Consider the following 57,161-nt stretch of genomic DNA (forward strand, 5'->3'; position numbering starts at 1 on the left):
CGGCGCCGCATCCGTCCCGGAGCCGGCGGGCTGCGCGGACCCTGCCGCCGCCTTTTCGGCCGGAACCAGCACCATCCCCAGCCGTGGGTTGTCCCGGGTGGGCATGGGCTCACCCTGGGGCCACAGCGCCACGGTGCTGCCGGCAGTGCCTTCGCGCAGGATGGTGCTGCCCTGCGGAAGGACAGTGGCCGCGGCGTCGGCGAGGGTGCCGCGTTCGTACGGCTGCACGGGCCGGTACGTCCCGCCGTCGGGCCACCATGCCCAGGCCAGCCCGGCAAGCAGCGCCACGATGGCACCCATGGCTGCCGTCCGGTGCAGCGCCCGGCCGGCCGTTTTGCGCCACAGGCCGGTGACCAGCTGCCGGAGCAGCCGCAGGAAGATGTACAGCATGCCCAGGACGGGGAGGACGACGGCGGCGATCGCCAGGGCGCGCACCGCGACGCCAGCCGGGTCCCCGGCGGCGAGGCTGGCGGCGAGCAGGCCCTGCTGCGTGGCGGCGCTGGCCCAGGCGGTGCCAAGCAGCCGCGGCAGGGAAAGCACCATCATGGCCACGCTGAACAGGAGCAGCGGAACCGTAATGAGCACCCAGAGCGTCACCACGGCGCGTGCCCACGGCTTGAGCGCGCGGCTTTCGGGTTTCCCCCAATGCCACGGCAGCAGGCCCAGCAGCGTGGGCTTGATGCGCTGGAACAGGTCGGGGACGCCGGTGGCGTCCGCCAGGATGTGGTACCCGTCGTACCGCACCAGCGGCAGCAGTTGCCGGACCATCTGCAGGAGCTGGGTGACCACCACCAGCAGCAGCGCATCGAAGCCCGTGGCCCACCACAGCCCTGTGATGAGGACGGCGATGATCGCGTTGAAGTAGAGCCCGCCCAGGTCAGTGCGGAGCCGGCCGCCCCGGCCCAGCCGGTAGGAATCGGTGACGTCGGTGAAGAAGGCGGGCCAGATCAGGTACAGCCCGGCCCCCATGGCACCGGGTGTTGCGCCACCCCTGCGGGCAGCGGCGGCGTGGCCGAATTCGTGGAAACCGGCCGAAAGGATGGTGACAGCAAAAACCAACAGCAGCAGGACCGGGTTCGCGAACGCCTCGTGCGTGGCGGAGCCCAGCCCCCGCACCATCAGCACCCACCAGCTGGCGGCCAGGAATGCCGCCGTCACGGCCACCACGATCAGCGGGTTGAACAGCACCGCAAACGGGGCGGTGATCCTGCGGGTGCGTTCCGGGTCCGTCACCGTAAAACGGAAACGCATGCCCAGGAGGGGGTCCGCTTTCCTGACCTCCGGCTCCGAGCCGTCCGCCAGCCGGAGCAGGCCCATGGGCAGCAGCTGCGATTGCATCAGGGTGCCCACGTTCGCCGCGCTGACCAGCCTGCCGAAGCCCTGGCTGGTGTGGTGGGCGATTTCGGCCTCGCTCCGGCTTCCGTCCGCCGCCGCCAGCACCAGGTAGAGCAGCCGGGTCAGCTGCAGGGTCTGGCCGTCAGCGCGGCGCACCAGATACGGCGCTTCGCGGTAGCCGGAGCCTTCGGACTGGCCAAGGAGCTGCACGCCGTCGGCGTGGGAAGGATTCCGCCGCTGTGTGGCGGGAGTTTCGGCAGGGGACAGTGGCGGGCCGGCCTCGGGGCGCGGCCCGCCGGTGGTCAGGCTCATCCGTTCTTACTGTTCGAGGTTGGACTGCTGGTCAGCGGAGGCGTTCGCTTCGCCTTCAATGTGCTGGGTGATCAGGGCGTCCTGGTCGGCCACGGCGAAGGCGTCGCTGTCGATCGAGCCGATGTTGGCAGCCACAGCAGCGTCTATCGGGGCTGCCACGTTGGCGTTGGCTGCGACGGCGCCGTTGATGGGGGCCGCAATGTCGGCGTCTGCGGCCAGATCCACGTTGACGTTCAGCAGGTCCCCGTCCAATGCGGCTGCGGGATCGGCGGGCACAGCGCCCACATCCGGCAGGGTGCCGTCCGGCAGGGAACCGTCGGGGAGGACGCTGCCACCTTCGGAAGCGCCGCCGGCGGTGTCTTCGGGAGTGCCGCCGTCGACCGTGTCATTGCCCTGGTTGATCACGCTGTCCTGCGTGGACCCGGCATCGGCGTCCGCCACGATGCCCTGGTCAATCATGACGCCCTGGTCCGCAAGCGCCTGGGATTCGGAGCCGAAGGAAAGGATGTTGGCGGAGGCGGCGGCGTCGATCGGGGCGGCGACGTTGGCGTTCGCCGCGACGGCCAGATCGATCGGGGCGGCGGCGTCGATGCCAAGGTCCAGATCGGCGTTCAGGTCCAGGACGGAGGCAACTTCCTTGTCCGGCAAGGCGGTGGCCTGCTCTGACAGGAGTTCGTCGTCGGTGAGGGGACGCAATTCTTGTTCCATGCTTGGGCAACCTCCGGTCCGCGCGGGTTGACCTGCCCCCAGCGGGCAGCCCGACGCCAGCCAATAGTAAGCATGATTAGCATTGTTTGGGTACCCGCACGCCCGGGCACGGACCGATGTTACCGGCGCCGGCTACGGAGCACCCGCCGTGACGTTGTCCAGCAGCACGGTGACGGGGGCGTTGGTGGCGCTGCTGGAGAGGTACGTCATCAGGCCGATGCCGCCGGGTGCCTGCAGCGCCGCCGTGGTGTCCGTCGCGGACCGTTGCCAGTTGACCGGTTCGGCTGTTCCCACTTCCCAGACTTTCGCCCGGACGGTGGTGGTGCCGGTCCCGGTGACCTGGAGGCGGACGGCCAGGCGGTCGCCCACGGCGTAGTTCAGGCCCACGATGGTGGTGCCTGTTTGGATCACGGTTTCGGTGCCGCCGGCGTTGGTCCTGACCAGGGACAGGTTCACGGCGCCCGTGGCGGTCAGGCCCGCCTTGGCACGGTATTCGCCGGCGCCGGCAATCCGGCGTCCCGCCACGGAGAGGTACAGCCCGGAGCCCGAAGCGGGTTTGTCGGTGGCGAGCTCCAGAGTCAGGTTGGTGGCGGACGAACTGACCGATCCCAGGGCCACGGTGTTGCCCGACCCGGCCGTGGGGATCCGCAGCCGTCCCGTGCCGTTGGCCACGGAGTAGTTGCCGGCGCTGCCCGCAACTGTCCAGGCCCCGCCGGTTTCCGCGCTGCCCAGCCCGTTGCTCACTGTCCTGGTGAACGTGTCCTGCGCGAACGGGCCGGTGCCGGCCGCCGTCGTAATGGCCTGGGTGGCCGTGCCGGTGGCGCCGCCGTTGTCCGTGACCGTCAGGGTGACGTTGTAGGTGCCGGCGGCCGCGTAGGCGTGCGACGGCGAGACACCGGTGCCGCTGCTGCCGTCACCGAAGTCCCAGGCGTAGTTGGTGATCGTCCCGTCCGGGTCGCTGGCCGCGGCGGCGTTGAACCCGCAGGTCAGGCCGGTGCACGACGGCGTGAAGGAAACCGTGGGCGGTGTGTTGGTGCCCGTGGCCCCGACGGTGAAAGCATCCGACAAAGCGCCGTCGGTGGCGACGAAGCCGGCGCTGAGGGTTGATTCCGTGAATTTCAGGTCCAGCAGCCCGTGGCTGGGGCTGGCGTTCAGGGCGGAATAGGCCGCGAAGTACGGCGCTTCCGGATCCGCGGTGTTGACGTCCCGGAGCGCCACGCCGCCGGTCCCCACCGTGGCGAAGATGGCGCCGGCGCCCTTGGCCAGGGAATTGTCAGTGTCCCGGACGCAGGCCGGGTTATAGGTGCCGGGCTGCAGCCCGGCACAGCCGGCGGCAACGGCGAGCTGCTTGCTGCGCTGGTAGTGGTGTTCGTGGCCGTTCAGGACCAGGTCCACTTTCCTGTTGAGCAGCAGGTTGGTGATGTCGGTGCCGGCAACGCAGCTGTACTGGCCGATGGACAGGCAGGGGGCGTGCATTGATGCCACCACCCACGGGATGGCAGCGGACCGGGCGCCGTCAATGGCCGCAGCTGTCCAGTTGTACCGGGCGCTGCCGGCCGCGTAATCCCAGGTGCCGTCCGGGAAGGGGATGCCGGGGGAGATGAACACAAAGCGCACCAACGGGTTCTGCTGCGGGACGTCCACGTAGTACTGGCGCGCGTAGGTCCCCACGGCGCCGGGCAGCTGGTTGGGCAGGCAGGCGGCGAAGTCGTTGATGTTGCCGTTCTGGCCGTTGCTCTCATGGTTGCCGGAGACCAGCTGGAACGGGAAGCCCGGCCCGGTGCGGGAGGTGACAAAATCGCACCAGGCCTGCTCCGCCCCGGTGGCGCCGTAGGAGAGGTCGCCCATGGCCAGGTGCAGGTCCGGTTTGAGCTGCCCCACCCGGGCCAGGACGTCCGCTGCCGCCGTGGAGCTTGAATAGTCGCCGGCCGCCGTGACGTGCAGTTCGCCGGCAACCGCGGGGATCGGTGCGGCTTCGGCGGCGTCGGTGCTGCCCGGCAGCAGTTCCGCCAGCACGGGATGCAGCGCCACGGTGCCCGCCATGACGACGGCGGCGCTCGCCAGGATGACGGTGGCGCGGTGCCAGAACCCGGCGGTCCGCGGCTTTGCTGGGTTTTTCGGTCCGTTCACGGCTGCTTCTCCATCCGGCGGAATGCAGCACACATATTTTGTGTGTTTTGTGAACCATAGGCCTGGCTCCGGCAGCATGCCAGAGCGCGCGGTACCTGGATTTCCGGCACGGACTACCCGGTTCCGCGCCTGCTGCGCGGAACCGGCCAGGGCTATTTCAGTCCGGCCCCCGGCAGCAGTTCCTTGGCGCCCACGGAGTCCGCGATGAAGGCGTAATCCCAGGCCCGCTCGCGCCACTGGACGTACCGGCCGGACGCGCCGCCGTGGCCGCCGTCCATTTCGATCTTCATCACCACCGGTTCGGATCCGGTGGTGTGGTTCCGCAGTTCCTGCACCCATTTGGCCGGCTCCACGTACAGGACCCGGGTGTCGTTGAAGGAGGTCACAGCAGCGATCCGCGGGTACGCCACATCACGCACGTTCTCGTATGGGGTGTAGGACTTCATGTACGCGTACACCTCGGGGTCGGTGATGGGATTGCCCCATTCCTCCCACTCCAGCGCGGACAGCGGCAGCTCCGGATCCAGGATGGTGGTCAGCGCGTCCACAAACGGCACCTGGGCCACCACTGCGGCGTACTTCTCCGGCGCCATGTTGGCGATGGCACCCATCAGCAGGCCGCCTGCAGAGCCGCCCAGGGCAACAATCCGGGCCGGGTCCACCCAGCCGGAGCCAGCCAGCCAGTCCGTGGCGTCAACAAAGTCAGTGAAGGTGTTCTTTTTGGTGAGCTTCTTGCCGTCCTCGTACCAGTGCCGGCCCAGCTCGCCGCCGCCGCGGATGTGCGCGATCACAAACACCACGCCGCGGTCCAGCAGGGAGAGCCGGGCAATCCCGAAACCGGGATCCATGCTCATCTCATAGGAGCCGTACCCGTAAACCAGGCCGGCCGCCGTCGAGTCCCGCGGAACGGTCCTGTGCCGCAGGACCGACAGCGGGATCCTGGTGCCGTCAGCGGCGTCAGCCCATTCCCGGGTTGCCACGTAGTCACTGCCGTCGTAGCCGCCCAGCACGGGGCTTTCCTTGCGGAGCAGCAGCTCACCGGCTGGCAGCTCAGGGGTGGGCAGCACAAAGTCGTAGACACGCGACGGCGTGAAGTAGGACGTGTAGCCCAGCCGGATCACGGGCGCCGCGTAGTCCGCGCCGCCCACGCCCGCAGTGTAGAGCTCCTCGTCAAAGGCCGGCTCCACGGGTGCCTGCTGGGCCGGCGTGCCCAGCCCGGCCAGCCCCAGCACCTGGACGCGCTCGATGGTGTCCTTCCGGATGGACACCACCAGGTGCGTGGCGGTGAGGCCCGCGCCGTTGACGCGGACGTGGTCGGACGGTTCGATGACGGTCTGCCAGGTCTGCTCCGCCAGCGGCTTGGCGAGCTCGGCCGGGTCCAGGATGGAGACCATCGAGTTGATGGCATCCCGGTTGTGGGTCAGGAGGATCCGTGCGGACTTTTCGCCGTCCGGTCCGTCAAGCACAAACGGCTCCGCTTCGTAGAGCACCCGCTCATCACGTGAAATGACGGTATGCAGCTGCTGGTCCGGATCATCGAAACGCAGCAGCCGGGTCTCGCTGTATTCCGAGCAGCCGATGCCCAGGACCAGGAAACGCCGGTCGGAGGAGAGCTCAAAGCCCAGCCACATGGCGGCGTCGTCCTCCTGGTAGACCACGGTGTCCTGCTCCACCGGGGTGCCCAGGACGTGCACGCGCACCTGGTACGGGCGCCACGAGTCATCCACCACGGTGTAGAAAATGCGGGTGCCGTCCGGGGAGAAGGAGACCCCGTAAAACACGTTCTCGATGACGTCCGGAAGCGGTTCACCGGTGCGCAGGTCCTTGATGCGGAGAGTGAAGCGTTCGTCGCCGGAGTTGTCCACGGCGTAGGCGTAGAGGTTGCCGTCCACCGTCACGGCAGAGCCGCCCACGGAGAAGAAAGGCTGGCCTTCGGCTTCCACGTTGCCATCCAGGAGGACTTCCTCGCCGGGAATGTCCGTCCCTGCCGCCACGGCGGGCGGGGTCCAGTCAGCCACCTTGTCCGCAGAGTCCGTGGCCTTGACGCGGCACTGGATGCCGTATTCCTTGCCCTCCACGGAGCGGCTGAAATACCACCAGCCGTCCTTGCGGTGCGGGACGGAGAGGTCGGTTTCCTGGGTGCGGCCCTTGATCTCCTGGAAGATCGCCTCGCGCAGCGGTTCCTGGTCCGCAGTGACGGCTTCCTGGTAGGCGTTCTCAGCCTTCAGGTGGGCCACCACCTCGGCGGATTCCTTGTCCCGGAGCCACTCGTAGTTGTCCACAAACGTGTCCCCATGATGGGTCCGCTCCGATGGGACCTTCCTGGCCACCGGCGGTGAAGCCTTGACGGGTGCAGGGGTGCTGGCGGAATCCTGGAGCGGCGTGGAGGTCATGGCTTCAATATATCCACCGGCCCCGACAAACCGGGGCCCGTTCGCTACCGGGTGATCCCCGCCCGCCCCACCCCCGGCCCCCACCCCCGTTGCCCTACCCCCGGCCCCCACCCCCGTTGCCCTATCACTTATGGCTCCCATTCCGCCTGTTTGACGACCATAGGTGATAGGGCAACGGGGGATGGAAGGGGTGCCGGGGCCGGGCGTATCCTGTTCGAGCCAAGGCATATCCGCCCCAGCGTGAGAAGGGAAGCTCCATGACCATCCCGCCAGTGCACGAACCCGAGCCGTTTCCGCCCGAGCCAGGGCCCACCACACCGGACCCGACGCAGCCCGGCTACCCCGGGCCGCCGTCGCCCGATCCCTTCCACGCCCCGGACCCGCCGGGACCCCTGCCGGTGCCCGACCCCGGCCCGGCACCCTTGCGTCCGGACCCCACCCGGAGCTGACACGCCCGGAGCCGGGCGCCTGTCAGGTGTTGAGTTCCAGCATCAGGGCGGGCAGCTCGCCCGCCAGCTCGCCCGCCAGGAATCCCAGCGGGCCCAGCCTGCTGGCCAGGCGGTCTGCGGCGGCCGCATGCAAATGTGTCCCCCAGCAGGCCGCCTGGGCGCCGGTGGTGCCGCGGGCGCGCAGGCCAGCGATCGAGCCCGCCAGCACGTCCCCGCTGCCGGAGGTGCCAAGGCCCCCGTACCCCGTGGTGATCTCCCACAGGCCGCCGTCGCTGGCGGCGACTACCCCCTGGCAGCTCACCACAGCGCCGAACCTGCGGGCAATCTCCGCGACATCAGCCGGCAGGTCAGCAACGTCCCGGCCCAACAGGATCGCCGCTTCCGTCGGGTTGGGAGTGAGGATCAGCCGCCCGCGCCACTGATCCGGTGCCGTCTCCAGCCGTGACAAAGCGCCCAGGGCAAAAGCATCGAGCACGACGGCGGGACCCCCTTCGGAGGGATCCCCACCAGCGGATCCCTCCCGGGCCAGCACCGCCCGCAGGAGCTCCCCGGCCAGATCGAGATCGTCCAGGCCCGGACCGATCAGCACTGCATCGGCCTGGTCCAGGTCCTCGCCGAGGAGCTCCACGCCGTCCGCCGTGACCGACCCGCCGGCTGACTCAGGAAGGGGCACCGTCCCGCATTCGGGCAGGGCCACCCCCACCTGGACCGCCGCGGAGGCAGCCACTGCCAACGTCAGCTTCCCCGCTCCCGACCGGAGCGCCGCCCTGCCGGCCAGCAGCGCGGCGCCCGGTGTTGCGCGCGCGCCGCCGATCACCAGTACCGACCCCCGCGAGTACTTGTCCGATCCCGGCGCAGGCAGCGGCCAATCCCGCAGCAAGGAGGGGGTCACCAGCGTGGGCCCGGAATCAGCGGGGGCGGACACTGGCGTCTCCTGCATGCTCGGTCACTGATACGCCCTGTTCGCTCAGGTGGCTTGCATCATTGAAGCTCTCCAGCGTCCACGGTCCATGTCCTTCCGGCCTGACAAACCGGGTGATGGACGCATTGAACACGGAGGTGCCGGCGGCAAGGTCCAGCAGTTCCTCCTCCGACATGCCCTCCAGGACATAGCGGAACAACAGGATGACGGCGTCGTGGCAGACCAGCACCACCCGGTGTCCGGTACCGGCCGTGTTCAGTTCGGCCAGGACGGAGCGCAGCCGCAGGGCCACATCCGCCCACGATTCCCCGCCAGGCGGCCGGTAGTAGAGCTTCCCCAGCCAGAGCCGACGTTCGGCTTCCGCCGGGAAGCGTTGCTCCACCCCGTACCGGGTCAGCATGTCCAGGATGCCCAGTTCCCGGTCCCGGAGCCGTTCATCGGTCCGCAGTTGCAGCGGCCACCCGGCTTCTTCCACGGCGATCCGGGCGGTTTGCCGGGCCCGGGCATACGGCGAGGACACCACAAGGTCCGGCACCCGGTCAGACGGAATGCTGGCCAGCGCCCGGCCCAACGCCGCCGCCTGGTCCCGGCCGGTGCCGGAGAGGCTGACGTCCGCGTCGCGGGCGGGCACGTCGATGACCTCCACCGCCGCCTGGTCCGCCGCGCTCGCGGCGACGTTGCCTTCGCTCTCGCCGTGCCGGATCAGCAGCAGTTCCACGGCCCCGGCCTGCCGGACCTCCGCGGTCAGCCCGTCGTCGTTGTTCATAAAGGTTCACCCCGTTCAAACAGCCCGTGCAGGATGCAGGGACACTATTGTGGCCGTACCCATCAGGCCGGACATCAAACGGGGGCTCCCGGGGGGAGCCTTACGGCGCCGTGAGTTCCGCGATCCGGCCGTCCCGCAGCGCAGCACCCACGGCCGCGACCCCGCCGTAATCGGGAAACAGCACCGACTGTCCCGCCACGAATCCGTCTCCGGCGGTGGGGAGGGTCATGGTCCCGATCGCATTGACGTCCAGGTTCCGCAGGCTGTAGGCCAGTACGGCCACCTGCAATGGGTCGAAGCCCTTATCCACGGTCAGGCAGCAGCCTGCAAACTCCACCAGGGACCTGACCGCCGTGACATCGTTCAGCGCTCCGCCGGCAGTGAGGCGGGCCAGGATGGCGCGGACCAGGACCTGCTGGTTGCGGACCCGCTGGAAGTCGCCGTCCACAAAGGCGTAGCGTTCGCGGGCAAACTCCAGGGCGGCCTGCCCGTCCAGGTGGTTGATCCCGGGAGTGAAGACGTGCCCGGTGTCGTGCGTGGACTGGAACGGCAGCGCCACGGGCACATCGATGCCGCCCAGCCCATCGGTCAGGCCCCGGAATCCGTGGAAGTCCAGCATTACGGTGTGCGCGATCGAGATGCCCAGCAGCGACTCCACGGTCCGTGCCGTCAGGTCGATCCCGCCCACCTCCAGGGCGGCATTGATCTTGGCCCCGCCGTAGTCAGGGATCTCCACCCAGAGGTCCCGGTTGATGGACACGAGGGACAGGGACCTCCGGTCGGCAGGGATGTGGGCCACCATGATGGTGTCCGCCCGGTGGTCGATGGACTCGCCGGTCGCCGCCGTGAACGCGGCCGCCTCCCGAGCGCTGGCGCGGCTGTCACTGCCGATCACCAAAACGTTCATGGCAGCGGCCGGCAGGTCCGGGATGGGCTCCGGCAGGGGCACCGCGGGGGAGGGGCCGACGTCGGCCGTTGCCGTGGGTGATTCGGTGACGGGCAGCGGCAGGTCCTGGGCCGTGACGGGCGGGTTTTCCGCGCCGGTCCGGGTGAGGTTGATGGCCGCGACGACGGCCACAACGGCCAGGGCGACCGCCAGGAGGGCCGCTATCCAACGCCGCCGGTGCAGGGCCAGGGCCAGGCCGCCGGCTGAGCTCATGTCGTCCCCCACTTCGCTGTGCAGTAGTGGGATCAGTGTCCGCCCGGCACGGCCCTTTTGGCTATGGAGTTGGCCAAACTGTCACCTCCGGAACCGGGAAGCAGCCCGCCAACCCCGTTGCGCTATCACCTATGGTCCTTAAACCGGGGTTTTAGCGACCCGGAGTGATAGGGCAAGTGGTCCTAGGCGGGGGCGTTCAGCCGGGCGTGCCGCAGGATGGAAATGATGGCCGGCGCCAGCTCGTCCTCCATCTGGTGGTACACCTCGGGAGCCCGGCGGTAGGGGTCGATGATGTCGTTTTCCGCACTGTCGCCGGGCAGCGACAGGTGCCGTACCCCGGCCGCGCGCGCTGGCAGGGACCGCCACAGGGCTGCGTTGCCGTCGGCAGCGGGTGCGGGGGCCGCCACCTTCGCCGCGGTCCGCTCGTCCAGCACGTTGAGCATGCGGGCGAACTCGCGGATGGTGAAGGTCCGTTTGAGCATCGAGGCGTCCAGCTGCAGGACCTCGCCGCGGTGCCCGGAGGTCATGGTGAGCACCAGGTCCACTCCGCGCAGGATCCCGGGGGTCAGTTGGCGGGCGGTGAAACCCTCCGGTTCGCCGCCGTACGTCCGCACCATGTCCGCCGACAACGGCTGCATCGGATCGCCCACCATGGCCCGGGTTCCGGCGCTGGTCACTTCGAAGCCGCCCGGCACCACCTGGTTCAGCCCGGTCTGCAGCAGCCGTTCGGCCACCGGCGACCGGCAGATGTTGCCGGTGCAGACGGTCAGGATTCGTACGGGGTCGGACGTGTCCAAGGAAATTTCTCGCTCCAGCCGGTGGGGTCTTTGTTTTTCAACTTAACACGCGGGGGCCCGGCGCCGGCCCACCCGGGCGGGTGCCGCCGTCGTGCCCTCCAGAACCAAGGGCCCCCGAAGCTACCCACGGGGGAGCAGGAGGACCATAATGAAGGTAACGCGATCGGACTCAGTCCCGCTTGCCGGGCTGAAGCCGACCCAGGAGGCGGCCCGGATGAAACAGGTAAGTCCTTATACGTATTCAAGTGCGCTGGGTGACACCGAATGTGTCGCCGGTAGCTTCCGGGTGGAATTGCCCGGTTGGACGTTCACTTGGTCTGACGGCATGTACCAGCTGCACGGCTACCAGCGCGGTGAGGTGGTGCCCAGCGTCGCGCTGCTGTTCGCCCACAAACATCCTGATGACCGCGCCAAGTGCCGGGACATCGTGACGCAGGTGGCGCAGGACGGCGGCTATTTCTGCATGTACCACCGGATCATTGATGCTCGGGGCCGGACCCGGCGGGTGCTATCGTCCGGCGACGCCATTTTGGACGCGTCCGGGAAGGTGGTGGCCATGGAGGGCATCATGGTGGATCTGACCACCACCCTGCAGCGGGAAACGGAGCAGAGCTCCAGGGACGCGGTGGCCGGGGCGCTGTCCACCCGCAGCGTGGTGGACCAGGCCTGCGGGATCCTGATGGGCCAGCTGAAGATCTCCGCGGAGAGCGCCTTCAAGGTCCTGGCCCGCAACAGCAGCCACCGGAACATCAAGCTGGTGGTGGTGGCCACCGAGCTGGTGCAGCTGGCCGGCGCCCCGCAGGCCCACGACTACCTCGATGCTGCGGTCCGGGCGCTGGCCTCTTAGCCGCGCCAGCACAGCATGGAACCACCCCCACCCATCCAAAAGTCAGCAGGCTTACGAATAAGGGGCATCCGGGCCACCTCCTGGCCTGGAGCATCCCTACCGAGAGGTAAGCCATGACCGAAGTTACTGCGCATCACGGACTTTTCAAGGACACCAACCTGCACGTTGACGACACCGGCGGCTCCGGCCGTCCGGTGGTCCTGATCCACGGGTGGCCGCTGTCAGGCGAAGCGTTCAAGGACCAGGTGCCCGCCCTTCAGGCGGCCGGCTACCGCGTGGTCACGTACGACCGGCGCGGTTTCGGCAGGAGTGACAAGCCCATGACCGGGTACACCTACGACACCCTCGCGGAGGACCTGCACGCGGTGGTGGAACAGCTGGACCTGCAGGATGCCACCCTGGTGGGCTTCTCCATGGGCGGCGGCGAAGTGGCCCGCTACTTCAGCAAATACGGTGCGGACCGGGTCCGCAGCGCAGTCTTCGCCTCGGCCGTGCCGCCGTACCTGATGCACGGCGAGGACAACCCCGACGGGCCACTCACCAAGGAGCAGGCTGAGGGAATGACGGCCGACCTGACCAAGGACCAGGATGCCTTCTATGACGGATTCACCAAGGACTTCTTTTCCGTCGATGGCGTCCTCAAGGTCACCGAGGAGCAGCGCCAGGAAGCCCTGGCGCTCTGCCTTCAGGCGGATAAAAAGGCCGCGCTCGCCTGCATGGCGGCTTTCGCCGGCACCGACTTCCGGGAGGACCTGCCCAAGGTGGGCGTGCCCGTCCTCGTCCTGCACGGCGACGGCGACGCCACCGTGCCGCTGCGTGGCTCCGGTGCCCGCACCCACGCAGCACTTTCCAACAGCGAACTGCACGTGATCAAGGATGCCCCGCACGGCTGCAACGTCAGCCACGCTGACGAGTGGAATGCCGCCGTCGTGAACTTCCTGGCGAAGTAGCACCAGCAACCACAGCAAAAAAGTTGTTCCGCCGTCCGGATGGACGGCGGAACAACTTTTTGTGCCTGAGGAGTCAGGAGTGGTGTTCCACCCAGCAGGCCAGGATGGTGGTGGACAGCTGGTAGGCCAGGCCGTTGCGGGTGATGGCGTCCGGCCCCAGGGTGGCCGGTAGGTCCGATGCGTCCACCTGGAGCACGAAATTGTCCTTCTGGAACACGGCGGACCCGTCTGCCGTTTCGTACGCCGGGAAGCCCAGGTTGGCCAGCCCGGTGATGGGTTTGGCGTCCTTGGCCAGGGCCTGCATGGCGTCGAAGTACTTCAAGGCCGTGGTCTGGTCCGCTGCTTCCTTCACCGAGATTTCCAGGGCGCCTTCGTCCAGGTGGTAGATGCAGGTGAAGGTGCTGTCCGCCCAGCTGTTGATGGTGTGCGGGTCGGTATCCAGCTTGAGGATGGTGGTGAGCCGCTCCATCGGCTGGTCACCGCACACCATCTTGGCGGCCTCGCTGGGTCCGTCGGCAGGCCGGGGCGAGGACGTTCCGCCGCCGTGGTGCCCGCCCGCATGGCTTCCGGAGGGGGAGGCGGCTGCGGAGGAAGCAGCGTCCGACGACGGCCCGGTCACCTGCCCGGGGGCGCCCGCCGCTGCAGCGCAGCCGGAGAGCAGCAGGGACGACAGTGCCAGGGACGCCAGCAGGGGAGCGTGCTTCTTCATGACTCTTCCGTCCTGGCCGCCTGCCCTGGGGGCGTGCGGCCGGTTGTCAGGCTGGGAAGTCCAGCCCGGGTGGATCACTTGAGTTTCGCGTAGACCACGTAGTTGTCGTCGAAGAGGCCGGTGGCCGGATCGTAGCCGTCGCAGGTGATGAGCCGGAGCTCGGGCCCGGCGGTGTTGCCGTAGACCTCGAAGGTGGGGAAGTTGTCCTTGCCGTAGACGGCGCCACGGTCCATCACAAACGTGGCGGTGCTGCCATCGGCCCGGACCGCGTTGATCTCGGTGCCCGGGGTGAGCTGGCGGAGGTCCGCGAAGACGCCCTTGTTACCGCCGAGGGCGTTCACGTGGCCCAGCATGATGGCCGGTCCGCGCTCGCCGGGCGACGGCGATCCGTTGTACCAGCCGGCGGGGGCACCGTTGCCGGTGTCCTGGGGAACCTCCAGCGAGCCGTTCTCCCGTAGGCCCAGGCTCAGCAGGTCCGTGCGCAGGCTGATGGACGGGATCTCAAGCCGTACCGGTTCGGACCTGGCCAGGACCGGAAGTTCAGGGGCTGCCGTTGTGGCCGGAACGGCCGGGGCTGCTGGAGCCGGTGGCGTGGGCACCGCGGCCGAGGGACTGGCGGAAGCAGTCGCGGACGGTGCGGTAGAGGCGGTGGGTGCGGGGCCGGCGTCGGGCGTTCCGGCAGCGCAGCCGGCGGTGAGGAGCAGAAGCCCGGCCGCCGCCAGGGCCCGAAGGCCCCCGCGGCGACCGGATTTCGGATGCATCACAGTGTGATTACGCGGCTGCGTTGGCGGTGCGGCGGCGGACCATGTAGGTGCCGCCGGCTGCGGCCATCAGGACCAGCCCGCCGCCCAGGGCCAGGGCGCCGGCGTTGGTGCCGCCGGTTTCCTGGGCCACGCCGGTGTCAACGCCACCGGACGGCATTGCCATGCCGGCCTTCAGCGTTCCACACAGTGCGGGGGAAGTGGCGGCCAGCGGCAGGGTGGGGACCAGGTCCGACTTGGCGGCCTGGCCGGCAGCGCTCAGGGTGGCGGGATCGAGGCCGTGGACCACCACAACGGCGGTACCGGCTTCAAGGGCAGCCTTGGTGTCCGGGCTCAGCTCAAAGGTCCGGTCCACCGTGTAGCTGGCGCCCTGGCCTGCGAGCTTCAGGTCCAGCCCTGCGGCCGGGCTGGTGTCGCCGCTGGTGGAGAGCGTGGTGACAATGCCGCCGTAGCTCGGTGCACCTTCGGTGGTGGAGATGACGCCGTCGCCATCAGCGTCAGCGCCCGGTGCCGGGCAGACGCCCTGCGCGCCGCCGTGGATGTGCTGGACGTGCGGGTACGGCGCATCCATGAACGTGGGGGCGAGGCCGGAAACCTTCAGTACAGCGTGGGCCTGGTTGCCCGTGACATCAACCGTGATGGTGCCGGAGGCGGAGCTGCCGTTGATCTGGCCCAGCGTGGACTGGTAGGACTGGTCGGCTGCCATGGCGGGGGAGCCGGACAGTGCCAGCGCACCGAGGGCGAGGGTGGGAACAGCGAGGAAGCGCAGAGTCTTGTTCATCGGAAAGCATTCTCCTCATACAAGTGACGTTGTCGTCCCAGTTGAGGGACATCTGTACTTCGGTGCCGTGGACGGGTTGGATGGGAAAAATTGTGAGCAACCTTACTTTTTTCTGGGAACTTGCCCGTTGCCGCGGTTTTCTGCCAGTTTTCCCGCGCCCGACGGCGGCCCGTAAGATGGAGCGAAGGTGCGCCGGGAAGTCTGGTCGGCATAGTTTTGTCGACCCCTCCGCGAAGGACCAGTTCATGAATCAAACACCCCAGTCCCGTGTTTTCTCCCGGGGCAGCTACTCCGAAGCCCTCCGGATCGGTGCGATCCTCCGCAAGGAAACCGTGGGCGGCGCCCTGTTGGTGGCCGCAGCGGTGATTGCCCTCATCTGGGCCAACTCCCCGGCGTCGGACTCCTACTTTGCGCTCCGGGACCTGAAGTTCGGCTATGAACCGTGGCATTTGGAACTGAGCCTCGGCGCGTGGGCCGCCGACGGGCTGCTGGCCATCTTCTTTTTCCTGGTGGGCCTGGAACTCAAGCGCGAGTTTGTGGCCGGGGACCTGCGGGAGATCAAAAAGTCGATCGTTCCGGTAGCTGCCGCGGCCGGGGGCGTGGTGGTCCCGGCCCTGATTTACGCCGCGATCAACCTGACAAGCCCCGAGACCCTCCGCGGCTGGGCCATCCCCACCGCGACGGATATTGCCTTCGCTGTTGCCGTGCTGGCCATCATCGGCTCCCACCTGCCCAGCGCGCTGCGCATCTTCCTGCTCACCCTGGCCGTGGTGGATGACCTCATCGCCATCAGCATCATCGCGTTCTTCTACTCCACCGACATCCAGGTCACTCCGCTGCTCCTGGCCCTCATCCCGCTGGGCCTGTACGCATTCCTGGCCCAGAAGTACCGGCATTTCTTCGGCCGCAAGGCCGCCGCGGCGTGGCTGATCCTGCTGCCGCTGGGCATCGTGACGTGGGCGCTGGTCCACGCGTCCGGCATCCACGCCACCGTGGCCGGGGTGCTGTTGGGCTTCGCCGTTCCGGTCATCCGCTCGCAGGCCGGCGGCGGCCCCGGCGCAGGTCCCGGCCTGGCGGAAATCTTCGAACACCGTTTCCGGCCCATCTCGGCGGGCATTGCCGTTCCCGTGTTCGCGTTCTTCTCAGCGGGCGTGGCCGTGGGCGGCTGGTCCGGGTTTGTTTCCGCGCTGAGCGATCCGGTGGCGCTCGGCATCATCGTGGCCCTGGTGCTGGGAAAGCCCATCGGCATCCTGGGCACCACCTGGGTCCTGACCAAAGCCACCCGGGCCCGGCTGGACGACTCGCTGAAATGGATCGACATCTTCGGGGTGGCGCTGCTGGCGGGCATCGGCTTTACGGTGTCGCTGCTGGTGGCGGAGCTGAGCTTCGGGCTGGGCAGCCCGCACGACGACCACGCCAAGGTGGGCATCCTGGCCGCCTCACTGATCGCGGCGGTCCTGGCCACGCTGGTGCTGACCTCCCGGAACCGGTATTACCGGCAGGCCGAGGAGCTGGAGAAAGTGGACGCTGACCAGGACGGCATCCCGGACGTGTACCAGGGCCGGCCGTAACGCCCTGCTTTTGGGCGAGTCAGGCAGGTGCCAGCGGTTGGGCGGCTGCGCCAACGTGCCGGATCTCCAGGGCCTCGGGATCCAGGAGCTTGCGCGCGCCCGTCCGTTCGTCCAGGATCCAGAACAGTTCAAGGGCAGGGACGACGCCGGTCACCCGGCCTGAGTGGAACAGTTTCCCCCGGTGCCACGCCTCGATGTGATCCCCGACGCCGAGCTGGCTGGTGTCCAGTGCCTGTGCTTCCATGCTGTGCCTCCTGCTGTTGGATCCCGGTAAGGCCCAGCCTGCCGCAGCAACGTTGCCGGGTTGTTTCGGCCGGGTGATTTTCGTGTGTCAGCAGTGACAGGTGTGACCCGCCGCCCGCCCGCCCCTCCCGTTGCCCTATCACTTATGGCTCCCATTCCCCGGGTTTGGGGACCATAGGTGATAGCGCAACGGGGGGGTTTAGGCGGCCGTCCCCGCAGCTTTGACTTGCTCCGCCGCTGAATACTGCGGGGCAATTGCGGGTAGTGGGAAGGTATGAGGAACGCCGGAAGCAGCGGTGACGGTCCCCGGACGTTCGGCGTCGAGGAGGAATTACTGCTGGTCGATCCCGGGAGCGGCGAGGCACGGCCCCTGTCCGGCGAACTGCTGGATCGGTACCGGGTGGCTACCGTGGGAAATAACGACGACGGCGGCCCGGTCCTGACGGCCGAGTTCCAGCAGGAGATGATCGAGGTGGTCACGCCTCCGCATGCGGGCATGGCAGCACTCGAGGCGGACATCCGGGCTGGCCGGGCATTGGCGGACGGGGCCGCGCAGTCCGTGGGTGCCAGGGCCGCCGCCCTGGCCAGCTCCCCGCTGCCCTGCGATCCGCACCCCATCAGGCTCCGGCGTTATGCGGCCCTGGCTGACGAGTATGGCCTGACCGCAAGGGAGCAGCTGACCTGCGGCTGCCACATCCACGTTTCCGTGGCGTCGGCCGCCGAAGCCGTGGGAGTCCTGGACCGGATCCGCTGCTGGCTGCCCGTACTCGTGGCACTCAGCGCCAACTCGCCTTTCTGGCACGGTGAGGACTCCAGCTACGCCAGTTACCGGTCGCAGGTGATGAGCCGGTGGCCCACCGGCGGACCCCTCGAAATCCTGGGTGCACCCGAGGCATATCACCAGCTGGTCCACGACATGGTGAGCACCGGCGTGGCCATGGACGAAGGCATGATCTATTTTGATGCCCGCATGTCCCGGCACTATCCCACCGTGGAGATCCGGGTAGCGGATGTGTGCTTACTGCCCGAAAACACCGTGCTGCTGGCAGGCATCGCCCGGGCCCTGGTGGATACCGCCGCCCGGGAATGGCGGCAGGACACCCCGCCGATGGCTGTGCCGGCTGCGCTGGTCCGGTTGGCCAACTGGAAGGCCGGCCGGTGGGGACTGCGTGGCGAACTCCTGGATCCCGAGACGTTCCATCCTGCCCCGGCGCTCGCCGTCGTCAATTCCCTGCTGAACCATGTCCGCGGCGCGTTGGCGGACAACGGCGACCTGCGCCGGGTGGAGCAGCTGACCGACGCCCTGCTGGCGGACGGTACGGGGGCGATCCGGCAGCTGGAGGTGTATCACCGGACCGGCGACCTGCGCGCGGTGGTGGCGGACGCGGTGGAGTGCACCGCGCCTTGAGGTTTTCGACGCGAACATTCCCCAGCGACCCGCATAAAACGGGTGCGCCCGGGAATATGCGCGTCGTGGACGGAATTGCGCGTCATGAACCGGCAGAACGCGTCCGACGGCGGGGCGCCCCTGCCGCGGCCAGCTTCCGTTCCAGCGCGCCAGGTCGCCTCAGCTCCGCCCAGTCCCAGCGGACCACGTCGAACCCCAGCGCCCGGATCCGGTTTTCCCGGTTCTTCTCCGCCACAACCACCTGGGACACAGTTTTCCCTCGCAGGTACTCCGGCTTGACGTACTTCGTCTCGCCATCGAATTCACCCACAACCCGGGACCACTTCCAGCAGAAGTCCACGTAACCCACCAGGCCACCGGCGTCTGAGAACCGTTGCTGGAGGATCGGCGCCTCAAACCCGGCCAGATGAATCACTGCCCGGCTCAGCGACTCGCCGACGGATTCCGACAGTGGATCCGCAAAGCCGAGCACAGCCCGGATGCGCCGGGATGCTGCAGCCGAGTAGGTTGCGCCAACAGCGTCTTCCAGCTCTGCCTTGGTCAGGGCGGGCAGCGAATGGGCCGGGTCCGGGCGCAGCACGTGATCCATTGCGGGCACAGCCTCGGCGAACGGGAGGAAGGCCGCCAAGTCCAGCACCGTGCGGAGGCGGCTGGTCACCAGGAGGCCCTCCCGCTGGACCACCTGAAGCCCCGCGCCGGCAGTGAAGTGGCGCTGGACCCCGCAACGTGAGCGGCCGCCGTCGTTCTTCATGGTGAGCGCCGCCACCGGGTGCGAGTACCCAACGAAAGGAATTCCCCAAACACTGGCCGCCGAGCGCCGGGCGAACACCGTTGGCTTCTGGAACGTCTCCGCGGCGGCCTGCACCCTGAGCCGGTACTGCTCCCACGGGGCAAGTGTCCGCCAACGCGGGCCCTCGGTGTAGACGCCATGCCGGAGCCGGACCAGCGCCCCGGCCTTGACCCGTTTGGCGAGTTCGTTGGGCGTCAGGTCGTGGGACAGGCGGTCACGGCTGAGCAGAAGCGGCGGAAGATCAGGCATGGACCGACCATGCCGGAAGGCCGGGACGCTCCGATAGGGCCGGCAGCGGCTATGTGGAGAACGGGCGCCGACGCGCAGTTTCATTCCCGACACGCAAATTCCCTGTCGCACCCGGTATTTGGGGCGCGGCAGGGAATCTGCGTGTCGAGGTCCAGAAGGGCCAGCGGGGGAGTGACTACTTGCCGGCCGCCCCCGTGGCCGGGAAGCGGTCCCAGGCCCGGTGGGCGGCCAGCAGGTCAAGGACAGCGGGGATGACAGCATCCGGACCCTCCCCCACTGCGATCCCGGGACCGTCCGCACTCACGCCGGCAGCAGCCAGCGCCTCAGTTCCGGAGCCCCACGCCGCGATCGCCTTGGCATGGCGGAAGGCTTCTGAGAGCAGCAGGGCCACCCGGGGATCGACGGCGCCGGCCGGCTCGCCGGCTTTGGCGTCGCGTCCCTGGGTCGCATCGGGGGCGGGTTTCCCGGCACCTGCCACGATGACGGCGTCGAACTCCGTGGACCGGGCCGTCAGGTACGTCCGTTGGACCGGGACGCCGGCGCCGTCGTCGCCCGCCAGAATACCGCCCGTCGGCGCGATGACGAGCGGGACGATCCCTTCGGCGTTCAACGCCTCACGGGCGGCTGAAACCTGCGCGACGTCGCTGGCGGCGTCGGCGAGGATCCCCACCACCCTGCCGGCCACCGGCCATGAGCCGCCAACCTGTGACACGGCTGGGCTCGGCTCCGCATCGGCAACCTGGACGGTGGCTCCCGGAGCGGGCATCCCCAGCCCGGCGGCCACGGCGGCGCAGAGGCCGGCGTCGATGTTGGCCAGGGCCATAAGCTGCCGCTCGCGGATGTTCGCTTCGTAGCATTTGCCGAGCTCAAAGGTGTACGCCTGGATGACGTGGTCCTGCTCCACCGGGGTGAGGCTGTGGAAGAACAACCGGGCCTGGCTGAAGTGGTCGTCGAAGGACGCGGGATTGCGCCGTTCCTTGATGCCCGCCGCAATTTCCTCGGGGACATCGACGAACGCCCCCACGTCCTGGCCCGCCAGGAACGGGCAGCCGCCGTCCAGGGAGTTCGGGTGGTACGGGGCTGTTCCGCCGTGGACCGCTGTCTGGTGCATCCCGTCGCGGAGCATGTCGTTGACCGGGGCGTGCGGCCGGTTGATCGGGAGCTGGGCGAAGTTGGGCCCGCCCAGCCGGGAGATCTGGGTGTCAAGGTAGGAGAACAGGCGGACCTGCAGCAACGGATCGTTGGTTACGTCGATGCCCGGGACCAGGTGTCCCGGATGGAAGGCCACCTGCTCGGTTTCGGCAAAGTAGTTTGTGGGATTGGCGTTGAGCGTCATGAGCCCGATGGGCTGGACGGGCGCGAGCTCCTCCGGCACAAACTTGGTGGGGTCAAGCAGGTCGATCCCTTCGAACATCTGGTCCTCGGTGTCCGGGAATGTTTGGATCCCGAGCTCCCATTCCGGGTAGGCGCCCGCTTCGATGGCGTCGGCGAGGTCACGGCGGTGGAAATCCGGGTCCATGCCGTTGATGATCTGGGCTTCCTCCCACACCAGCGAGTGGACGCCCTGCTTGGGCTTCCAGTGAAACTTCACCAGGGTGGTCTTGCCTGCCGCGTCGACCAGCCGGAACGTGTGGACGCCGAACCCTTCCATGGTCCGGTAGGAGCGGGGCAGTCCCCGGTCCGACATGTTCCACATGGTGTGGGCCTGCGCCTCGGTGTGCAGGGAGACGAAGTCCCAGAATGTGTCGTGCGCGCTTTGGGCCTGGGGGATTTCCCGGTCGGGGTGCGGCTTGCCGGCGTGGATGATGTCCGGGAACTTGATGCCGTCCTGGATGAAGAACACCGGGATGTTGTTGCCCACCAGGTCGTAGGTGCCCTCGTCGGTGTAGAACTTCGTGGAGAACCCGCGGGTGTCCCGGACCGCGTCTGCGGAGCCCCGGGATCCCAGGACGGTGGAGAACCGAACGAACACGGGCGTCTCGACATCCGCTGCCAGGAACCCTGCCCTGGTGATCTTCGCGGCCGTCCCGTAGGAGCGGAAGATGCCGTGCGCGCCCGCGCCCCGGGCATGGACCACGCGTTCCGGGATGCGTTCGTGGTCGAAGTGCGTGATCTTCTCCCGCAGGTGGTGGTCCTGCAGCAGGATGGGGCCGCGCGGCCCGGCTTTGAGTGAATGGTCTGTGTCACCCAGGCGCAGCCCCTGGGCGGTGGTCAGGTACTGGCCGGACTGGGCGCGCGAGGTGGCCGGCGCCCCGGTGGGGCTTCCCGTGGGGGACACGGCTTCCGGCCCTTGCTGGTCAGGCTTGGGCGGCAACGGCTCGCGCGGAGCGGTGGGTTCTTCGACGGCGGGAGGCTCGGTGGACGGAGCGCCCGGAATGACGATGTTGTCTTCAACTGGCACGATACTGTCTCCTCGGAGTTGGCTGCCTTAGCCCGGACATCACCTAAAGCTAAGCTTGCTTAGTATCCTAGGGTGATTGGAACTGCCTGACAACGTCCGCGGTGTCCGGCGCCGCCGGCGCCCCCGGCTGACGTCCGTCCGCATCGGTCAGGAAACTAAGTCCGTTCGTGCCTTTTTGAGCTCCTTCAGGATTTCGAGCTGTTCGCGGTTGATGGTTATCAGGAGTTCGATTTCTTCCTTTGCCCTGGTGTTGGTGTCGAAGTCGTGCTGGGCCATTGCTGCTGCGATGGCGTCCTGCCGCTTGGCCGCGATGAGGAGAATAGCGCCCTGGAGTCCGGCCAACATTGAGAGCAGGAGGTTCAGCAGGATGTACGGATACGGGTCCCAGGCCTTCGAAGCCAGCGCCCAGGTGTTGATGGCGGCCCAGATGAGCATAAAGCCGATGAAACTTCCCACAAAGGGCCAGCTGCCCATTCCGTTCCGCATGATGTCGGCGGCGCGTTGTCCGCTGGTAAGGGAGGCTTTGTGTTTGTCATGCCAGGTGTTCTGCTGATGGCTCATGACTCAGACTAGACCTGCCTGGATGACGGAAGCGGGGGTGTCGTTGAGTGCCGCCGGTGGGCCCGATGCAGAAGCTCGACGGCGGCGCAGCCCAGGAGGGAGATCGAGACGGATACTGTCAAATGTTCCTGCCCCAGAAGGGTGAACTGGAAGAAATCCTGGAGCGGCGGGGCTGTCAGCAAAAGGACAAGGGCGGCGTACATGGCACCGATGATGAGTGCCCGCCAGCGGTTCATGGGCCGCGAGAGAACCACCAGCACCCATAAGGCGATCAGGGTCAGGACAAGGGCGGAACTTGTCCTGGTGGCGGAACCCGTGCCGTGGCCGGCCATCAGTGAATAGGTGTTGATGCCAAGGACGGCCAGGGCAATGATGAGCCCGGCGGGAGCGGCGAAGGACAACGATCGTTTGAGGAATCCTGCCCGGTAGCGGCGCGGGTTCGGCATGAGCGCCAGGAAGAATGCAGGAATGCCGATGGTGATGCCGTCCGTGGCCGAGAGCTGGCGGGGGAGGAACGGAAATCCCCAGAGCAGGGCACCGAACAGGACGGAAAGAACCACCGCGTAGGCGGTCTTCGCCAGGAACAGCATGGAGACCCGCTCGATGTTGGCAATGACCCGCCGGCCTTCCGCAACGACTCCAGGGAGCCTGTCGAACCGACCGTCCAGGAGAACCAGTCTTGAGACCGCTTTGGTAGCGGCCGCTGCTGAGTCCATCGCAATGCCGATATCGGCCTCCTTCAAGGCCAGCGCATCGTTGACACCATCGCCGGTCATTGCCACCACATGCCCCCGCCTCTGCAGGGCACGGACCATGTCTTTCTTCTGCGCCGGAGTGACCCGTCCGAATACAGTGTGGAGCTCCATCACAGCAGCCAACTCTTCCGGATCGGTAGGCAGCTGACGGGCGTCGAAACCGCCACCAGTGTCCAGGCCCACGTCCCGGGCAACCGCTGCGACGGTGCGGGGGTCGTCCCCGGAAATGATCTTCAGCCCGACGCCCTGCTCCCTGAAGTAGGACAGCGTCCGGGCCGCGTCAGGCCGGACTTTTTCACGAAACGTCAGCAGTACCGCAGGAACCGGCGTGGCCGGCAGCGCCGCCTCACCCGTTCTTCCGGCAGCGGTTGTCCCTGCCGAGTGGGCCAGGACCAGCGTCCTGAGGCCGGTTGAGGCGAGGTGGGCCGCCGTCCGGCGGGCACTATCGGCGTCAGCTGTCCCCGGTTCAAGGACGATCTCCGGGGCACCCAGCAGCCACGTTCCCGCCATGGACGAGCCTGCGGTGAAGCTGACGGCACTCCACTTCCGGCTGGACGAAAAAGGAACTGAGGAAATCGGACGGACTGTGGCGTCGGCCGGGAAGGCCTCGGCAAGGCACCGGGCGGTGGCGTTCGCATTGGGGTCTGTCCCGAACCAGCCAAGGGCCTGTTTCCACCCGTCGGGTGGTTTGGTGCCGGAGTCATGGACGGCGTCGAAAACGATCCTCCCAACAGTGAGCGTTCCCGTTTTGTCCAGGCACAGCATGTCCACGCGGGCGAGGCCTTCCACTGCAGCGAGTTCCTGGATGAGTACTTTCTGGCGCGCCAACCGGACGGCGCCCACGGCGAAAGCGACACTCGTCATAAGAACCAGACCCAACGGAACCATCGCGATAACGCTGGCGACGGCCCCCACTGAAGCGGTTTTCCAGCTTCCGGTTGCGATTGCGTGGTGCCACCCGCCCTGGCCCTGCATCTGGCCGTTGATGACGATGGCCATGATCGGAAGCAGGGCCACGGTGATCCACCGCAGGATCCGGTTGAGCCCATGGCGGATCTCTGACTGGACAAGGGAGAACCGTTTGGCCTCGGCCGTCAGTCGGCTGGCAAAGGACTCCGGCCCCACTTTGGTCACCGATCCCAGGCCGTGACCGGTGACGACGCTGGAGCCGGACAGGACCTCGGCGCCGATGCCCTTTTGTACGGGGTCCGATTCGCCGGTGAGCAGGGACTCATCGACTTCCAGGCCAGCCGAGTCCAGCATCAACGCGTCCGCAGGGATCTGGTCCCCGGCGCGGAGGACCAGAATGTCGTCCATCACAACGTCCTGGACGTCGATGTCTTGAATATCGCCGTCCCGGAGTACCCGTGCCTGCGGCGAGTTGAGAACGGCCAGCCGGTCCAGGGACCTTTTCGCCACGTATTCCTGCACCACGCCTATCAGGGCGTTGCTCACGGCGGCGAATCCGAACAACGCATCCCGCCACTGGCCCAGCAGCAGGAGCAGCAGGAAGCTGCCGGCAACTATTGCATTAAAAAGAGTCAGCACGTTGGCCCTGAAAATGTCCCACAGGCTCCTGCTGGACCGATCGGACATGACGTTGGTCAAACCGGCGCCAACGCGCACGGCGACCTCGTCGGTGGAAAGCCCTACCCTTGGGGGCCCGGGCAACGGACGGAGTGCTGCGTGCTCTCGCGGTGTCATGGCCACTCAGGCGTTGAGGATTACCTTGAGGGCCTTGGTTTCGGCGGCCCGGGAAAAGGAATCGTACGCCTTTTCGATGTCCTTGAGATCGAACGTGTGGCTTACGAACTGGTCCACCCGCAATTTTCCCTGTGCGACGAGTTTGAGCAGCGTTCCGGTTGTATTGGTGTTCACCAGGCCCGTGGTGATGGTGATATTGGAGATCCAGAGTTTATCCAGCGGCAGTTCCACGCCTTGACCGTGCACGCCCACGTTGGCAACGTGGCCGGCCGGCCGGACAATATCCAGGACCATCGCAAAGGTTTGCGGGACGCCAACGGCTTCAATGGCAACATCGACGCCGAGGCCATCCGTGAGGGCGAAAACCTGGTCCCGCCAGTCGGCGTCGGTTGATACCACGCCGTCCGTGGCTCCGAAGGCTGCTGCCAGCTCCACCCGGTTCGGGTCGACGTCGACAGCGATGATCCGTGACGGCCCGTAAAGGCCGGCGGTGGTGATGGCCGCGAGCCCCACAGGACCTGCGCCGACGACGGCCACAACGTCCCCGGGCTTGACGGCTCCGTACTGCACGCCGATTTCGTGGCCAGTGGGGAGGATATCCGACAGCAACGTTCCGGCCTGGGGGCTGACGCCGTCGGGCACTTTGTAAACGGAAGTCCCGGCGTACGGGACGCGCACCAACTCTGCCTGCGTCCCGTCGATGAGGTGTCCGAGGATCCAGCCGATTCCCGGCGCACCTTCCTCGCCCAGGCAGTGGGAAAAGACGCCCTGCTTGCAATAGTCGCAATGCCCGCAGGCGGAAATGCACGAGATGATCACCCGGTCACCGATCATGAGGCTCGTGACGGCGGATCCGGTTTCAGTAATCGTGCCGACCCCTTCATGCCCGAGGATGCGGCCGGGACGGACTGCTGGAACGTCACCTTTGAGGATGTGCAGGTCGGTACCGCAAATGGTTGTCGTCTCGATTCGTACGATGACGTCGGTGGGCTTCTGGATCCTCGGATCCGCCACGTCTTCCCATGCCTTCTGACCCGGACCCTTATAAACAAGTGCTTTCATCATCAGTCTTTCGATCGACCAAGGCGCCCTCGATTGAGGGTTGCGTTCGGCGGCATCGCGGTGTTCAGACCAGCCCAGCGTATAGGTCCTCTTGGCGTCACGGTCAGAATTCATCTGACTTGTGCGCACTTTCGCTGCGAATAGGCACACACTGGGATCCGGAGGTCCTTTAGGAGCCGATGCACGTGAAATACCTGTCCGCGCTTTTCCTCGATTCCATTGAGTGCAACGTGCCCGAAGCGCTCCCATGACAGGCCCGCTCCGGCGCCGGTGGGTGATTGCCGTAACGGCCGGCGAGGCAGCCGGGTTCATGATCCCGGCCGCCGCAGGCGGTGTGATGGCTGTGGCCGCCACACCAACTTTCATCGTCTACCCGGTGATGATCGCTGCTGGAGCCTGCGAAGGGGCTTTGCTTGGGGTTGGGCAGTCGATCGGTTTTGGTCCTGCGCTGGTTCGGCGTCCAGCCTGGGTTGCCGTGACAGCGCTGGGCGCCGCCGTGGCGTGGTCCATTGGCATGCTGCCCAGCACCATCGCCGGCTTCGATCCGGGCTCACCGGCGTCTGTGCCGTGGATGATCGCCGGGGCGCTCCTGCTGCTGGCGTCGATTCCTGCCCTGCAGTGGCTCGTCCTGCGCAGAGTGATGCGGCGCGCCTTTTGGTGGGTACCGGCCAATGCCGGTGCCTGGGCAGCGGGCATCCTGTGGACCCTGGCGCCCTCTCCATTCATCGACGAAACAACCTCCTTCCCCGTGCTCCTGGGGGCCTACTTGGTGGCCGGCCTGCTGATGGCCGCCACCGTGGCACTTCTGACCAGCTTCGCTGCCGTGCGTGTGCAAAAATCCGTCCACCAGGCCGGCGTGGCACGAATCCAGCCGGAGTGAAGCAAAACCAAACCATTTATCCAGCTCCACGCCCGCACCAAACACCGGAGGTATTACATGGCTGCATCACCGAACGACTCCCACCTCAGCTTCGACCAGTGCTGGGAGCTGTTGGCTGCATCAATTGTGGGCAGGCTTGCCCTTGTGGTGGACGGCCGCCCGGAGATCTTTCCGGTGAATTTTGTCCTCGAACGCCGAACCATCGTTTTCCGGACAGCCGCCGGGACAAAGCTGTGGGCATCGGCGAAGCAGCAGCCCACGGCCTTTGAAATCGACGGCTACGACCCCCAGGCCGCCGAGGCGTGGAGCGTCGTCGTCAGGGGCACCACGACGTTGATTGAGGACCCGGCTGAACTGTCAGCGGTGGATGTCCTGAACCTGGAACCGTGGGAGCCCGGCACAAAACGCCACTACGTCAGGCTCTCGCCCCTGACCCTGACCGGGCGGCGGTTCAGGGTCGCCGCTCCGGACGTATGGAATACCCGGTTGCATGATGAGCGCCGCGCGTCCTTCGAGTAGCCCCTGGTGGAATCGGCAATCGCACCCCATCCGGCGCTCTGGTGCGGTTGACCGTGCGGGCGTAGGGTCTGCTTCATGACCAACCAGTCCAATGCACCCGAGACGCCGGCGTCCGTGGAAAACCTTGACTCCCAACAATGCTGGCAACTCCTGCGGCAGGTATCGGTTGGACGGCTGGCGGTGTGGGTTGATGACCATCCCGACATCTTTCCGCTCAACTACGCAGTGGACCATGGCAGCGTCGTCTTCCGGACCGGCGGGGGAACCAAACTTGGCGGCGCCTTGGGCGGGACTCCGGTTGCGCTGGAGGCCGACGGCGTCGACGCGGCTTCGGGGATGGCCTGGAGCGTGGTGGTTAAGGGCAAAGCCGCTGCTCTGACAGGAACCGAGGAGATCCTCGATTCAATGTCTCTTTTCCTTTTCCCGTGGCAGGGCGGCCAAAAGGACCATTTCGTCCGGATCACACCGGACGCCATCACCGGCAGGCGCTTTCGGGTCACCCCGCCGCTGACGTGGTGGACCCAGTTCAGCACTGCACCGCAGGCGTCCCCGGAGTAGGCGGGGCGCCACGGCCCTATTCCCAGTCGGCCGAGAAATCCAACGGCGGCCACCACCGAGACCGCGAGTGGACGGGGAACCGCCTGCCGCTGATCTCTGTCGGCGCGATCTGCACAAAATGGTCCTTGAGCCCGGGCGCCCACGGTTGGCGGTCCGGGTCGGCTTCCGCCAGGCTGGTCAGGTCGCCCTCAAACGGTGCTGGTATTCCTTTGACCACAACACTCCAGACCTCGGTGCCGTAGGCGTTGAGGCCGTCTGTTTCCAACGCCACGGCCGCGCCGGTAGCGAGTGCCCGCAGCTTGGTTCCGGGCGCAGTGCGAAAGACCAGCGTCCCATTGACGGCCAGGTAGTTCACGGGAAAGATTTCGGGGCTGGTGCCGTTGATGACGGCAAGCCGCCCGATGTAGGAGGACTGAAGGTAGTCCCAGCACTCTGCCGGGGAAAGGGTTTCCGTTTGGGGTCCTGGCTGGATAGTGGTCATGACGCCGATCCTAGACCTCGTCCGGCCCATGCCCGCCGCCCCGCCCCCCACGCTTGACGCCCCGCAGCCCCTCCGCATATCCTGAACGAACGGTCGGTAAATAAATCTGCGGCCGTCCAGAAGGACATTGCATAGGAGCAACCATGGCAGCGCAGAACCTGCAGTCAGTGCCCGCAGAGCCCCAGGCGGGAGCAGCCCAGGAACAGGCCCGGCAGCACCAGGCGGACGGCCAGGCCTACTTTGACCGCGTCATGGCGGAGGATTCCCGGATCGAGCCCCGGGACTGGATGCCCCCGGCCTACCGGAAGACACTGCTGCGTCAGATCTCCCAGCATGCGCACTCGGAGATCATCGGCATGCAGCCCGAAGCCAACTGGATCTCCCGCGCCCCCAGCCTCAAGCGCAAGGCCATCCTGATGGCCAAGGTCCAGGACGAGGCCGGCCACGGGCTGTACCTCTACTCCGCCGCGGAGACGCTCGGCCAGTCGAGGGACCAGATGATGGCGGACCTGATCGCCGGCAAGGCCCGCTACTCAAGCATCTTCAACTACCCGGCCCGGACCTGGGCGGACATGGGCGCCATCGGCTGGCTGGTGGACGGTGCCGCCATCTGCAACCAGGTTCCGCTGTGCCGTGCCTCCTACGGACCGTACGGCCGGGCGATGGTCCGCGTCTGCAAGGAGGAGTCATTCCACCAGCGCCAGGGCTTCGAGATCCTCCTGGAACTCGCCAACGGCACCCCGGAACAAAAGCAGATGGCGCAGGACGCCGTGGACCGCTGGTACGCCCCGGCCCTGATGATGTTTGGCCCGCCGGACGACGATTCGCCAAACTCCAAGCAGTCCATGGCCTGGAACATCAAGCGCTTCAGCAATGACGAGCTCCGCAGCCGGTTTGTGGGAATGATGGTGGAGCAGGTCCGGGTCTTGGGCCTCACGCTCCCCGATGATCAGGTCCGCTTCAACGAGGACACCAAAAAGTGGGAGCACGGCCCCCTGGACTGGAACGAGTTCCAGGAGGTCCTGGCCGGCCGCGGTCCCTGCAACGCCCAGCGCCTGGAACGTCGCCGGGAAGCGCACGACGACGGCGCCTGGGTCCGCGAGGCAGCGGCCGCCTACGCAGCAAAACAGCAGGCCAAAGAGACAAAGGAATTCGCAGCATGACGCCACCACACGGAAACCCCGATGCCCCCGTCAGCGCCGCCAGGGAAGTAGCCGAAGAAGCCGCGAAGGTCCCGGCCGGAACCCCCAGCCCGGAAGCAGCAGCCAAGGAAGCGGGAGTCCGGAACGGCTGGGGCCTCTGGGAGGTCTTTGTCCGCTCCAGCCGCGGCCTGAGCCACGTCCACGCCGGCTCCCTGCACGCGCCGGACGCCGCCATGGCCCTCCGCAACGCCCGGGACCTGTACACGCGCCGCAACGAGGGCGTCTCCATCTGGGTGGTCCCCGCGGATGCCATCGCCGCCAGCGACCCGGACGCCAAGGGATCGTTCTTCGAGTCCCCGCAGGGCAAGGATTACCGGCATGCCACGTATTACACCAAGAGCGAAGGGGTGAAGCACCTGTGACCCGCACCGGAACCAACACGGCACAGGAAACCGGCCACGGCGACATCTCCACCGGGGTGGCCGGCAGTGGCGACAGCAACGCCAGCGCCACCCGCATCACCCCCGGCAACGCCCTCCGCCCCGAGGACATCGCCCTGGAGGTCCGCACCGGCCAGGTCAAGCCCACCGCAGACGTCGCCGAGTACGCGCTCCGGCTGGGCGACGACGCCTTGATCCTGTCCCAGCGCCTGGGCCACTGGATTTCACGGGCCCCGGAGCTGGAGGAGGATGTGGCCCTGGGCAACATCGCCCTGGACCAGCTGGGCCACGCCCGGTCCTTCCTCACCTACGCGGCCGGCGGGATGGACAACCCGGACGGCACGGCCAGGACCGAGGATGACCTGGCCTACTTCCGCCGCGAGCACCAGTTCCGCTCCGCGCAGCTGTTCGAACAGCCCAACGGCGACTTCGCCGTGACCATCGCCCGGCAGTTTATGGTCAGCTACTACCAGTTCGAGCTGTACCGCCGGCTCACCGAATCCAGCGACGCCACCCTGGCCGCCATCGCCGCCAAAGCAGTCAAGGAAGTGGATTACCACCGGGACCACAGCGCCCAGTGGATCCTGCGCCTGGCCGGCGGCACCGAGGAATCCCGCCGCCGGATGATCCACGGGCTGCGCCTGATGTGGCCCTACGTCAACGAACTGTTCCAGGACGATGACCTCACGGAGCGGCTGGCCCAAGCCGGTGCGGCAGTGCTGCCGTCCAGCCTGCGGGAGGACTTTGACCGGCTGGCCGGCGAGCTCCTGGCGGCGGCGGAACTCGAGGTGCCGGAGGTTCCGGCAGCACCCGGCGGCGGCCGCGCCGGCAAGCACTCCGAACACCTGGGCTACCTCCTCGCGGAGATGCAGGTCCTGGCCCGCGAGCATCCCGGAGCCAAGTGGTGACCGCCGTGGCAATGGAACGTACGACGGCGGCCCAACAGGTTTGGGACATCGCCGCCACCGTGTGCGATCCGGAGATCCCCGTCCTCACCATCGCTGACCTGGGGATCCTCCGCGACGTGCAGGTGGCGGGGGAGCGCGTCACGGTCACCATCACGCCCACCTATTCGGGCTGCCCCGCCATGGACGCCATCCGTGACGACCTCCAGGCCGCCTACGCCAAAGAGGGTTACGCGGACGTGCACGTGGACCTGGTGCTCGCCCCGGCCTGGACCACCGACTGGATGACGGACGCCGGAAAGCAGAAGCTGCAGGAGTACGGCATCGCACCGCCTACCGGGCTGGCGGGCGCGGCCCGGCACGCAGGTCCCATCCGGCTGCAGATGGCCGTGAAGTGCCCGCAGTGCGCCAGCCTGCACACCAAGGAACTCACCCGCTTCGGTTCCACGTCCTGCAAGGCGCTCTACGTCTGCCAGGACTGCAGCGAACCGTTCGACTACTTCAAAGTCCTGTAAAGGAAGCACCCCATGACTGTTGTCCGCCAGAGCGCCGCCGAAACGGCGGAGGCCACCGGCCGCCGTCGTCCGTCCTTCCACACCCTCACCGTGGCGGAGGTGCGCCGGCTGACCGACGATGCCATCGAGGTCACCTTCGGGGTGCCCCAGGACCTGGCCGGGAAATTCGACTACCTCCCAGGCCAGTACGTTGCCCTGCGCACCACGCTGCCGGATGCTGACGGCGAACTCCATGAGGTGCGGCGCAGTTACTCCATCTGCGCCGAGCCGCGCAGCTTCGCGGACGGGACCAGTGAGATCCGGGTGGCCGTGAAGCAGGACCTGGGCGGGCTGTTCTCCACGTGGGCCAACGCCGAGCTGAAGGCGGGGGACACCCTGGAGGTGATGAGCCCCATGGGCGCGTTTGTGTCCAAGCACGGCCGGGACGGCTCGGTGGAGCAAAACGTTATGAACTCCATGAACCACCCGGAGGACCTGGCAGGGGAGGCGGGCAGCTTCGTGGCCATTGCGGCGGGGTCCGGCATCACCCCGGTGATCGCCATTGCCCGGACGCTGCTAGCCAACCCTGACACCCGGTTCGACCTGATCTACGCCAACAAGGCCGCCATGGACGTGATGTTCCTGGAGGAACTTGCGGACTTGAAGGACAGGTACCCGCAGCGGCTGGCCATCCACCACGTGCTGTCCCGCGAGCAGCGGATCGCGCCGCTGCTGAGCGGCCGGATTGACGCGGAGAAGCTGCAGCAGCTCCTGGGCACCGCCATCCACGCGGACGATGTGGACGAATGGTTCCTGTGCGGGCCGTTCGAGCTGGTGCAGCTGTGCCGGGACACCCTGGCGGAGCGCGGCGTGAAGCCGGAGAACGTCCGGTTCGAGCTGTTCACCTCCGGCAAGCCGGACCGTCCGGAAGGCCAGGCCGGCCGTCCCGTGGTGGTGGACGAGTCCCAGGATACCTACAAGATCACGTTCAAGCTGGATGGCCTGCAGGGTGAGGTGGCCACGCCCACCCATGCCCGTGAGTCCATCCTGAATGCAGCCCTGCGGGTCCGCCCCGATGTGCCGTTCGCGTGCGCCGGGGGAGTGTGCGGGACCTGCCGCGCCAAGGTGGTCAGCGGCAGCGTGACCATGGACGAAAATTACGCGCTGGAGCAGGATGAGCTGGACAAGGGCTACGTGCTCACCTGCCAGTCGCACCCCACCAGCAAGGACGTCACGCTGGACTTTGACGTCTAAGCCCCTTCGCCGGAATCCTAGGAGCAACCCATGATTTCCCTTTCCATCAGCAACAACGTGGCCGAGGTGGTGCTGGACGCGCCGCACAAGCTGAACTCGCTGGATGAGCAGGCGCTGCAGGATTTAACACAGGCGTACGACGACGCCGCTGCCGCCGCCTCCCGCGGCAAGGTCCGGGCCCTGCTCCTTCGGGGAGAGGGCCGGGCCTTCTGCGCGGGCCGCGACATTTCCGGGGTCACGCCGGAGAATGACGACGCCGCCGCTTACCTGGGTGGGCTGGTGGAGCCGCTGCTGCAGAAGATGGCAGCGTTCCCGGCGCCCACGTTCGCCGCCGCGCACGGAGCCTGCCTGGGGGTGGGGCTGGGCCTGCTGCTGGCCACAGACGTGGTGTACGTGGCGGAGAACGCCAAGTTCGGGTCGCCGTTCGCCAAGCTGGGGGCCACGCTGGATTCCGGCGGGCACTGGTACTTCACCGAGCGCCTGGGCATGCACCGCACGCTGGACTTGATTTACACAGCGGAACTGATCAGTGGCGCGGAGGCTGTGGCGCAGGGAATGTTCAGCCGGACCATGCCGGCCGATGAACTTTTGGGGTCAACGCGGCAGATTGTGGCGCGTGTGGCGGCAGGCGCAACAGAGGCGTTCACGGCCAGCAAAGACCTGGTGGCGCACATCCGGGACCAGCGCCTGGGCCTGTGGAAGGCCATGCAGGAGGAGAACGCGGAGCAGGCCCGCCTGTGCTCAACGGACGATTATGCCGAAGGGTTCCGGGCCTTCCAGGAAAAACGGGCACCGCAATTTACCGGCGGCAAATTGCCATCCGCCATGCTTGATTTGTAAGGTTCAGCTATGACTATGGGGAGAGCTATAACCAAAGCCGTCATTCCTGCTGCCGGATTGGGGACTCGCTTCCTGCCCGCCACCAAGGCAATGCCGAAGGAAATGCTGCCGGTTGTTGACCGGCCGGCCATCCAGTACGTGGTGGAGGAGGCCGTGAATTCGGGCCTGACTGACCTGCTGATGATTACGGGACGGAACAAGCGTGCCCTGGAGGACCACTTTGACCGGGAACCCGGCCTGGAAGGTGCCTTGGAGCGGAAGGGTGACACGGACAAGCTTGCCGCCGTGGAGCACGCCTCCAACCTGGGGCCCATCCACTACGTGCGCCAGGGTGAGGCCAAGGGCCTGGGCCATGCGGTGCTGTGCGCCAGCCAGCACGTGGGCAACGAGCCGTTCGCGGTACTCCTGGGGGATGACCTCATCGATGAGGCCGAGTCCTTGCTGAGTACCATGATGGAGGTCCAGCAGAAGACCGGTGGATCGGTGATCGCCCTGATCGAGGTTGACCCCTCGCAGATCAGCGCCTACGGCTGTGCCGACATTTCCGTGGTGGCGGGCGAGGACTACGTCCGCGTGAACTCCCTGGTGGAAAAGCCCGCTGTGGGCGAGGCGCCGTCCAACCTGGCCGTGATCGGCCGGTACGTGCTGCACCCGGCCGTGTTCGGTGTCCTGGAGAACACCCCTCCGGGCCGCGGCAACGAAATCCAGCTGACCGACGCGCTGCAGACCCTTGCCGCGGGCGAGGGCAACGGCTCCGGCGTGTACGGGGTGGTCTTCAAGGGCCGCCGGTACGACACCGGCGACAAGCTCAGCTACCTCAAGGCCGTCATCACCCTGGCCTCCGAGCGCGTGGAATTCGGCGAAGACCTCAAAAGCTGGATGAAAGCCTTCGTCAACTAGCTTTAATCAACGCTTTTCACAGGTCCGCTGCCGCAAGGCGGCGGGCCTGTTTTATTTTGATGGCAGCGGTGGCAATGAGCGCGCCTATGACTGCGCCTGACGTGTTTGTCATGAGGTCAATGGGGCTGGCAAAACGGTCCTGGAGAAACAGCAGCTGGCCCAGTTCAATGCAGCAGGAAAGCAACAGCCCCACCAGCCCGCCTGCCACCAGCGTTTCCGGAAAAAGGCAAGGGCGGCCACAAATCCGAGCGGCACAAAAAGGGCCACGTTGGCGGACATTTCCACAAAACGGTAATTGACCCAGCGGGGGATTCCGTGCCGGTGGAGCCGGCGCAGGAAGTCCTGCAACTCATTGCCCACGGGCGCATCCACCGGCGTGGGCCAGAAGGCCACAAAGGCCAGGGGGACCATCATGGCCAGCAGGACCGCCTGCCAGAGCCGGTGGTTGTCCAGGAGCCTCACCGGGCCGCCTGGAGCCCGCGGAGGCAGGCCAGAGGCAGGCAGGTGTGTGGTGTGCTGCGCCATGGTCTCCCCATAGGTCCAATCAGTACCACAGGCGGAGCAGTCCACCGCAGGGGTTTCGGGGTTAAATGTGGAAAGTGGGCGGCTTTCCGGTTTCCCGGGGCCGCCCACTTTCCGTGGTGCTTGGTGAGGCTGCTAGTTAGGCAGCAACCTCGGACTTGGCCTTGCGGCGGACAACCACAACAGAGGTTGCACCGGCAGCCAGCGCGCCCGCGCCAACCAGGGTCCAGAGGATCAGGCCGGAATCCGCGCCGGTGTTGGCCAGGCCGGAGCCCGTGTTGGCCAGCGGAGCGCCGCCACCGGCGTTGCCGGATGCGTTGCCGCCGGTGTTGGCCAGCGAGGCTGCAACCTTTACAACAACGGGACCAACGGTGATGCCGGAGGTCACGCCACGGGCGGTGATGCTGTAAGTGCCTGCTTCGTTCAGGGCGAGCGGGATGGAGAAAGCGCCCTGGGCATCGGTGGTGGTGCCGAAGGTCTGCGGTGCCGTGAACACGCTGATCACGGAGGCGACGGATGTGGTGCCCGCGCCCTGTGCAGACTCATCCAGCGGCGTTACGGTGACAACAACTTCCTCGTTCGGGAACAGGCCCGAGCCGGTGAAGATGAACGTCTGTCCCGGTGCCGGCGTACCGGTGGTGACAGCAGCGGCCGGCGGAGTCACCGGGTACTGGGCGGCCATGGCGGGAGCCGAGCCGATGAGTGCAATGGAGCCCGCAAGCGCGATGGTAGCGAGTGCTTTTTTCATGTGTGTCCCCCCGGAGACTTTAAGTTTTGTTGGTACCCGATTAGGAGTTTTCCCCCTCCGCACTAAGACCAGGTGCAGAACTACGGATATTTATCCCACTGCAGACGTTACCAGCAGTCATTCCGTGTGAGCAACGTCAATCCATACGGTTTACATAGTGTTAACGCGATGGTCTTATTTTCAGCCACATACAGACTCAAGATTTGGCAGGATTACGTCTTTGACGGGCTGCACTGTTGGTGTGACAACCAGTGAAGGTTCCGTATGCTGCACGATCTTTCCGAACGTGAAGTCGACCGTTTTGCTTTCACCGGGTGCCAGGCGGATGGCGTATACACCAACAGGCCTGTCGCCATGGAGATATGGAGCGAACCCCACTTGCTTGCTGCCGTCGGTAACTGTCTCCACATTTGCCTGCACGGGGCCGTAAGCTACGAGGTTGGTTTGCACGGATCCTGGGGGCACGCCATATATTCCGTCACCGGTCACATACGACGGAAGGGATGTTGCGGCGTCTAGGGGGGCCGTATTGGTGCTGGTCACTCGGACCGTGGTCTGCTCGTACCCGTCACGTGCACATTCCTTTACCAACTGCACAGTGCGCTTGATGTAGTAGTCCATCTTGGCGCCTGTTCCGTCGTTGAAATAGACACCAAATTCGGCCGGAGACACACTGGGGCCATTGATCGACCCGCTGAGCGGGTACTCCCGAATGATTTCCTGTTCCTGGGTGGTTCCAGACCAGACGAGTACACGACCTTCTTCCGCGCCGCGCATGAACCCTTCAACTAAGCCCGTGGCGTCTCCTTTACCGTCAGCCAGTGCGGCGAATATTTCCTGTGCAACGCCAGCGAAATATGCGTCCTGCCTCGTCGGCTGTTGGATCTTTGAATAGACATCAGACAACAATGTCCGCACCACGTTCTGGCTGGTCAATTGGGTTGGCAGATTCCCTCGTGCCAGTGTTACAAGCTCAGGGTTTGTCAGGGTTACAGGTCCCGTTGCATCCAGAATGTAACTGAGAGTCACCGGATCGATGGATATAACTCCACTAACCGCCTGTCCTGTTTTGCGCTCCCACATAGCCTGCGCAGTCGAAGCGGCCGTCGGAAAATCCGGAGTCAAGTTCACATCCTGCATGAACTTGCCCAGGCGACCCGAGTAAATTCCAAGTTGCTCGGGATCAGTAGGCACGATGGGTGACATGATGCCGACCTCGGTTGCACTGCTTTGCTCGCCCAAAGTCAACTTGCCGTTTTCTAAGGTGAGCACTGCCAAAGCGCCGGGAATCCCGCCGGAGGCTCTAGCCTCTGCGTTGTTTTGGATCATTAGCAAGTAGTCGCGGGGAGCCTCCGACCCGAGCATGGACGGCAGGACTTTGGAGGCGGATGCAGCAGCATCAAGTGTTCCGCTTACCGTGGCTAGCTCGTTCTTGGCTCGGTTCAGCGGTGCCGCTACTTGCGTCAGGAGCTTGCTTACATCTATCTGGTCAAGTCGGTCGGCGGACGAACGAACCGCGTAGGCCGCACTCGCGACGCTCGGCGATGCTGTCTTGAGCGGCCCCAAATCTGTCCCTGAACTGTTTGGCAGCAGGCTGTCCCAGTTAAGGGAATTGAAGACCTTCACCAAGGGCGTCAAGCCCAAAGTGGCAACATCGTCGGCTGAGCGCGCAACTTCTGAAACGGCACTGAAGTTTGGCCCCGCTAGCGGCAGTGTTGATGCAAGATTCCAGATCGGATCGTTGGCGGCGTCTCTCGCTGCACCTGTGTGTAGACGAATCTGCTCCACGGTCGCCGTGGCCTCGTCCCGACCATTACCTGTTATCTGATTCTTCAGCGTCGCGATTAATTCCGTTGCTTCGTTTAGCTCATCGTTTATTACTGATGCCCTTGAGCCGAGCCATAAGGTGGCGGCCGAAAGAAGAACAAAAAGCATCGCCACCAACGATATCGTTGGGACGAGCCGTCGCCCAAAAGCCGCGGTCTGAAGTTTTTTGCTCCTGCCGGCATCCATTGGGGAAGTTTTGCCGCGTTCTGGATCAGCCATCGTTTACGGACGCCTCATGCCGCGGTAGTTCCATCCCGCGACCCGCCAATTGACCGGGTCCAGAACAGCGCGTCCTTCAAATATCCGAGGCGAGCCGACCGTGTTGGACAGCTCACATGGACCGAGCTCACGGTACTCGCGCCAATCAGTCAGCAGAAGTAACGCGTCTGCATCTTGGACAGCGACATCGCTATTTGCCTTGAGGGCCACCCGTCCTGCGTCTTGCACGGTTCCCAGATAACCGCAGCCTATGACAGAAATTCGCATGGTCATTTCCTTCCCCCGGAGGGCATTAATGCAAGTTCTTAACTCTAGTAGGCACCTGTGCTGCGGAATACCGCACGCACTGTTCGAAGCAAGATAACTAAGTCGCCCGTGAGAGACCAGTTCTCCACGTAGTAAAGATCGAGCCTGACGGAATCCTGCCAAGAGAGGTTAGAGCGGCCGCTTACCTGCCACAATCCCGTGAGTCCGGGCCTAACCAAGAGCCGTCGGCGGACATCGTGCTCGTAGGCTTCAACTTCTCGAGGCAGCGGTGGTCGTGGTCCGACCAAACTCATTGATCCACCAAAGATGTTGAAGAGCTGGGGTAGCTCATCCAAGCTGTATCGGCGGAGTACGCTGCCTATGCGCGTTACACGCGGATCATCCTTAATTTTGAAGAGGACTCCGCTGCCCTCGTTCATATGAGTCATATTCTGGAGCTGCTTCTCGGCATCAACAACCATGGACCGAAACTTCAGCATCCTGAAGTGCGATCCTTCAATGCCCACTCGATCCTGCTTAAAGAGCACCGGGCCAGCACTGTCAAGCCGAACCATCACGGCAACTATGGCCATTATCGGTGATGCGATAACGATCAACATTCCCGACACGGCAACATCGAACAACCGCTTGGCGACGCGTTGACCACCCTCGAGTGTCGGAGTGGTCACGTGAATCAGAGGGAGGCCGGCAACCTGTTGCGTGTGTATTCGCGGACCGGCAATGTCCGTTAGAGCTGGTGCCATAATCAAGCCGATATTGCGCGAAGCAAGCTCCCAACCCAGGTGGCGGAGGGTCTGAGGGTGAAGTTGGACGCCCGCGGACACTGCAACGGCGTCCGCGCTGCATGAGGTGATCGCTTCGAGAATCAGCTTTGGATCAGGGCTGGTGCCCAGGATGGGTAGGCCGGACGTCGAATTGTGGCTTTGCTGGTCCGTGGCACCGGGGGAGTATGCGGCAACGGGCAAGTATCCGGCATGCTTTGAGCGTGTAAGCGACTCTGCCAGGTGCGCGACGGCACCCGGACCGCCCAGGAGTAGTAGACGCTGCATGCTTTTGCCGCGTTGACGGTCGACATTGAGGTGCTGACGAACGAGCCACCTTGCAAGGAGTAGCCCGCAGAGTCCAGCAGGAAGGGCAACCCCGACATATCCGCGGGCTGTATCAATCCTGAAGACATAGGAAAATATAGCGACGGCGCCGAACAGCCAGAGGGAGGCAGCAGCGACACGTTTGTACTCCTCGGCGCCACTGCCTAGGACGCGGTAGTTGCGGCTAGTCCATGCGCCAAGCATTAGCCACCACGTTAGGATTAGAAAGCCGGAAAGCCACCCGTACGTGGCTTCCTGTCCACTAATGCTTGGACCTGGGTCAATGCCAAATCGTACGACATACGCGCCAAGCACGGCCCAAGTGATGACGATGGCATCGACGACTCCGAGACGGCGGGATACTCTAGCCCGCCAATCCACTTCTTGATTCAAAGTGCCCCCCATTGTTTCGGCCGGGCTCGTCCACTGACGGTCGGAGCCCATGTCTGGGCTTCCTCGCCTCATCAGTCTCAGTTCTCCCGAGAATCGTGTCTTCAGCGGATGACAGCAATCCTTGCAAGGCCTGTTGATAATGGTCGCTGATCCTTGCTGAGTGTGCAAATATGTCGGTCCATACGCGGAAATGGGAATCAAAAGAAGAATCCGTGGAGAGAACTCTGCAAGGCCGTTGTTGCGGTGTAACGAAGCTCACAAGGGCGCGGTCTACTGTCTTTCACGTTTGCCCTATATTTGAGGCATGGGCTGGGGACAATATAAGAGTCAGAATTGACGGCGCGCTTGCGGCCGGTCGTGCATGTAACCGAAAGTTTCGGCGGTGGCGTGGCTGCAGCGATACGCGACTACTGCAGAAACTATTCTTCGGCCGAGCATCATCTGGTCTACGCTCCGAGAGATGACGCACCCGTCGAGGAGACGGATATTGCAGACTTCGCCTCTGTTACGAGGCTCAGGACGGGCCACGTTCGTCGGGTCAGAGACCTGCGTCGTTATTTCAAGAGCCAACCCGCGGCGATTGTCCACGCTCACTCAAGTTTTGCCGGAGCCTACGTTCGAGCGGCGATTGTCAAAAGTGATAGCCGGCCGATCATATACACCCCTCACTGCTATGGCTTTGAGAGAAAAGATAGCAGCGTATCCCACCGTTTTATATATTGGGCCATGGAATGGCTTCTTTCGTTCAATACCACGGCATTTGCTGCCTGCTCTAAAAGGGAAGAAGCACTCTCCAATTGGCCACTCGCTTCGGCTCGCAGCATTCATGTTCCTAACGTCGCGTCACAGGACCTTGAGGAGTCCGCTGAGCTGCACTTTCAAGATGTGGTGACGAGAGTGGTCGGTGCTGGCCGCTTGGGTCCTCAAAAGGATCCTGCGTTCTTCCGAGACTGCGTCATCGACCTTCGGAAAGCGGGGTTTGATATAGATGCAGTCTGGATTGGGGGTGGCGACCCGGAAACTGAACTTATGCTTACGAACGCCAATATTGAATTAACAGGTTGGCTGCCACGTAGCGGGGTCTTGGACCAGCTCAAGGCCGCGGATGTCTACATTCATTCTGCAAAGTGGGAGGGTTTTCCCATCGCAGTTCTTGAGGCATCACTCATAGGGGTTCCCGTTGTTGCCAGAAGGATCGCAGCCTTTGACGGCGTGGACATGCCAGTACTTATCGACTCCCCAGCTGACTTGGTAGAGGAGTGGCGGAGTCTCATTTCCTCCAGCTTCCGCAGGAACATGGTGAAACTAACTGCCGAGGCGCTTGCGGATTGCAACGACGAGGCCCAGGCAAACGCACTCGGGAACCTTTACCGACGCCGGTGACTACTTGGGGCGCTGAGCTCCACAGGTAGTCTTCCGGTCCACCGGCAGGGCTTCTGGCGGCGTCCTCCGAGGTACTAGGCATAAGTACTGTGATCAACTCAGCGGCAAACTTGGTCTAGTTATTTGATAGCAAGCCACGGTGTAGATTCTGGTGCCTCTGCTTAGGTGCGCGGCGCCCGTGTTGCGCCCTTTCGTCCTTCTTGAGGCTGGCTCCGCCGCGCAAGGAGTATGACGAGACTGTGGCAAAGAGAAGGGGAAGCCAGTACTGCTGCTGATCGTAGAATGCTGATCCGAGAGCATAGACAATTATTGCAGCGATGATTGCGGCCTCAGAGGACCTCTCGCCGGTAGACATAGCGCTGACAATCCGGCGGAGAAGAAGAAGCGTGATTGCCGCTATGGCGACGACCATAGCAAGGCCGCCTTGGTACCAGGCGTGCAGGATGTAATTATGCACGACTGTAATGCCGTTGAAGGTTCCCTGGTTCATGGAGTCCATTCCGACGCCGATAAATGGGTCCTGCTGTATATAGGTCCACGCGAAAGCATATGTCTGCTGACGGATTCCGAGCGACGCTACTCCGTCAGTTTCTCCAGTAACAACGTCGATGCGGTGACTCACTGGAGCGAATAGCGCCGATGGGTCAAAGCCGATGGTTAGTGAAATCATGATGACTGCCACGATGCAAGCCGATCCTATGAAGATGGTGCGAAGTCCTGCCCGACGGGCCGCGATTAGAACGATTAGCGCAGCGGCCATTGAGAGCAAAGAGCTAAGGCTACCTGTCGCGATCAAGGCCGCAAGGTTGATACCCCCACAGACAACAAGTAGCGCACGGAATCTTGGGCTAACTGAGCGATAGACCGTAATAATCAGCACAATCGCAATTACTGACATAAGGCCCTGCACATTTGGATGTCCTGCAAGACCGTTCGCTCGTCCACTGTTTGCGCTAGCACCCAGAACTGACATGCCGGCAACCTGGGCCAAAGCTGCAATCGCTGAAATGGACTGAACGAGCAGGAAGGCGGTTGCGGCCCGAGAAGCAAATGACTTGGAATGAACAAAGTAGTATCTCAGAACGAAAGGTGTTATACCCAATAACACCGCCAGCGCTCCAGCCGTGCGGAGGCTGGCAGTGATGTTGCTTGAGGTCCCGGATATAGCGCCAGCGACCACAATGCTTATTCCTGCGAATATCCATACCGCTGCGCCTGGTAGCGAACGAGCGCGTCCGAAAAGTAATGACGCAGCTATGAGACCGATGATCATCTCGGGCAGCCATGAAATGCCCGATTCGGCAGCAAATCGATAAACAGGCACAATTCCTGCAACCAAGACCCAAGCCCACGATCCCAGCGTCGCCTTCGCAGATGGAACGACCGGCGTCATCGAAGTGATGGCTTTTGTCGCGACGGACAGCCTACGTGTTCGCAGAGTGTTTGATGAGTGGCGCGGCATCAGTCTCATTGTGTCCCTACTGTCAACAATTTAGCGAATTCTTCGTAAGACTACGCGAACTGATCGTACTACGTCTTTGATAAAAGAAGTTAGAAAATATGCTACAAATCCGTAAACCGCAATTGCCAGAGTTCCGACGCCAATGGCGAGCCAAGAAGATTGCAATAGTGTCGACGCAGCAAGACCTATCGTAATAACTGGAACGACGCACAGCAAAATGGATGCGACTCCGTTCTTGGCAAGCGGGGCTACCTCTGTTTTGGTTGCTTTACCGCACCACCAAATGGAAATAATCCAATTTATAAAGTACCCCAGTGAGTGCCCTATCGCGACGCCAAGCGCGCCCCAGGGCAGGCCGGCCAACATTATAATGATAATAAGTGGCTGAGATAAAAGGTAAAATCTAAACTGCGCACCAGTCTTACTTTTTGCTAAAAATATCCAAAAAGTAATCTGATTTAATCCTCGAAAGACACCACCGACAGCCAGTGCCTGCAAGATCGGTGCCATTCCAATCCATGCACTTCCAAAAACAATATCGACCAACGGATAAGCGAACCCGCAAGCAACGCCATAAATGATGCCTAGGCCAACACCTCCGACTAACTGGCCCTGGAGTAGAAATCGTTGGAATCTCTCTCGGTCATCTACGATTCTGGTCAGAATAGGGACAGCAACTCGCGTCAGCGGCGCAGCCAGTTGGCTGAGCGGTAACATGAGCAGTTGGTACGCGCGGCCATAAACACCCAGCACCGAAGGTCCCCAGACGTACCCCAGTGAAAGATTGTCAACGTTTTTGGTTACATAAGCAACGGCCTGTGATCCGAAGACTCCGAGACCGAAACTTACGACTTCGCGGATGGAAGCGCGTCTCGAGGGCCATCCAGGCCACCATCCGGACATCGTACAAGCCATGATCGCGGCAACGAGGCTGGTAATGATCTGCTGAATAACTAGGACCCAGTAGTCGGCGCCAAAAATTGCCGCATAGGCCAGTGCGCCAATAAGGCCGGCAACAACCGGCGTGGTGTCAACAAATGCCAGTTTCTTAAACATCAATTTCTGATTAATGTGCGCTCGAAACTGAGTTGAAAAGCCAGAGAAGATGAATGTCAAAGACAGTGCAATAACAATTTCATGAAGCTTTGGCTGGGAAAATAAGGTGGCAACGGGGTTGGCAAGGAGATACCCGGCTCCAGCAAGAAAAATACCAAACATCGTGTTGATCCAAAAGAGATTGGACATTTGGCGGTGGGAGAGTGTTAGTGAGCGCGCGGAAGCCATCGACAGACCGAAGTCGCGGAAGAGTTCTCCCAAGGCGACCACGCTCATGACAATTGCCACGAGACCGAAGTCCTCGGGTGACAGTATCCGAGCCAAAACAACTGTCGATGCGAGTAGGACTGCAAGCCGAACTAGTTGACCCACAATGGTCGCGGATGCTCCTCTTACCGCCTGGCGACCAAGCTTTTGGCCATCGGAAGTGATCTCGTCAGTAGTCATTGAAGTCGTCCTATTCCGGTGCCCATGTTGGTTGACTCTTTTTAGAGGACCCGACAACTTATTTCTTGCCCGATTGCTGCTTAAGTTCTGCAGTCGTTGCCTGTAATTCGTGACGGGCAGCTTCAACAGCCGACGACAGATCCAGCCTTAGCTGACTAAGTTTTGCTTGATCAATAGGGGGGAGATCCGTTGCTGGTGCGCCTTCAAATTTCCCGACCCAGTCGAGATTCACGACTCGAAAGTGCCTCTGAATTTTGCCCTTCGACGATGGGATCCAACCGAGTGGGACCGCTCCCTCCGTTGCGGCAACGATCAGGCCATGCAGGCGATCGCCGACAACGACTGCCGTCTTGGAGTAGAGATTACGGGCCGCATCTTCCTGGACGGAGTGATCTTCCTGATTCCATGCGACTATGTCCGCCGACAGGGCTTCAGCGAGCTCAAGGGCCCGCTCGTTGTCCCGGCTGACTTGCACAACGATGGTGGGGCGCAGGCTATGCTGCGTGGCCAGTCCTCGAACCCACTTGATCCAGTCGGCTGAGGGCATCGGTCGATCTCCGCGAAGGACGATGGCGAGGCGGTCCCGGACTGACGGCAGAGCCCATTCCGCTACTGGTGTTCCCAGGGCAAATGCCCAGTCAGGGGCCGTCCCACGTTTCGCGACATGAATCTCCGAGATGTGGTCTCGCCACCGGACGTAGACACTGGAGAATGCAACTGCCTTGTAGGCAAGGACTAGCGCCGGATGAGTGTTCGGGACACCGGCCCCAACCCAGAGACCGCCACCGCCCCGAAACCGGCAGACGCCTACAAGGAGGGCCAATGAAGTAAGGCGCGCCGCGCCCCTCCTCGATACGGGAACCTCGCCGGCGTTCAGCGCAACAAATGTCCTCCGGTGGAGAGCGCTCCTCATAGCGCTCCAGTACCACGAAGTAAATGAATGGCGTTGGGAATCTCCGTCTGTCAACCCGAGCCCAGATACAAACCCGGGTGATGCAGGGCCGGTCCAGACACTGAGCGGGCCGATCTGTCGTAGAGCGTTTAGGTAGCCCCTTCGCAGGAGGGAATCCCCGATGTTGTCGTCCTGGCCCGTCGCCCAGACGTGAACGGCAGCTGCCCGTCGTCCGGCCTTACCGCGATCCTCGGACTCAGTTGCTGTCAAATCCACTCTGGTGTCCATTCCTAGTTTCGCTTCCACGGGCGTCCCTTCAACTTCGTAAGGGCAGTCAAAGGATTTTTAGCTATCCAAGCCAGAACTGTCCTGGCTGCGGAGAAACGTCGTCCGGACGACCAATGAGAGCGGGCCACGCGAACGAGTGCTGCCATTTCGCGCTCTCTGGGCGTCATAATTTCTATGGCGAGTCCAAGGTGACTCGCGTAATGTTGACGGATATTTTCTTTGGATTCAATAGCGTCAATGGCGGACACCACAGATTTCCCGCCGGCCAAGCTGTAGCGGCATGTTGGGTCATCGCGCACCGATATGGCGCCTACCATGGATAGACGAACGAGCATTTCGTAGTCCTCGGCGAAGCGGGGCTTCAGCGCCTGCGGTTCGATATTTTGAGATCTCTCATATGCAGCTCGACGGACGACTGCTGCACACGGTGGCCACGGGCCGTGGCCCACAACCAATAGGGATTCTGTGTGCACGGGACTAAATCGGACCGGGAAGGGTCGCTCTTCGCCAGTGGTAGTGAGCCCGACCACGGTGCCGGCTGCAACAGCGAGCGTTGGATCTTCGTCCATCAACTCCACGGAACGCTTTACCCCGGACGGTATAAGTTCGTCGTCGGCATCGAGGAATACGATGTATTCGGCTGATGCCGCCCTGGCTCCGACGCTCCTAGCCTGAGCGGCTCCAGAATTCGCCTGACGAATGCAGACAGCTCCCGCGCGCTCGGCCATATCTGCCGTTCCGTCGTCCGATCCGTCATCAACCACAATGATTTCTTCGGCACCGCTTTCCCGCGCCGAGAATATTGCCGTGCGGATTGTCTCCTGCGCTCGGAAAGCCGGAATCACGACGGCCAATCTCAAATGCTCAGGAGCATCAGGCGCATCTGGTGTTCTCAAGGCGTCGTCTCCTGAAGCCGTGCGGTATCGCGGATATCGCTAATGAGTTTGGCGCGCGCTGCGAGTGCTTGGTCTCGAGACTCTGCTAGACGAAGGTCGTATTGCCTACGGCGCTCAGGGTTGATCAACAAGTCGGAGACCAGAGCCTGGACGTGTTCAACGTCAAATGAGTTGACGTTGAACACGTATTCTGGAATGCCAAGATCGTCAAATGCACCGAAGCCTTTGCGCTCGTATGCCAGGTGAACGACCCAGTGGCCCGCGTTAATGGCCATGAGCGCGGCGTGTAAACGCACAGCAACGACAACTCGTCTTGGACCGTCCGCGCTCATTAGTTGGGCCCGAGGGAGCGTTGACAGGGGTTCGAGGGATGCCATCGCCGCTGTATCATCATTCCCAGCACCGCGGCTCTGGACGTAGCCATCGAATGCTGGCAGCGCGGCCGCTAGTCGTCGAACGGGATCGCTAATCGTCCCCCGGACTGCGCGGACACTTAGAACCGGTGTCGGAGTTACATCCACGTGATCACGAGGCTGCCGATGGCCGCTCATTATCGCGAGGTCGTGGATTCTCATGGTGTTATCGAGACCGAGCTCGCCGACGCTCCGGTCGTCCCTGAGGTATATTTTTCCGATTTTCCCCAGCAGGCTTCTCAACACCGGGAGACTTCCAAAGCGAAGTGGACCGATGCTTTGCGGAAGGTAAATTGAAGGCACTCGTGACATGCTGGCCCTCAGCAGCTGGTAGCCATGGGTCGCCAGCATTTTTACGGTCTCCATAGGATGACCCGCGCGAATGTATCCGCCACCAACCCCTACGACAAGGCTGAAAGACGAAATAGACCCTATAGCTGCTCTAAATTCTTGTGAGAACCCGCGTATGCTCGGCGCTGCGTTGATGATTCGGACTCCGGGAATGTCGAACGTTCCTGGGTGCAGTGCTGCCACTGTTATGTCCGGGCTGGGCAATGCCTCCCGGAGCAGCTCGACGGTCTCCTCAACGAGCAGGCCGTCTCCGGCGTTTGTAGCGCTGTAAGCATGGAGGACCAAGACTCTCATTTACTGGCCAATCGTTCGTAGGTTTCCAAGTGGCTGTCGATGCTCTTGGACCAAGTGAACTGAGAAGCCCAGGCTTGGCCTTCCGCCTTTACCGATTTCTGCCAGTCTTCGTCGGAAAGGGCTTGCTCAATACCGTGGGCTATACCGGCCGCGTCCAGGGATTCAATTTCCCACGCGGGTCCCGCGACTTCGGCAAGTGAACCCTTGCGCGAGGTTGCGACCGGCGCTCCAGCCGCCATCGCTTCGAGAACCGGAAAGCCGAACCCTTCATAAAGACTGGGAAATACGAATATGGAACACTTCTGCATTAGCGCGATTCGGTCTTCATTGCTGACGAACCCGACGTATGTGACATTTCTTGCTGCATCTATAGCCTGCATGACTTCGTCAAAATTCCACGCGGGCCTTCCGGCGATAACTAATTGAAGTCCAAGGGATAGCATTTCCGGGGTCTGGAAAGCTCGCACAAGCTCCAGAATATTTTTCCGCGGCTCTATATTTCCCAAGTAGAGGGCAAAATTCTCGGGTATTTTTGCAGAGGTGGTGCCTGAAAGTTGAGTGGAGGCGCTGAAAGTCGCGCTGTCGATCCCGTGGTGAATCACCTTGATTGAGTCTCGGGGGACGGCGAAAACCTCGGAAATGTCATCGGCGGAAGATTCGGAGACCGTGATGACTTCGTGGGTGTAATCTATGGCCTTCTTGACCCGAAAACGCCATTGGCTTTCTTGGCGAGGGTTTCTCGCAACCGACGTCCAGCGGCTAGCCACGCCGTGCACCGTCACCACGGACGGAACCCTGGATCGAATCAGGGGGCCCGTGTCCGCGGAGTAGTGCAGCACTGATGATGACCGAGGAATTAGCCCCCACGCAGTTTCCATCAACATGGTTGCAATCGGGTGAGGTCCGCTAGGTATAGCTCCGGTCTCAATGCCGCGCATCGAGAGTCCGCTTTGAAGCTCACGAGCATAAGTCGTGTTACCGCCGACGTGGCGATTGATAATTCTATCCGGAAATAGGACCTTCATTTATGCCCCCCTGGGTTCTGATAATTCCGACGGGTGCGCTTGCTGCCATGAACTGATGGTCTATTCAGGCGGCAGGATCAATCGGGTTGGTGTGGAAGTCCAAGTGCTCGAAGATATGAGTTTCCTGGGTGATGCCTCGCCGGATTTACCGCGCGATGACCTTGAGTCTCAACAGCGATCGCTACATACCTGGGCGTTCACCGTCCACGGACGAACACGGATTAATTGACTAGTTGTGGTCCGCAGGTACTCGAGGGAGAGTTCGTGCCGGCCGCCTAGACAGTTCTCTGTCAGAGGAAGAGTGATGCGACGGTGTGCTTTCAACTTTCGACTCAGGCCGGTCGGGATGAGTGTAGTAGCTGTAGGCGTAGGCATCGGGGCCCTTGACAGGAAGCCGGTTGAGTACGACGCCTAGGACATTGGCACCGACCATTTCGAGAGCGTTCAAGGACTTTTCCAAGTCGCGGCGATGTACTTTTTCTGTTCCGACGACCAACACCACACCGCCCACGTGCTGTGATAGGACCGCAGCATCTGTCACGGGAAGGAGCGGAGGAGCATCAATGATTACCGTGTCAAAGGCCTCTTCAAGGCTCTGCAAAAGATCGCTCATGCCTTGGGAGCCAAGTAGTTCGCTCGGGTTGGGAGGGATCTGGCCAGAGGTGAGCACGCAAAGGTTTGCGTCACCCCACAGCTGCAGTAGATCATTCAGGTCGGCATCCCCGACTAGTGCAGTCGTCAGACCGGCGTTTCTGTCCAGTCCTAAGTACTCGTTGATCATTGGTCGTCGTAGATCAGCGTCAACTAGGCAGACAGACTGCCCGGCTTGAGCTAGCGCAATGGCAAGGTTTGTAGCCGTGGTGCTCTTGCCTTCTCCAGGAAGCGATGAGGATACGAGAACTGACTTGGCCCGCCCTGAAACAAAAGCAAACTGAAGGTTTGTTCTAAGTTGGCGGAATGACTCGGCTCGGGGGCTTTGGTGCCGGGCCTGAGTTAGGAGCGGCCTTTTGGCGGCGTCCTGATCGAATGAGATTCCGCCAAGAAGGGGGGCGTCGGTGATTTCCCTAAGATCAGTCTCGCCGCGAACTCGGTCGTCCAATTTCGTCCTAAGAAGCGCTACCCCGATGCCAACTACAGCTCCAGAGAGAAGTCCTAGCAGCAGATTCAGCCGTGTGTTAGGCGCGGCCGGCGACGCGGGGGCCGCGGCGGGCGCGATGATTGAGAGGCCAACTGGAGACATCCCGCCCGTCTTTGGCCTCTCAAGCATTTCTACCGCTTTAACCAGGCTGTTCGCGATGGCTTCTGCGATGGCCGCGGCCTGGACAGGTGAGGTGTCTGCGACAGAGATAGTTATGAGGACCGTGTTGAGTTCCGTGCTGGCCTCGACTTTTCTAGCGAGTTCGTCGGAAGTAATGTCTAGACCAAGCGCATCTATGGCCGGTTGAAGCACCACAGGTGTCCGGATAGTTTTTACATATGATTGCACCCGGGCCTGGCTAAACGTATTGCCTTGCTGCATCTCTTGGACTGATCCGGAATTTTGAATGGCCACGAAAAGTTGCGTGTCTGCCTTGTACGTGGGCTGCACTAATACGGACGCGGCACCACCAGCAAGCAATCCGGCCAACGTCGCGGCCACAACTACGATCCAGTGGCGCCGCAATACGCGGAGATAGTCGTGAAGATCCAAGCCGGTTCCCCCTGTATAGATGCCTGGAGTCTGCCGACGGCATGCACCAGAACGGCAATATTCTTATGGTCATCCACATCATACCGTCAGGCTGTGACGGGCCACTGCCGTCTGGCCGCACGTTACTGACAATCGTAAAGTGGACATTTTTGTGTCTTACATCGAGTAGTACGTGGTTGGATACCCGTGGATCAAAATGCATTGGCAACGTGGACCTAGCGAGTGTCAACGTCCTCGAATATGAGGAACGTTTGTGTATCCAGTACGCCCGGCATCGACTGAAGTTGGTCGAAAATCACGCGGCGGAGGTCTACGTTATCGATTGCTCGGACCAACAGAATTACGTCAAAATCGCCGCCCACAAGTGCGATGTGGTGCACTTCCGGAATCGCGCGTAGTTGCTCACGAAGCTCGCGCCACGAATGTTGGCTCACTTTAAGCGTGACGTAGGCCGATGACTTTAGGCCTGCCTTGATTGGGTCCACCAACGCTGTGAACTTGGTGAGCACTCCCTCGCCGGTGAGCCTCCCGATTCGGGTATAGGCATGAGCGCGGGAGATATGCACCTTCTCTGCAACTTGGGTGACGGACATACGGCCGTCGTTGGTGAGTTCCGAAATGATCCTGCGGTCGATGTCGTCCAGAGCCGTAGGCTCAGCCACTGCATCCATTGCGGCCATTTCGTCCATTTCTCAAGCGTAGTTGTCCGGTGGTTCTTACAATTCGTCTACAAGACTAGGTCATATCGACGTAGTTCTCTATGATTTTTTCATTTGCTGGATACGAAACGCGCAAAAGGTCGATACTTGGGGTGATTACTGGCTACAGAAGGACGGACCAATGACGATCTCCGCAGACCATCCTCCACTGCATCCGACGCTTGAGCAGCCAACTGGGGACGCTGCCTCCGAAGCTGTACGTAAGTTCGGCATTACGGTGGAGGATTACATGCTCCCCGCTCGGCACCAGATCCAGATGGTGGACCCGGAGGGCCAGCTCAAAGCAGATACCGAACAGGGCACAGAACCAGGCCACGAGTACCCCGTACCGGGCGACGCGGAACTGATGGCAGCCTACGAGCAGCTCGTGATCGGGCGGCGTGTGAATGACCAGAACTCGGCGCTTGTCCGCCAAGGACGAATGGCAGTGTACCCGTCGAGCCATGGTCAGGAAGCCTGCCAAGTGGCAGCCGCACTATGCCTTGCCGACGGCGACTGGATGTTTCCCACCTACCGCGACTCCGTCGCGGTTATGGCCCGGGGCGTTGATCCCGTGCAGACCATGACCATCTTCCGCGGAGACTGGCACGGCGGCTACGACCCCGCCAAACACAAGGTGGGCATCCAATGCACACCCCTTACAACGCAGTTGTTGCATGCAGTCGGAGTTGCCCACGCGGCCAAGCTCCGTGGCGAGGACACCGTGGTTCTGGCAATGTGCGGCGACGGTGCCACTAGTGAGGGAGACTTCCATGAAGCCCTTAACTTCGCAGCCGTCTTCCACCTGCCAGTGGTGTTCTTCGTCCAGAACAATAAATACGCCATCTCGGTGCCGCTCGCGCATCAGTCCGTGGCGCCGTCGCTGGCGCACAAGGCTGTGGGCTATGGCATGGCGGGTGAACGCGTGGACGGCAACGACGTCGTCGCCCTCCTCGCTGTACTGGACCGTGCGGTCAAACTTGCCCGGGAAGGCTCCGGCCCACTCCTTGTGGAGGCACAGACCTACCGGATGCAGGCCCACACCAACGCCGACGACGCCACCCGCTACCGCGAGGACAGCGAGGTAGCCGAGTGGTTGGCCAAGGATCCGATCAGTCGGATGCGGATTTACCTCACCGATCGCGAGCTGCTGGACGATGATGGCGCGTCCCGGATCGCTGCCCACGCTGAGGAGATTGCCACCCAACTTCGTAGGGGCCTGGGCGAGGACGTCCCCGTGGACGCGCAGGACCTCTTCCGTCACGTGTTCGCTGTCCCCACAGCACAGCTGAAGGAACAGGCGGCCATGCTTGCTGACGAACTTGCCAGGGAAACATCAGCCGAGCAGGCAGCGAAATGAGCCCGACGGCAACCACCTCGTCCGAGGCCAACGGCAACGTCAGCGGAGGCACCGCAAGGGCTGCCGGCTCTGCCGCTGCGCCAGCGGATGTATTCGGTCGGCAATCCATCACTATGGCTAAAGCGTTGAACTCCGCCATGGCGGACGCCATGCGCGCTGATCCGTCCGTCCTGGTCTTCGGCGAGGACGTGGGCACGCTCGGCGGGGTCTTCCGTATCACCGATGGCCTCACCAGGGAGTTCGGTGAGCAACGTTGCTTCGATACGCCGCTGGCAGAGTCGGGGATTGTGGGCATGGCGGTGGGCATGGCGATCAATGGATTGCGCCCCGTGATCGAAATGCAGTTCGACGCGTTTGCCTACCCGGCGTTCGAACAGATCGTCAGCCATGTGGCCAAGATGCACAACCGCACCAGGGGTGCCCTCAAATTGCCAATGGTCATCCGCGTCCCCTATGCAGGGGGCATAGGGGGAGTGGAGCACCACTGCGACTCGTCCGAGTCCTACTACGCTCACACCGCGGGCCTAAAAGTCTTCACTCCCGCAACCGTTGAGGACGCCTACCGCATGCTCCGCGAAGCCATTGACTCAGACGACCCCGTCATGTTCATGGAGCCAAAGAAGCTCTACTGGTCCAAGGACATGGTCGATCTGGACGGAGTCCGAGACCAGTATTCCAAAGATGCAGAGTCTGGTGCGTCCTCGGAGGGGCGAGCTGCCGTCGCGCGGGCGGGCACAGATGCCACGCTCATCGCCTACGGGCCGTCGGTTCCGACCGCTTTAGCGGCCGCCGCTGCGGCAGCCGAGGAAGGACGGTCTCTGGAAGTGATTGACGTCCGCACGATTGTTCCCTTCGACGACGAAACCGTCTGTGCGTCAGTCCGCAAGACTGGCCGGGCCGTTGTGATCGCCGAAGCGCATGGATTCGCGTCTGTTTCCTCTGAGATTGTGGCCCGGGTCCAGGAGCGATGCTTTCATTACCTTGCCGCCCCAATCCGGCGGGTTACGGGATTCGACGTCCCGTACCCGGCTCCGAAGCTTGAGCACTACTACCTTCCCAGCGTAGACCGCATCCTCGACGCCGTAGACAACCTCCAGTGGGAGAACTGATCATGACTGAGATGAATGTATTTCTCCTTCCGGACCTGGGCGAGGGCCTCACCGAAGCGGAACTAGTTAACTGGCTCGTGTCCGTTGGAGATGAGATCCGGGTGGACCAGCCCATCGCCGAAGTGGAAACCGCAAAATCCGTTGTAGAGGTGCCGTCGCCTTATGCCGGTACCGTAGCCGTACTCCACGGGGAACCCGGTCAGACGCTGGATGTCGGCAAGCCGCTCATATCGGTTTCGCCCGGCGGCGCTGCGTCCTTAAAGCCAGCAGAAGCGGAAGCCAATACCTACCGCGAAGAAGAAATGGCGGGGTCGGGAAACGTGCTTATCGGATACGGCACTCCGGGCGGACAGGGCGTCGCCCGGCGGACCCGAGTTTGGAGGCCTGCCGCTGTCGCCCCACATAAATCCTTCCCGACGGCCTCGGCGACGGACAGTATCAAAGCTGCGGATGTTGACCTATCTCTTCTGCGCTCGCGGGTACCAGGAAAACTCGGCGCGGTTATTTCTCCGCTCGTTAGGCGGATGGCCCGGGAACACGGTGTGGACCTTGGCGAGATCCATGGGTCGGGAGACAGCGGGCTGATCATGCGTAAGGATGTCGAAGCAGCAATCAGGATCCCGAAGTCGGTCTCGACTGAGCCCAGAACCGACGGCACGGAGTTGGGATCTGTCGAGGTCCAAAGCAATGTGGACACGAGAACGGGTCTCGGCATCACATCCCGGACACCGGTCAGGGGAGTCCGCAAGGCTGTCTCCGCGAATATGACCCGCAGCCGGTCTGAGATACCCGAAGCCACGGTATGGGTGGACGTTGATGCAACCGCCCTCGTGGAGCTTCGCGACGGGCTCAAGGGGAGCGGAAGTCATGCACCTGGCTTGTTGGCTTTCATCGCCCGCTTTGTCACGGCGGGCCTGAAGAAGTATCCCGAACTGAACACGCGGATTGAGACTGCGGGCGACGGATCTCAAGAGATCGTGGCGTTCGAGGGGATCAACCTCGGATTCGCCGCGCAGACCGACCGCGGACTCGTGGTCCCCTCGATTCGTGCAGCAGAGAAACTCAGCGCACGCGAATTGGACGTGGAGATTCGGCGGCTCACGGACGTTGTCCGAGAGGGCAAGGCGAGTCCCAACGAGCTTGGGAGCGGTACGTTTACCGTGAACAACTACGGCGTGTTCGGCGTCGACGGCTCTGCCGCGATCATTAACCACCCCGAAGTGGCGATACTTGGCATCGGCCGGATCATCGACAAGCCGTGGGTATTCAACGGTGAATTGGCCGTACGGAAGGTCACGGAGTTGACACTGACCTTCGATCACCGGGTATGTGACGGCGGGACTGCCGGTGGGTTCTTGAGGTTCGTCGCGGACACCCTAGAGAGTCCGGAGATAGCCCTATGCGATCTGTGACTTCGTGTGATCGCCCGGCCGTGTTCAATCCGGTCAGGGTCTCTGGGCTGACCCAGTCCTGACGGTAAATCGGGCGGAGGTCAAACAGTTTCCCTCAGGGTGAAGTGGAGCATCACGGTTGCAGATAGCCTGGACTTATATACGGTGCATCACTTGTCTGACCCATGACGAACGCTTGATCGTTTGCGGCGCTTTCAATGCCGATCATTTCCCTGAACGCATCGTCGTCTGCCGTATCTGAACCTCGGACGGCGGTTTTCTTCGGGAGGTCGGTGACGAGCCAAGAGTTGCAAACTTCCCACTGCGTTGCTGGCGAGCGGTTCGACAGCAAGAAAGTGGTGCCGGCGTCGACGATTTCTGTATTGAGCATCGTGATTCTTCCAACGGGTTTGCCGCTGGTAGTATCCGCTGCATTCTCGATTCCCTTTCCGGCTCTCCCGGCTATAAGGGTTCCATGAGACAGGCGGAGGTGGCCAACGCCGTTGCCCCAAGTCTGAATACAATCGGGATGCCCGTCCGTCCAACCGACTGGGTCATGGTTGGTCACGGGGCCAATTCGAAAGTTCTGCAGCGTCACCGTGGTGCTGGCTGAACCCCTGATGCGAATTCCATCATTTAGAAAACCGTCCGCTTGGAACCCCTCGATGTGTACAGCTCCTGTCTGCGATCTTAGAGACAACGCACTTCTTGAGTATTCGCCGAGATAAATCGGTGATCCCACTCGATGCAGGGAGTCGGACGATATTTTGGAATCCAAGAAATACCCTGCTCGTCGGGCAGAGACGATAAATGAGTTGGAAGTCCGACTCGTGTACGTCATCAGTTCTCCATCGCAGCGTAGCTGGCCCGAGGGCGGAAACCCTGCAGTAGTAGTTACTTTTATGACGGTATCTTCCCTGCCAACTTCCGCGGCAACGCTCGCCATTGGGCTGCGTTCCCCTATGAAGTGAGCGCCGATCATCACCACATTCCTGCCTCCCACAATGGTGACCATTGCGTCGGCGTAACGTCCGAAAGGAGCCTCGGCCGCAAAGCGGACTGGGTGGGTTGCACGTAACAATAGGTCTTCTCCGTCGGCAAGTTCCACATACCTTGTCGATGGGTCAGATGTCACTTCGATAATCCTCGGACTCTCCAGCTTTGGAGGTGTCCAGGGAAGGAGCGGCGAACTGATGGAACGTCGTGAGATCCGTCGGATACCGGTCATGATTCCCGGACCCAGATGAGCGGAGCGCTGTGTGCCACAGACATGCCGGTCATCGTAGGTCCAACCGGGAATGACGAAGACTTCACCATCGCCTCAGCCAGCGGCATTGCCGTTCCAAACGCGTCCCCCAGCACGATTGCGTGTAGCAAAGAAGCCGCGGATTGAGCAGACAGGAATGGATAATAGGCGGCGCCCGATTGGAGCATGGTGTCCGGAATGGAAACGTTTTTGGTGCCCCCGGAATTTAGTTTCCCACGTATGGCACCGGAGCTCACTAGCCGGGTACCTGCTGAATCTATGATCCCTACCTCAATTGGGTCATCAGAACTGGAAGGTGACATTACCCTGAAGCCCATGCTTTTTATGATCATTGGCCTGGAAGGACAAATCCTTGCTGCGTAACAGGTATTTGGAACGAGTGCTGCAACCGTAGAACCTATGGGTCTTGCCGGTCCCATGAGCCCACCTTGACCGTTATCGCGGTCGATACTAAGAACGGTATCTTCTGTGAGGACGGTGTCGGGAACGCCCATGGTGGCAATAGTCCAAACATTCCCACCAATATGCCGGACGCGTACGCGTCCGCGCTTGGGTACTGTTCGGTCCCCGACAAGAATGCCATTAGAGCTGCTTGAGGCGTGTGGCGTGCCTAGCCAGAATCCGCCGGGATGGTCGCCGTCAAAGTAGGGGCTTAGGGGTCCCGCAGATTTTGCAATCATCACCTGGGTTATATCAAGTGTCTGACCTGCCGCCGACGCGGACGAGTACACGAATAGTTGAAGTCCGTCGCATCCCACTGGGACGGAAAGACCAACAACATTTCTAACGCCGTTTCCCGAACGAGCCGGTTGCGGTGCTTTAGCAATGACGCTTGCGCCGGTAGTGAAGGCGATCTCGAAACGAGCGTTCGTCGTGGCCGAACTGTGAGACATCCACATACGACCGGAAATCTGATCACCAGGGCGAAGCCCTACATCCTTGAGTTTCACTACTTGGCTGTACATGCCAAAGGCGCCGCTTGGACTGGCGCTGGTGGCCTTGGATCGAGTAACACTGTAGCCGTCGGGTCCCGCGCCAGCCACGCTCGATGTTGCACCAGCCCGGCCGTACCAGATGCCCAGTGCACCGACTTCGGAGTCGGGATACGGCCATAAGTTCTCGGTGGGAGGCTTCAGCCTAACCCGTCCCGTTCCCGCGGAGACAACATCAACTTCACTTCCAGCCTGTATTCCTGCTCCGGACGCCAGGGGGACCGTTATGGTGTGATCGGCCGCATCGGTGAACGTGAGCACCTTGCCCGCGTCCACGGGTGTGAGCGTTGTGTCTGTCGTCAAAGAAACTCCAGACGGTCTTCCTACAGCGTCCGCAAGCTGCTCCGTTGTTGCGTAGGTATCGGTCGGCACGACTGATGGTGTTTGCACGGTGGCATTGGCTGGCTTGGCAGCTAAAGCCGTTATGGCCGATGCCCCACTAGCAGCCGTCGCTAGAGTCCCGAATCGAAGGATGCGCCGGCGGGCTACGCCATTGACTAAGGCCACTGGAATATCACGGTTTTCTGTCACGACTGTCGCCTCGGATTGGACGTGCAACCGAACGTTGTTTTTATCGCATTCATGGTAGGACCTGCAAGAGTCCGCATAGATAATCCGGCGTTCATGCCGAGGATTGGATGCTTCGCAAACGTTGTAACCCGCAGGGAGCTGCCGCGGTGATCATCTGTTCTGGTTGCCAACATGGCCAAAGACTAATCAGCGAAATAGATGCGATCCCCAGTATGTACTACGTGCTTTTCATCGCTCATATTCAGTGGACTACTCGGGCCTACCCATGTTTCGTAGTGTGCTTCGCAAAGAAACCCAAGTAGTACTGACCGCCGTCCGGTGTTTATCTTCGGTTTCTTGGCTTCAAGAGGAGATGTAGTTGCGTCGATACCCTCTC

General features: G+C 63.1%; 52 protein-coding genes (1 of these 52 only partly in view). 19 read left to right on the forward strand and 33 right to left on the reverse strand.

Going from position 1 to position 57,161, the window contains the following annotated elements:
- The 4 genes from QRN07_RS04520 to QRN07_RS04535 form a co-directional block, all read right to left on the reverse strand.
- Nucleotides 1–1,647 carry the 5' portion of a hypothetical protein gene (locus tag QRN07_RS04520; RefSeq protein WP_285240431.1) on the reverse strand. Its footprint begins 849 nt before the window's first position, so 1,647 of the gene's 2,496 nt are visible here — the first part of the coding sequence; its start codon is at nt 1,645–1,647; its stop codon lies off the left edge, out of view.
- A gap of 6 nt (nt 1,648–1,653) precedes the next feature.
- Nucleotides 1,654–2,355 carry a peptidoglycan-binding protein gene (locus QRN07_RS04525; RefSeq protein ID WP_285240432.1) on the reverse strand — a complete coding sequence of 234 codons (702 nt, stop codon included), beginning with the start codon at nt 2,353–2,355 and terminating at the stop codon, nt 1,654–1,656.
- A 132-nt stretch (nt 2,356–2,487) separates the two neighbouring features.
- The gene (locus QRN07_RS04530) at nt 2,488–4,485 is read right to left on the reverse strand and encodes a PKD domain-containing protein (RefSeq protein WP_285240433.1); all 1,998 of its coding nucleotides are present in this window, start codon (nt 4,483–4,485) and stop codon (nt 2,488–2,490) included.
- A gap of 152 nt (nt 4,486–4,637) precedes the next feature.
- Nucleotides 4,638–6,878, reverse strand: coding sequence for a S9 family peptidase (locus tag QRN07_RS04535; RefSeq protein WP_285240434.1), 2,241 nt, complete (start codon nt 6,876–6,878; stop codon nt 4,638–4,640).
- A 257-nt stretch (nt 6,879–7,135) separates the two neighbouring features.
- Between QRN07_RS04535 and QRN07_RS04540 the strand changes: the two genes are divergently transcribed.
- Nucleotides 7,136–7,327, forward strand: coding sequence for a hypothetical protein (locus QRN07_RS04540; protein ID WP_157370881.1), 192 nt, complete (start codon nt 7,136–7,138; stop codon nt 7,325–7,327).
- A 22-nt stretch (nt 7,328–7,349) separates the two neighbouring features.
- On the opposite strand, the gene QRN07_RS04545 is transcribed toward QRN07_RS04540, so the two are convergent.
- The 4 genes from QRN07_RS04545 to QRN07_RS04560 form a co-directional block, all read right to left on the reverse strand.
- Nucleotides 7,350–8,267 carry an NAD(P)H-hydrate dehydratase gene (locus QRN07_RS04545; RefSeq protein ID WP_285240435.1) on the reverse strand — a complete coding sequence of 306 codons (918 nt, stop codon included), beginning with the start codon at nt 8,265–8,267 and terminating at the stop codon, nt 7,350–7,352.
- Complete coding sequence (locus tag QRN07_RS04550; protein ID WP_285240436.1) at nt 8,236–9,015, reverse strand: histidine phosphatase family protein; 780 nt, start codon at nt 9,013–9,015, stop codon at nt 8,236–8,238. Before QRN07_RS04550 ends, QRN07_RS04545 begins: the two co-directional genes overlap by 32 nt.
- 100 nt (nt 9,016–9,115) lie before the next feature.
- On the reverse strand, nt 9,116–10,174 hold the full coding sequence (locus QRN07_RS04555; protein ID WP_285240437.1) for an LCP family protein: 1,059 nt from the start codon (nt 10,172–10,174) through the stop codon (nt 9,116–9,118).
- A 182-nt stretch (nt 10,175–10,356) separates the two neighbouring features.
- On the reverse strand, nt 10,357–10,971 hold the full coding sequence (locus QRN07_RS04560; protein ID WP_285240438.1) for an arsenate reductase/protein-tyrosine-phosphatase family protein: 615 nt from the start codon (nt 10,969–10,971) through the stop codon (nt 10,357–10,359).
- A 214-nt stretch (nt 10,972–11,185) separates the two neighbouring features.
- Between QRN07_RS04560 and QRN07_RS04565 the strand changes: the two genes are divergently transcribed.
- Together QRN07_RS04565 and QRN07_RS04570 are read left to right on the forward strand one after the other, a co-directional pair.
- Nucleotides 11,186–11,818, forward strand: coding sequence for a PAS and ANTAR domain-containing protein (locus tag QRN07_RS04565; protein WP_285240439.1), 633 nt, complete (start codon nt 11,186–11,188; stop codon nt 11,816–11,818).
- Nucleotides 11,819–11,931: 113 nt separating this feature from the next.
- Nucleotides 11,932–12,768 (forward strand): alpha/beta fold hydrolase, encoded by an 837-nt coding sequence (locus QRN07_RS04570; protein WP_285240440.1) that lies wholly within the window; start codon nt 11,932–11,934, stop codon nt 12,766–12,768.
- A gap of 73 nt (nt 12,769–12,841) precedes the next feature.
- Here the strand turns inward: QRN07_RS04570 and QRN07_RS04575 are convergent, their stop codons facing one another.
- The 3 genes from QRN07_RS04575 to QRN07_RS04585 form a co-directional block, all read right to left on the reverse strand.
- Complete coding sequence (locus QRN07_RS04575) at nt 12,842–13,477, reverse strand: hypothetical protein (protein ID WP_285240441.1); 636 nt, start codon at nt 13,475–13,477, stop codon at nt 12,842–12,844.
- A 74-nt stretch (nt 13,478–13,551) separates the two neighbouring features.
- Entirely contained in the window at nt 13,552–14,238 is a 687-nt protein-coding gene (locus QRN07_RS04580) for a class F sortase (RefSeq protein ID WP_285240442.1), read from the reverse strand.
- A gap of 10 nt (nt 14,239–14,248) precedes the next feature.
- A complete protein-coding gene (locus tag QRN07_RS04585; RefSeq protein WP_285240443.1) occupies nt 14,249–15,019 on the reverse strand; it encodes a GVDTG sorting domain-containing protein in 771 nt (256 codons plus the stop codon).
- Nucleotides 15,020–15,264: 245 nt separating this feature from the next.
- On the opposite strand from QRN07_RS04585, the gene nhaA reads away from it, so the two are divergent.
- Entirely contained in the window at nt 15,265–16,590 is a 1,326-nt protein-coding gene (nhaA, locus tag QRN07_RS04590) for a Na+/H+ antiporter NhaA (protein WP_285240444.1), read from the forward strand.
- Between the two features lie 19 nt (nt 16,591–16,609).
- Here the strand turns inward: nhaA and QRN07_RS04595 are convergent, their stop codons facing one another.
- A complete protein-coding gene (locus QRN07_RS04595) occupies nt 16,610–16,834 on the reverse strand; it encodes a hypothetical protein (RefSeq protein WP_056596631.1) in 225 nt (74 codons plus the stop codon).
- Nucleotides 16,835–17,107: 273 nt separating this feature from the next.
- On the opposite strand from QRN07_RS04595, the gene QRN07_RS04600 reads away from it, so the two are divergent.
- Entirely contained in the window at nt 17,108–18,241 is a 1,134-nt protein-coding gene (locus QRN07_RS04600; protein WP_285240445.1) for a carboxylate-amine ligase, read from the forward strand.
- 82 nt (nt 18,242–18,323) lie between these two features.
- Here the strand turns inward: QRN07_RS04600 and QRN07_RS04605 are convergent, their stop codons facing one another.
- The 5 genes from QRN07_RS04605 to QRN07_RS04625 all read right to left on the reverse strand — a co-directional run bounded on the left by QRN07_RS04605 (nt 18,324) and on the right by QRN07_RS04625 (nt 25,763).
- Nucleotides 18,324–19,280 carry a hypothetical protein gene (locus tag QRN07_RS04605; RefSeq protein ID WP_285240446.1) on the reverse strand — a complete coding sequence of 319 codons (957 nt, stop codon included), beginning with the start codon at nt 19,278–19,280 and terminating at the stop codon, nt 18,324–18,326.
- A 175-nt stretch (nt 19,281–19,455) separates the two neighbouring features.
- Nucleotides 19,456–21,681: a catalase gene (locus tag QRN07_RS04610; protein ID WP_285240447.1), complete on the reverse strand. Its 2,226-nt coding sequence runs from the start codon at nt 21,679–21,681 to the stop codon at nt 19,456–19,458.
- Nucleotides 21,682–21,828: 147 nt separating this feature from the next.
- Complete coding sequence (locus tag QRN07_RS04615; RefSeq protein WP_285240448.1) at nt 21,829–22,242, reverse strand: DUF1003 domain-containing protein; 414 nt, start codon at nt 22,240–22,242, stop codon at nt 21,829–21,831.
- An 8-nt stretch (nt 22,243–22,250) separates the two neighbouring features.
- The gene (locus QRN07_RS04620) at nt 22,251–24,593 is read right to left on the reverse strand and encodes a cation-translocating P-type ATPase (protein ID WP_285240449.1); all 2,343 of its coding nucleotides are present in this window, start codon (nt 24,591–24,593) and stop codon (nt 22,251–22,253) included.
- A gap of 114 nt (nt 24,594–24,707) precedes the next feature.
- Entirely contained in the window at nt 24,708–25,763 is a 1,056-nt protein-coding gene (locus QRN07_RS04625) for a zinc-dependent alcohol dehydrogenase family protein (RefSeq protein ID WP_285240488.1), read from the reverse strand.
- A 247-nt stretch (nt 25,764–26,010) separates the two neighbouring features.
- On the opposite strand from QRN07_RS04625, the gene QRN07_RS04630 reads away from it, so the two are divergent.
- The 3 genes from QRN07_RS04630 to QRN07_RS04640 all read left to right on the forward strand — a co-directional run bounded on the left by QRN07_RS04630 (nt 26,011) and on the right by QRN07_RS04640 (nt 27,720).
- Nucleotides 26,011–26,643, forward strand: coding sequence for a hypothetical protein (locus tag QRN07_RS04630; protein ID WP_285240450.1), 633 nt, complete (start codon nt 26,011–26,013; stop codon nt 26,641–26,643).
- 57 nt (nt 26,644–26,700) lie between these two features.
- Nucleotides 26,701–27,162, forward strand: coding sequence for a pyridoxamine 5'-phosphate oxidase family protein (locus QRN07_RS04635; RefSeq protein WP_285240451.1), 462 nt, complete (start codon nt 26,701–26,703; stop codon nt 27,160–27,162).
- A gap of 75 nt (nt 27,163–27,237) precedes the next feature.
- Nucleotides 27,238–27,720, forward strand: a complete 483-nt coding sequence (locus tag QRN07_RS04640) for a pyridoxamine 5'-phosphate oxidase family protein (RefSeq protein WP_285240452.1) — start codon at nt 27,238–27,240, stop codon at nt 27,718–27,720.
- 16 nt (nt 27,721–27,736) lie between these two features.
- Here QRN07_RS04640 and QRN07_RS04645 read toward each other — a convergent pair whose 3' ends face one another.
- Complete coding sequence (locus QRN07_RS04645) at nt 27,737–28,201, reverse strand: pyridoxamine 5'-phosphate oxidase family protein (RefSeq protein WP_285240453.1); 465 nt, start codon at nt 28,199–28,201, stop codon at nt 27,737–27,739.
- Between the two features lie 143 nt (nt 28,202–28,344).
- Here QRN07_RS04645 and paaA point away from each other — a divergent pair, with 143 nt between their 5' ends.
- From paaA to galU, 7 genes are read left to right on the forward strand one after another with little or no spacing between them, the layout of a single operon-like run.
- Nucleotides 28,345–29,364, forward strand: a complete 1,020-nt coding sequence (gene paaA / locus QRN07_RS04650) for a 1,2-phenylacetyl-CoA epoxidase subunit PaaA (RefSeq protein ID WP_285240454.1) — start codon at nt 28,345–28,347, stop codon at nt 29,362–29,364.
- Complete coding sequence (paaB, locus tag QRN07_RS04655) at nt 29,361–29,765, forward strand: 1,2-phenylacetyl-CoA epoxidase subunit PaaB (protein WP_056596652.1); 405 nt, start codon at nt 29,361–29,363, stop codon at nt 29,763–29,765. The genes paaA and paaB overlap by 4 nt, the downstream gene beginning before the upstream one ends.
- The gene (paaC, locus tag QRN07_RS04660; protein ID WP_285240455.1) at nt 29,762–30,691 is read left to right on the forward strand and encodes a 1,2-phenylacetyl-CoA epoxidase subunit PaaC; all 930 of its coding nucleotides are present in this window, start codon (nt 29,762–29,764) and stop codon (nt 30,689–30,691) included. Before paaB ends, paaC begins: the two co-directional genes overlap by 4 nt.
- An 11-nt stretch (nt 30,692–30,702) precedes the next feature.
- Complete coding sequence (gene paaD / locus QRN07_RS04665; protein ID WP_285240489.1) at nt 30,703–31,203, forward strand: 1,2-phenylacetyl-CoA epoxidase subunit PaaD; 501 nt, start codon at nt 30,703–30,705, stop codon at nt 31,201–31,203.
- Between the two features lie 12 nt (nt 31,204–31,215).
- Nucleotides 31,216–32,436 carry a 1,2-phenylacetyl-CoA epoxidase subunit PaaE gene (paaE, locus tag QRN07_RS04670; protein ID WP_285240456.1) on the forward strand — a complete coding sequence of 407 codons (1,221 nt, stop codon included), beginning with the start codon at nt 31,216–31,218 and terminating at the stop codon, nt 32,434–32,436.
- Between the two features lie 30 nt (nt 32,437–32,466).
- Nucleotides 32,467–33,276 (forward strand): enoyl-CoA hydratase/isomerase family protein, encoded by an 810-nt coding sequence (locus QRN07_RS04675; RefSeq protein WP_285240457.1) that lies wholly within the window; start codon nt 32,467–32,469, stop codon nt 33,274–33,276.
- Between the two features lie 9 nt (nt 33,277–33,285).
- Nucleotides 33,286–34,176, forward strand: coding sequence for a UTP--glucose-1-phosphate uridylyltransferase GalU (gene galU / locus QRN07_RS04680; protein ID WP_285240458.1), 891 nt, complete (start codon nt 33,286–33,288; stop codon nt 34,174–34,176).
- 16 nt (nt 34,177–34,192) lie between these two features.
- Here galU and QRN07_RS04685 read toward each other — a convergent pair whose 3' ends face one another.
- The 6 genes from QRN07_RS04685 to QRN07_RS04705 form a co-directional block, all read right to left on the reverse strand.
- Nucleotides 34,193–34,369 carry a VanZ family protein gene (locus QRN07_RS04685; RefSeq protein ID WP_285240490.1) on the reverse strand — a complete coding sequence of 59 codons (177 nt, stop codon included), beginning with the start codon at nt 34,367–34,369 and terminating at the stop codon, nt 34,193–34,195.
- Complete coding sequence (locus QRN07_RS04690) at nt 34,285–34,638, reverse strand: VanZ family protein (protein ID WP_285240495.1); 354 nt, start codon at nt 34,636–34,638, stop codon at nt 34,285–34,287. Before QRN07_RS04690 ends, QRN07_RS04685 begins: the two co-directional genes overlap by 85 nt.
- 199 nt (nt 34,639–34,837) lie before the next feature.
- Nucleotides 34,838–35,446: an LPXTG cell wall anchor domain-containing protein gene (locus tag QRN07_RS04695; RefSeq protein WP_285240459.1), complete on the reverse strand. Its 609-nt coding sequence runs from the start codon at nt 35,444–35,446 to the stop codon at nt 34,838–34,840.
- A gap of 180 nt (nt 35,447–35,626) precedes the next feature.
- On the reverse strand, nt 35,627–37,492 hold the full coding sequence (locus QRN07_RS04700) for a DUF4012 domain-containing protein (protein WP_285240460.1): 1,866 nt from the start codon (nt 37,490–37,492) through the stop codon (nt 35,627–35,629).
- 3 nt (nt 37,493–37,495) lie between these two features.
- Complete coding sequence (locus QRN07_RS19820) at nt 37,496–37,765, reverse strand: UDP binding domain-containing protein (protein WP_502934776.1); 270 nt, start codon at nt 37,763–37,765, stop codon at nt 37,496–37,498.
- A gap of 38 nt (nt 37,766–37,803) precedes the next feature.
- Nucleotides 37,804–39,252 carry a sugar transferase gene (locus QRN07_RS04705; protein ID WP_502934778.1) on the reverse strand — a complete coding sequence of 483 codons (1,449 nt, stop codon included), beginning with the start codon at nt 39,250–39,252 and terminating at the stop codon, nt 37,804–37,806.
- A gap of 375 nt (nt 39,253–39,627) precedes the next feature.
- Between QRN07_RS04705 and QRN07_RS04710 the strand changes: the two genes are divergently transcribed.
- A complete protein-coding gene (locus QRN07_RS04710; RefSeq protein ID WP_285240461.1) occupies nt 39,628–40,623 on the forward strand; it encodes a glycosyltransferase in 996 nt (331 codons plus the stop codon).
- Between the two features lie 115 nt (nt 40,624–40,738).
- Here the strand turns inward: QRN07_RS04710 and QRN07_RS04715 are convergent, their stop codons facing one another.
- The 8 genes from QRN07_RS04715 to QRN07_RS04750 all read right to left on the reverse strand — a co-directional run bounded on the left by QRN07_RS04715 (nt 40,739) and on the right by QRN07_RS04750 (nt 50,117).
- Nucleotides 40,739–42,016 (reverse strand): O-antigen ligase family protein, encoded by a 1,278-nt coding sequence (locus QRN07_RS04715; protein ID WP_285240462.1) that lies wholly within the window; start codon nt 42,014–42,016, stop codon nt 40,739–40,741.
- 99 nt (nt 42,017–42,115) lie between these two features.
- Nucleotides 42,116–43,588 carry a lipopolysaccharide biosynthesis protein gene (locus QRN07_RS04720; RefSeq protein ID WP_285240463.1) on the reverse strand — a complete coding sequence of 491 codons (1,473 nt, stop codon included), beginning with the start codon at nt 43,586–43,588 and terminating at the stop codon, nt 42,116–42,118.
- A 58-nt stretch (nt 43,589–43,646) separates the two neighbouring features.
- Complete coding sequence (locus tag QRN07_RS04725) at nt 43,647–44,135, reverse strand: glycosyltransferase family protein (RefSeq protein ID WP_285240464.1); 489 nt, start codon at nt 44,133–44,135, stop codon at nt 43,647–43,649.
- 635 nt (nt 44,136–44,770) lie between these two features.
- Nucleotides 44,771–45,664, reverse strand: coding sequence for a glycosyltransferase family 2 protein (locus QRN07_RS04730; protein ID WP_285240465.1), 894 nt, complete (start codon nt 45,662–45,664; stop codon nt 44,771–44,773).
- Nucleotides 45,661–46,722, reverse strand: coding sequence for a polysaccharide pyruvyl transferase family protein (locus QRN07_RS04735; RefSeq protein WP_285240466.1), 1,062 nt, complete (start codon nt 46,720–46,722; stop codon nt 45,661–45,663). The genes QRN07_RS04730 and QRN07_RS04735 overlap by 4 nt, the downstream gene beginning before the upstream one ends.
- On the reverse strand, nt 46,719–47,747 hold the full coding sequence (locus tag QRN07_RS04740) for a glycosyltransferase family 4 protein (protein ID WP_350224279.1): 1,029 nt from the start codon (nt 47,745–47,747) through the stop codon (nt 46,719–46,721). The genes QRN07_RS04735 and QRN07_RS04740 overlap by 4 nt, the downstream gene beginning before the upstream one ends.
- 229 nt (nt 47,748–47,976) lie before the next feature.
- Nucleotides 47,977–49,437, reverse strand: a complete 1,461-nt coding sequence (locus QRN07_RS04745; protein WP_285240467.1) for a tyrosine-protein kinase domain-containing protein — start codon at nt 49,435–49,437, stop codon at nt 47,977–47,979.
- A gap of 215 nt (nt 49,438–49,652) precedes the next feature.
- Nucleotides 49,653–50,117: an Lrp/AsnC family transcriptional regulator gene (locus QRN07_RS04750; protein WP_285240493.1), complete on the reverse strand. Its 465-nt coding sequence runs from the start codon at nt 50,115–50,117 to the stop codon at nt 49,653–49,655.
- 160 nt (nt 50,118–50,277) lie between these two features.
- Here QRN07_RS04750 and QRN07_RS04755 point away from each other — a divergent pair, with 160 nt between their 5' ends.
- From QRN07_RS04755 to QRN07_RS04765, 3 genes are read left to right on the forward strand one after another with little or no spacing between them, the layout of a single operon-like run.
- Nucleotides 50,278–51,495 carry a thiamine pyrophosphate-dependent enzyme gene (locus tag QRN07_RS04755; protein WP_285240468.1) on the forward strand — a complete coding sequence of 406 codons (1,218 nt, stop codon included), beginning with the start codon at nt 50,278–50,280 and terminating at the stop codon, nt 51,493–51,495.
- Nucleotides 51,492–52,604, forward strand: a complete 1,113-nt coding sequence (locus QRN07_RS04760) for an alpha-ketoacid dehydrogenase subunit beta (RefSeq protein ID WP_285240469.1) — start codon at nt 51,492–51,494, stop codon at nt 52,602–52,604. Before QRN07_RS04755 ends, QRN07_RS04760 begins: the two co-directional genes overlap by 4 nt.
- 2 nt (nt 52,605–52,606) lie before the next feature.
- Nucleotides 52,607–54,016 (forward strand): dihydrolipoamide acetyltransferase family protein, encoded by a 1,410-nt coding sequence (locus tag QRN07_RS04765; protein ID WP_285240470.1) that lies wholly within the window; start codon nt 52,607–52,609, stop codon nt 54,014–54,016.
- A gap of 112 nt (nt 54,017–54,128) precedes the next feature.
- Here the strand turns inward: QRN07_RS04765 and QRN07_RS04770 are convergent, their stop codons facing one another.
- Complete coding sequence (locus QRN07_RS04770) at nt 54,129–55,130, reverse strand: hypothetical protein (RefSeq protein WP_285240471.1); 1,002 nt, start codon at nt 55,128–55,130, stop codon at nt 54,129–54,131.
- Nucleotides 55,131–57,161: the final 2,031 nt, after the last annotated feature.

It is taken from the genome of Pseudarthrobacter sp. MEB009 (assembly GCF_030208875.1).
In the GTDB taxonomy this organism is placed as follows: Bacteria; Actinomycetota; Actinomycetes; order Actinomycetales; family Micrococcaceae; genus Arthrobacter.

Bases quoted from the DNA above. Each gene is read 5' to 3' on its own strand.
- QRN07_RS04525 (WP_285240432.1), bottom strand. From the start codon at position 2,355: ATGGAACAAGAATTGCGTCCCCTCACCGACGACGAACTCCTGTCAGAG.
- QRN07_RS04535 (WP_285240434.1), bottom strand. From the start codon at position 6,878: ATGACCTCCACGCCGCTCCAGGATTCCGCCAGCACCCCTGCACCCGTC.
- QRN07_RS04540 (WP_157370881.1), top strand. From the start codon at position 7,136: ATGACCATCCCGCCAGTGCACGAACCCGAGCCGTTTCCGCCCGAGCCA.
- QRN07_RS04545 (WP_285240435.1), bottom strand. From the start codon at position 8,267: ATGCAGGAGACGCCAGTGTCCGCCCCCGCTGATTCCGGGCCCACGCTG.
- QRN07_RS04550 (WP_285240436.1), bottom strand. From the start codon at position 9,015: ATGAACAACGACGACGGGCTGACCGCGGAGGTCCGGCAGGCCGGGGCC.
- QRN07_RS04555 (WP_285240437.1), bottom strand. From the start codon at position 10,174: ATGAGCTCAGCCGGCGGCCTGGCCCTGGCCCTGCACCGGCGGCGTTGG.
- QRN07_RS04565 (WP_285240439.1), top strand. From the start codon at position 11,186: ATGAAACAGGTAAGTCCTTATACGTATTCAAGTGCGCTGGGTGACACC.
- QRN07_RS04570 (WP_285240440.1), top strand. From the start codon at position 11,932: ATGACCGAAGTTACTGCGCATCACGGACTTTTCAAGGACACCAACCTG.
- QRN07_RS04575 (WP_285240441.1), bottom strand. From the start codon at position 13,477: ATGAAGAAGCACGCTCCCCTGCTGGCGTCCCTGGCACTGTCGTCCCTG.
- QRN07_RS04580 (WP_285240442.1), bottom strand. From the start codon at position 14,238: ATGCATCCGAAATCCGGTCGCCGCGGGGGCCTTCGGGCCCTGGCGGCG.
- QRN07_RS04585 (WP_285240443.1), bottom strand. From the start codon at position 15,019: ATGAACAAGACTCTGCGCTTCCTCGCTGTTCCCACCCTCGCCCTCGGT.
- nhaA (WP_285240444.1), top strand. From the start codon at position 15,265: ATGAATCAAACACCCCAGTCCCGTGTTTTCTCCCGGGGCAGCTACTCC.
- QRN07_RS04595 (WP_056596631.1), bottom strand. From the start codon at position 16,834: ATGGAAGCACAGGCACTGGACACCAGCCAGCTCGGCGTCGGGGATCAC.
- QRN07_RS04600 (WP_285240445.1), top strand. From the start codon at position 17,108: ATGAGGAACGCCGGAAGCAGCGGTGACGGTCCCCGGACGTTCGGCGTC.
- QRN07_RS04605 (WP_285240446.1), bottom strand. From the start codon at position 19,280: ATGCCTGATCTTCCGCCGCTTCTGCTCAGCCGTGACCGCCTGTCCCAC.
- QRN07_RS04615 (WP_285240448.1), bottom strand. From the start codon at position 22,242: ATGAGCCATCAGCAGAACACCTGGCATGACAAACACAAAGCCTCCCTT.
- QRN07_RS04620 (WP_285240449.1), bottom strand. From the start codon at position 24,593: ATGTCCGATCGGTCCAGCAGGAGCCTGTGGGACATTTTCAGGGCCAAC.
- QRN07_RS04625 (WP_285240488.1), bottom strand. From the start codon at position 25,763: ATGAAAGCACTTGTTTATAAGGGTCCGGGTCAGAAGGCATGGGAAGAC.
- QRN07_RS04630 (WP_285240450.1), top strand. From the start codon at position 26,011: ATGACAGGCCCGCTCCGGCGCCGGTGGGTGATTGCCGTAACGGCCGGC.
- QRN07_RS04635 (WP_285240451.1), top strand. From the start codon at position 26,701: ATGGCTGCATCACCGAACGACTCCCACCTCAGCTTCGACCAGTGCTGG.
- QRN07_RS04640 (WP_285240452.1), top strand. From the start codon at position 27,238: ATGACCAACCAGTCCAATGCACCCGAGACGCCGGCGTCCGTGGAAAAC.
- QRN07_RS04645 (WP_285240453.1), bottom strand. From the start codon at position 28,201: ATGACCACTATCCAGCCAGGACCCCAAACGGAAACCCTTTCCCCGGCA.
- paaA (WP_285240454.1), top strand. From the start codon at position 28,345: ATGGCAGCGCAGAACCTGCAGTCAGTGCCCGCAGAGCCCCAGGCGGGA.
- paaB (WP_056596652.1), top strand. From the start codon at position 29,361: ATGACGCCACCACACGGAAACCCCGATGCCCCCGTCAGCGCCGCCAGG.
- paaD (WP_285240489.1), top strand. From the start codon at position 30,703: ATGGAACGTACGACGGCGGCCCAACAGGTTTGGGACATCGCCGCCACC.
- paaE (WP_285240456.1), top strand. From the start codon at position 31,216: ATGACTGTTGTCCGCCAGAGCGCCGCCGAAACGGCGGAGGCCACCGGC.
- QRN07_RS04675 (WP_285240457.1), top strand. From the start codon at position 32,467: ATGATTTCCCTTTCCATCAGCAACAACGTGGCCGAGGTGGTGCTGGAC.
- galU (WP_285240458.1), top strand. From the start codon at position 33,286: ATGACTATGGGGAGAGCTATAACCAAAGCCGTCATTCCTGCTGCCGGA.
- QRN07_RS04695 (WP_285240459.1), bottom strand. From the start codon at position 35,446: ATGAAAAAAGCACTCGCTACCATCGCGCTTGCGGGCTCCATTGCACTC.
- QRN07_RS04700 (WP_285240460.1), bottom strand. From the start codon at position 37,492: ATGGCTGATCCAGAACGCGGCAAAACTTCCCCAATGGATGCCGGCAGG.
- QRN07_RS19820 (WP_502934776.1), bottom strand. From the start codon at position 37,765: ATGACCATGCGAATTTCTGTCATAGGCTGCGGTTATCTGGGAACCGTG.
- QRN07_RS04705 (WP_502934778.1), bottom strand. From the start codon at position 39,252: ATGGGGGGCACTTTGAATCAAGAAGTGGATTGGCGGGCTAGAGTATCC.
- QRN07_RS04715 (WP_285240462.1), bottom strand. From the start codon at position 42,016: ATGACGCCGGTCGTTCCATCTGCGAAGGCGACGCTGGGATCGTGGGCT.
- QRN07_RS04720 (WP_285240463.1), bottom strand. From the start codon at position 43,588: ATGACTACTGACGAGATCACTTCCGATGGCCAAAAGCTTGGTCGCCAG.
- QRN07_RS04725 (WP_285240464.1), bottom strand. From the start codon at position 44,135: ATGCCCTCAGCCGACTGGATCAAGTGGGTTCGAGGACTGGCCACGCAG.
- QRN07_RS04735 (WP_285240466.1), bottom strand. From the start codon at position 46,722: ATGAGAGTCTTGGTCCTCCATGCTTACAGCGCTACAAACGCCGGAGAC.
- QRN07_RS04740 (WP_350224279.1), bottom strand. From the start codon at position 47,747: ATGAAGGTCCTATTTCCGGATAGAATTATCAATCGCCACGTCGGCGGT.
- QRN07_RS04750 (WP_285240493.1), bottom strand. From the start codon at position 50,117: ATGGCCGCAATGGATGCAGTGGCTGAGCCTACGGCTCTGGACGACATC.
- QRN07_RS04755 (WP_285240468.1), top strand. From the start codon at position 50,278: ATGACGATCTCCGCAGACCATCCTCCACTGCATCCGACGCTTGAGCAG.
- QRN07_RS04760 (WP_285240469.1), top strand. From the start codon at position 51,492: ATGAGCCCGACGGCAACCACCTCGTCCGAGGCCAACGGCAACGTCAGC.
- QRN07_RS04765 (WP_285240470.1), top strand. From the start codon at position 52,607: ATGACTGAGATGAATGTATTTCTCCTTCCGGACCTGGGCGAGGGCCTC.